Below are 57,671 nucleotides of genomic sequence, written 5' to 3' on the forward strand. Positions count from 1 at the left end.
AAGCCTCCCATAATATTACTTTTCTGGATATTCACCAAAAAGATATTACCATGGGAAAGCTATACTTTTTACCATAAATGACTTATTTTAGTGGCACACTTTTCATTAGCGAAATTGGTATACTTTATTTTAGCGTTTACACCATATCGATATCCTCTTTTGAAAAAGGCATAAAAGAAGATAAAATTCAAAGCTCTGCCCTTGCCAATAGCTTAATCGATGAAAATATAAGTACATTTTTGGATAACGCCAAGGCGAACGTATCTGTTTTAGGGTCTTCAGAACAAGTGCAAGCCCTAGACTTTCCGGAAATGATGCGTATTTTTGAACAAACCAGAAAGGAAAACGGATTCCTTTATACATATATGGGTACCATTGATGGAAAAATGATTGACCCTGCGGAAGATGTAGACCCCGACTATGATCCACGAACAAGGGATTGGTACAAAGACGCAATCGAAAAGGGTGAAATGGTTGTGTCTGATGTTTATTCCGATATTGTGACCAAAGAACCCTGCATCACAATATCAATGCCTGTAAAAAATAAAGATGGCCAAATTCTTGGTGTTTTAGGGGTTGACTTAACCCTCAACAAACTGGGGGAATTTGCTAAAAAACATAAGTTTGGGAATACTGGGTATTTTTATGTGGTATTTAATGGTAAGATCATTGTTCACCCTGACATTAAAAAACTAAACATGGATTTATCTAAAAGGCCCTTCGTGATCGATGCAATGGCCGGAAAAGAAGGAATTACTGAGTTTGTGAATAGCGATGGTAATAATATGTCTATCTATTATTCTAAGATGAAATCCACAGGATGGATCATTATTACCCAACAAACTGTTGCAGAGGCTTACGGACAGGTTTATTCAACAGTTAATAAGATCGTCCTTATTTCCATTATTATTGGCATACTGATCTCATTATTGACAATGTGGCTAATTAAAAAACAGATAAAACAAATTGATTTCTTAGAGAAGGGTGCTAAATTAGTAGCCGATGGCGATATGCGAAATAGCATAGCGAAGCTCAGTAATGATGAAATGGGAAGTTTGACCGACGCGATTAACTTAATGATTGCTAACCTAAAACAAATGATCGAGAAAATTAGGGATTCTGCCAATACTTTAGACGGAACCAGCAAATCCCTGGATAACTATGGTTTAAATATCCAAAGATCTGTTCATAAGCGGACAGAAGAGATTACTCAAATAGCAGCAACGGTAGAGCAAATCTCGGCATCCTCGCAAGAAGTGACGGCTTCTGCAATGGAAATGACGAATTACACAAAGGGTGGCAAAGAAAAGATCAAAGAGGTTGTTCATGCCATGGATAATATTACCCAATCAACAAATAAAATATCGGAGGCAGTAAATAATATTAACCAAAAGGGACAGGAAATTGGAAGAATTATTGACATCATTACTAAAATAGCAGACCAAACCAACTTACTAGCACTAAACGCAGCCATCGAAGCTGCCAGGGCCGGAGAGCATGGGCGTGGCTTTGCAGTGGTGGCTGAGGAGGTTAGAAAGCTATCCGATGAAACCACCTTAGCTTCACAGAATATAACTCAATTAGTACATGATATCCAACAAAGTACAAACGCTGCAAGTGTATTGGTGGAAGAAAATGTATCTAAGGTGAAGATAGGCGACTTATCAATCGGTGAAACAGGGGTGCTGTTGGATAATATTTTTAATGTTATTGTTACCCTAAATGAACAATTCCAACAAACGAACGATGCAACCCAGGAAATGGCTGGAAGTGTTCAAAATGTAGCTTCCATGTCGCAAGAACAATTAGCTGTAATTGAGGATATGCAGGCTATGGTCCATAAGCTTTCTCTAATGGCAGAAGACTTAAAGGTTTCTGTTCAAGCATTTAAATTATAATCAGTGGACTTTCCAAAATCCGCGACAGGATATTCTGATTATGATTTTTACTTTCTGTTAATGAGGTTCTTTGCACCTAAAAATTTCATATTTTTGGTGCACCTATGGCTAACGGAAATTGGCCGCAATTCTAGATACGTGTTTGCGCTTCCCGTAGTTAATGATTGACAAACCAAGCCCCGAGATTTTTCCATCTCGTTTCTCATTCCTGCCGCGATCTGCTCGACGCTTGCTTCTCGATCCTCTTTCGCAGCAAGGCTTATAATGATTGAAACGTTGTCCGGTTTCACCGTGGCATAAATGTTTTGCAAATTCCGACTTTTCTGAACGATGCTTGCTAAATCCGTTGCCTTGAAGGACACAAATAAAGAAACCAGGATGCTGAAAGCGATGGTTGTGTGTGCTGCCCATAAACCCGTGAAAGGACGCGCGGTGCATCAGCATTTGAAGCTGCCCGAGTTGCCAGATGATGGTTGTTTTGCTTGACAAACATCACCCCGTACCATATTATACATGTATAATATGGTACGGGGTGATTACGTTGTCTTTAGCTTTTGGCATATTAGGATTGCTTAATTATAGGGATAGCACGGGCTACGACCTGACCAAGATATTTGCGGACTCGCTCAATAATTTTTGGCACGCGCAGAGTAGCCAGATTTATCGGGAGCTCAACCGCATGGAGGAAGCAGGCTTGGTTGCTTCACGCAGCATCATACAGAATGGCCGGCCAAACAAACGTCTTTATTCCATAACCGATGCCGGCAGGGCCGCGCTTTCAGAATGGCTGTGCGAGGCAAAGCCGGAAATAGAAAACCCACATCACCCCATGCTCGTACGCGTATTCTTCGGAGCGAACGATCCGGAAGCCACCCTCGCCATGCTCAAAAAATATCGTGAGCAGTGTTTGCGTATGCTCGAAACCAATTACGCCGGCATCCGCCAGAATATAGAAAATTATGCAGCCATCATACCGGACGGGCAGGAAAAAAGTAAGTATTGGCTGATGACGCTGGATTGCGGCATCGCGCAGACGCAGGCGATGGCCGATTGGGCCGAGCACTGCATTGCGCAAATAGAAAAGGAGATGGCATAATGAATGTTCTTATCCTTTGCGACCGCGACAGTACCGGTACCGCAGGCTTTGACCTGCGCGAGCAGGTGGAAAAAACGGTCAAAGAGACGGGTGGCATCGTGCAGACAGTTGTATTGAACAGCGATGAAATCAAACCGTGTCTCGGTTGCTTTGGCTGCTGGGTCAAAACCCCGGGTCTTTGCGTCATCACGAACGACTGTGCAAACGATGTGTCTCGCGAACTGATGCGGGCTGATGCTGTAGTGATACTTTCCAAATTGACCTACGGCGGCTTCAGCCCCGACGTAAAGGCTGCCCTTGATCGGTGCATTCCCAACATATCACCGTTTTTTGAAATATATCATGGCGAGATGCACCACAAGATGCGATACGAGAGCTTCCCATACTGGATCACCATTGGATATGGCGACAGTACGAGGGATGAGCGCGAACTATTCCGGGAGCTGACCGATCGAAATGCCCTGAACATGCGGCCGCCGAAACATTTCTGCATCACAATGCCAAATGCCGATGAATGCTCGGATGCGCTGCAGGTTTTAGGGCAGATTTTATCAGAGGGGGTGCGCACATGAACCGCATTGCTGCATTAAACGCAAGCCCGAAAACAACAAAAAGTGTTTCCGGCATGCTGATAGAGAAGATGGAAGGAATTCTGAACTTAAAAATTGACGCCTATCAGGCAACGCAGCTTATTCGGCAGGAGAAAATCTCTGAGTCAATAGCCGAAATCTTCACTGCCGATGCACTGCTCATCGTGTTCCCTCTGTACGTCGATTCGTTGCCGGCGCCACTCATAAAGCTGCTCACGATCATGGAGGAAACGGCCAAGGCGGCGAACTTGCCGCTGCCCGTGGTTTATGCAATCTGCAACTGTGGCTTTTATGAGGCGGAGCATACGAGGCCCGCTTTGCACATGCTACGCCATTTTGCGCTTCGCGCCGGGCTTACCTGGGGATATGGCATCGGAATCGGCGGCGGCGGTTTTGTGCAGTCAACAAGCAAAAACATGGCAAAAGGGCCTGGGGCAAACATTTATGCCGCATTGTGCACGCTGGGCGAAGTGATCCGCAACAACAGCGCGGAAGAGCGTGAGGATGTGTTTGTCATGCCTAAAATTCCTCGTTTTCTGTACAAAATAGGTGGAAATATTGGCTGGCGTCAAATGGCAAAGCAAAACGGCGTCGGGCGCAAACTTCACGCGAGGCCACACAGTCAATAATCGCTTGATAAAAGTATGATTCATGGAGGAATAAGAGTGAGATATATAATAACGAATAAGGCAGCCTGGGAAGAAGCATTTGAGCGTAGAAAAAATAATTGGGGTGATGATAATTATAAAATCCTATTGAATGAAAAACTTCCATTTTTAAATGCCGATGTTTTAAATGAACTTGAAAAAATTGATTTTAAGGGGAAAACGATTGCTCAATTCTGCTGTAATAACGGTCGGGAATTGTTATCGATGATGCAGTTAAATCCAAGTTACGGAGTTGGTTTTGATATTGCTGAAAATATTATTACGCAAGCGACGGAAACGGCGAGAAAAGCAAAAATAACGAAATGTGATTTTGTTGCAACGAATATCCTAGATATTGATGAAAGCTATCAAAATCATTTTGATTTCATTTTCTTTACAATTGGGGCGATTACTTGGTTTAAAGATTTAGCCTTGTTATTTGAAAAAGTATCAAAATGCTTAAAGCCAAATGGACTACTACTTATTCATGACTTTCATCCATTTATGAATATGCTTCCGTTACCGGGAGAAGATGGATTTGACGAGGTCAATTTGAACAAAATTACTTATTCATATTTTCGAAAAGACCCTTGGATTGAGAACAATGGTATGGGCTATATGACCCCACAATATGAATCAAAAACATTTACAAGTTTTTCACATACTTTATCCGATATCATTAATTCGGTAGTTACTGCCGGAATTGCAATTAAAAAACTGAATGAATATAATTACGATGTAGGGCTGACAAATGCATATGATAGCAAAGGCTATCCATTGTCTTTTATTTTACTCGCTCAAAAATACTAATTTATTTGCTGTATTCTTTTCTGCCTTACTGTACGGTATTAAGCATAATACATATAGATTAAAAATAAAGTAATTGGATTGAATACTAACAGTTCCAATTGAGAATTAGCAAGGTCCTATGCCTTGCTTTTTTTGGTTTTAGTAATCCGATTGCCACCAATGGCAGGTTGAATAGCGATGGAGAGGAAGATAAGGCTTATCTTCCTTTTTGGCTTTGGCAAAAGCTTCCTCTTAAATTATTCTTAAGAATATTCTGTATTGCAATTTGAGATATCTTTTGTAAATATTCAATTTCGGTTGAATTATAAAGATTGAGGATGGACTCGACAGCTCGCTTGTCACCCAATTGCCCGAGCGCTTCCACAACAAATGCAAGTACCTCCGGGTCTTTTTCACTTGCCAGCCGATCAATCATTGGTAAAACCGCTTTCTTTTCACACATCTGTCCTAAAGTCGATGCCACTCTTCCGCGAACCAAGGGTTGAGCATGGGCGAGAGACCGTATTAAAGGAATTACGGTTGCCTTTCCTATATTTATTAGAGCTATTTTTACACGTTCAGCAAGGTTGCTGTCTTCATACTTAAATAATTCAATAAGTGGTAATGTAGCACAATGGTTACCTATATTTCCCAAGGCAGATGCAATATCACACATTACCAGTACATCCTCTTCTTTATTCAGCAAAGATATTAGCGGCTGAATAGCTATCGGGTCACCGATTTTACCAAGAGCTTCAACGATGCCACAACGTACAGTTGTGTTATCTTCTTTATTCAGCAACTCAATCAGTTGCATGGCTGTACCAGGAACTTTGATTTTACCAAGGGCTATCACGACTTCTCTACGTACCCGATCATCCTTATCTTTTATGGCTTCCAGAAGCGGCGCTAGGCCATCTTTTACTTTTAATTCCCCTAGAACCCAGGTTGCACCTAATCTTATTTCACAATCCTCACTTTTTAAAGCATCGCCAATCTGCCGAATTACTTTTTCACCATTTTCAGCCAGGCACTTTAAAAATTCCTGACAAATGTCATGATTACTTACGGTTTTAAACATGCATTGATTTCGTACGGTTGCCTTAACTAAATGCAGCAATCCCGGATCATTGGTTATTTTCACCTGGCCCTTTAACTCTAGGGATCTTCTCAAATTCTGCGATTGTTCTTTCATAAAGGCTCTTCTTAGTTTATTTATTTCTTCCCGATCCTCTTCCGTTAAAAACCCTGGTTCAACGGTATCTAATATGATTGATCTTTCGTATTCGGAAGCCCGAATGGCCTCCCAGTTGTTCACTTTGGGACGAGCCGTTCCTAAGGCCGCCACCACTCGGCTGGTTACTAAAATATATCCTGCAAAGAAAATATCACTACCATCCCAGTTGTTTTCATTAAAAAAGATACCCTTTTTGACGATATCTGGTTTTGCGAACAATGAATTTGGTTTAGCAACAATTTTAGAGCGAGAATAATCAATTGAACGAACCTTAGAGGTAACCGCAAAACCATGATATCCCTTAATTAAATGACCACTTTTATCAGATAAATTAATTGCATAGGTCTTCCAGCCTGTGAATTTATTAATTGTAAACAATTCTACGATGCGATCTGAAACAAGAAAGCCGTCACTTGTCCAAATAAAATCATCGGGAACAGTTTTACCTCCTATATATCGGTAGGGAACAGGTAGAGGTGGCTTTAGATCCCCCCTTAACAGATTTATTTTGTCTTTACAACTTAAATAAAGTATGTCTTCTGCTAACGTAGCCTTAAAGGCTCTAGCCCTAATTCCAACTTGCAGCACAAAGATATCCTTTTCTAAATTTATGTTTGGATTTTTAAAAGTACAGGCAGCCTTTGGACGAAATCTTAGAAGTGCTTCATTTAAAATTTGCCGTATATCTTCAGAATGTTCATCTTCCTTTAATTTTTCAAGGTAGTTTAAAGCCCTCTTATCTCCAATTCGACCGAATGTATCGACTATCAGCATTCGCACATAATTATTTTCTTCTTTAAGCATTTTTATCAACGGCTCAACTGCCAACTCTCCAATTTCAACCAAAGCCATTGCGGCCCGCCAACTAACGATCCGATCCGGATCCATTAATGCACATAACAAGGGTTTAACTGCTTTTGCAGATCCCGTTGATCCCAATGCCATTGCTACGAATCCTTGTTCATTCATGCTTTTATCATTTAGTAACGCCGCAAGGGGTTCTACTGCAACGTCCCCCATCATCCCAAGTGATTTGGCAGCAGCCCAACGTTCTTTACCTCTTAGCATATTTAGCAAAGTAGGTAATGCGGTTGAGTCTCCTAGTTCACCCAAAGCAATGATGGCATCTAAAGAACTTCCGTGTTTTTTTACATCGTTAAGAATGGGTTTTACTGCTCTTTTGTCTCCAATTTTACCTAATGCTCTGATAGCATCTAATCGGATAGCTGTATTCCCCTCATTTAATGAATTTATGAGGGGTAATACAGCTTCTGGATCGCCGATTTCCCCCAAGGTGTTTGCAACCCTTGTAAAAATAATATCATTACCATCTTCAAGACAAGTTTCTAGCAAGCGAACAAGGGGTTTCACTGTCTGGGTTCCAATCTTAACCAAGGCTTTTGACACTTCATCGCTGATTGGGTAGTTGTCCTGGTTTGATAGAACGTTTATCAAGGGTAGCACAGCACTTTGCCCCATTTTTCCTAATGCCTCAACCGCATTATTTTTTACCACCCGTTCTTCGTCCAATAGTGCATCAATAAGCGGAAAGACAGCGGCGGCATCACCAACTTCACCCAGTTCTTTAGCGGCCTTTGCACGGGTTCTCCAGTACACATCCTTCAGGTTTTTAATTAATGTTTCCATCGCGTTTCCCTGCCATTTCTATACATATCATTAATAATAGCTAAGTAATAATTTGAGAGTAACATAGAGCCTAAATTTGTCAAGAATTTTACATTTTGAACTAAATCAAGGGCAAGATGCGGAGAACATTTTGACATTAACAGAATAATTGTTTAACCATAGAAGTTTTAGAAATATGAGATTCTTTGCAGAAAAAACAGTAACCAAATTTTAAAGCATTTCATAATTAGTATTAGTGGGAGAAAAAAGTTAGTTTAATGCAACTATCTTACCTGAAGTTAACTCAGTCTACAGGTAGTACTTGAAAGTCCAGGAAAAAATTTAGGCAAAAGTTAGCCGAGACTAAGTTTTTAGATTAAAGGAGGTATAAAAGATGAAAAGCAATCGTGGGGATCTAAGGAAGCAATATAATGCACGGTAAAAGTTAGTCGAGGCTAAGAATATTACTTAATAGTCAATGAAGGTACTGGAACACATAGGATACATCATAATAAGTGTCATTATCAATCAAATTATGAGAAGGGAGATAATACATTGAAAAAGTTAATTGGCTGGATTTGTATACTTGCCCTAGTAAGTATGGCCCTTGTAGGCTGTGGAAATCAGGGGGGTCAAAGGGATGACGGGAAACTAAATATCGTTGCTACTACAACGATGTTGGCAGATGCTGTTAAGGTTATAGGTGGAGATAACGTGAACGTTGAATGCTTAATGGGACCTGGAATAGATCCGCATCTTTATAAAGCTAGCGCAGGGGATGTAGCCAAAATGCAACGGGCAGATATGATTATATATAACGGACTCCATTTAGAGGGGAAAATGGGCGAGATATTTGAAGGTATGACAAAACAAAATAAAGCTGCCTTAGGGGCAGCAGAGACCATTTCCGAGGATAAGCTAATTACTGGGGACAGTGGAGGTGGTAATCATGATCCCCATGTATGGTTTAATGTAGAGCTTTGGATAGAAGTAGTAAAGGAAATTGAAAAAACATTAAGTAATTATGATCAAGATAATAAAGAGACATATAAAGCAAATGCTGATAATTATATCAAGGAATTAGGAAGCCTTCATGCATATGTAGAAAAAAGAGTTGAAGAAGTACCAGGAGAGAAACGAGTATTGATCACAGCCCATGATGCTTTTGGTTATTTTGGTGATAAATATGGATTCGAAGTTATGGGACTTCAAGGTTTAAGTACAGCAACGGAAGCTGGAACAGCAGATGTAAAAAAATTAGCAGATTATATTACGGAAAATAAGATACCAGCTATCTTTGTAGAATCCTCCGTACCTCCTAAAAATATTGAAGCTTTGCAGGATGCAGTTGCTGCTAGAGGTTTTAAGGTAGAAATAGGTGGAGAGTTATTTTCTGACTCCCTGGGTGACCCAGATAGTGAAGAAGGAACCTATATAGGTACAGTAAGGCATAATATCGACACAATTGTTGATGCATTAATTAAATAGGGGAGGATAATCATGGATAATATAGCAGTGAAAGTGAATGACTTAACGGTTGCATATCATAAAAAGCCTGTACTATGGGATATAGACTTAAAAATACCCTTAGGGGTTTTGATGGCGGTTGTTGGGCCTAATGGGGCAGGAAAGTCCACCTTACTAAAAGCCATGCTAAACCTAGTTAAACCTCTTACTGGTAGGACTTTCTTTTGGGGAGAGTCTTACCAGGTTAATAGGAAGAGAATTGCCTATGTTCCTCAGAGGGGTAGTGTAGATTGGGATTTTCCCACAAATGTATTAGATGTTGTTACGATGGGAACCTATGGAAAGCTAGGTTGGTTTAAACGTCCGAGAAAAGAGGAGAAAGAAAAAGCCATTGAAGCCCTTGATAAAGTAGCTATGCTTTCCTATAGCAATAGACAAATTAGTCAACTCTCAGGAGGACAACAACAAAGAGTGTTTTTAGCGAGAGCATTAGTACAGGATGTGGATCTATATTTTATGGATGAACCTTTTCAGGGAGTAGATGCGAAGACGGAAAAAGCAATCGTGAAACTGCTAGAAGAACTAAAAAATATGGGGAAGACGGTTGTAGTGGTACATCACGATTTACAGACAGTAATGGAGTATTTTGATTGGGTGACGTTCCTAAATACAATCCTTATCGACTATGGTCCAATCTATAAAGTATTTACAGAAGAAAATCTTAAAAAAACTTACCGAAGTGCCATTGATAGTTTTTACAAGAATAATAGGAAAGTAATCTAAATGGAACTATTATTCAATTTGTTCTCGGATTATACGTTAAGGATTGTGGCATTCGGTTCAAGTCTACTAGGAATTACCAGTGGAGCCATCGGGTGCTATGCAGTAATAAGGAAACAAAGCCTTATTGGAGATGCCGTATCCCATGCTGCACTACCTGGCATCGGACTGTCTTTTCTACTTATAGGTTCTAAGGATACCGAATGGTTATTGCTGGGAGCATTTATTGCGGGATGGATAGCTACATTTGTCATACTCAATATAAATCGGTTAAGTAGGATAAAATATGACAATGCCTTAGCTATGATTTTAGCTGTGTTTTTTGGATTGGGCTTGGTTATTTTAACCTATATTCAAAAAATACCTAATTCTAACCAAGCCGGATTGGAAAAATTCCTGTTTGGTCAGGCTTCTACCTTATTGCAAAGAGATGTTATGCTTATGGGCATTGTAGCACTCTTGACATTATTGCCGATGATATTTCTTTGGAAGGAATTTAAGCTACTCAGCTTTGATCGTGTTTTCGCCGACACAATAGGATTTTCTACTAAGAAACTAGATTTGATATTAACTACCCTAATCGTGATATCAATTATTGTAGGCTTACAAACTGTAGGGGTAGTATTGATGAGTTCAATGTTAATTGCCCCGGCAGTGGCAGCAAGACAATGGACGGATAGATTATCCGTCATGGTTATTCTATCCTCCATTTTTGGAGCTACAGCAGGGATTTGCGGCACACTCATCAGTTCATCTATAAATAATATGCCAACTGGACCCATGATCGTAGTGGTGATTACCCTTATTGCATTTGTATCCCTATTATTCGCACCAAATAGGGGGTTAATTTGGAAAAAAGTCAGAGATAACAAAAATAAAAAAGAAATCAATAGCACCATTGTACTCAGTATTTTATACAACCTAGGGGTAAAGCATAAAAAAATTTTTAATGCCCATGATCTAAATACACTTATGCTTGAAAAGGGAGGACTTAAATATTCTAAAAAGAACTTACGAAAGGAGCTAGACAAATTAAAAATATCAGGATTGGTGAACAAACACGGAAAAAATTTATGGGCAATCAGTAAAAAAGGGATAGATAAAATCAGAGCATTGGATTATGTAAATGGTGGTGAGAGTTACCATGACTAGTCCTCAAATAGAGATACAATTAATTGCGATTATTGTGTCAGTGGCTTGTGTTATTCCCGGCGTATTTTTAATATTAAGAAGAATGTCGATGATGTCGGATGCAATCAGCCATACCATTTTGTTAGGGATTGTGCTAGCGTTTTTTGCAACACATGACTTGACTTCACCATTATTAATTGTGGGAGCAGCCTTGATGGGTACGCTAACGGTTTATCTAATCGAAGTTATTAATAATACACAGTTGATTAGTGAAGATTCATCTATTGGGTTGATATTTCCTTTTCTTTTCAGTATAGGGGTAATTCTGATAAGTATGTATGCAGGGGATGTGCATTTAGATACCGATGCGGTACTATTAGGTGAAATTGCATTTGCTCCGTTTAATAGACTCGTAGTTGGGGGTACAGATATAGGTCCTAAAGCATTATATGTGATGGGAAGTATTTTAGTATTGAATGTAGTCTATTTATTGCTGTTTTACAAAGAATTGAAACTAACCACATTTGATAAGAAGTTGGCTGCGGTGCTAGGTTTTTCTCCAATCTTCATACACTATTCGTTGATGTCTTTAGTATCCATAACAGCAGTGGGTGCATTTGATTCGGTAGGTTCAGTATTGGTTATAGCCTTTATGGTAGGACCTCCTGCTTCAGCTTATCTAATAACAGATGACTTAAAAAGAATGATATTTTTAAGTATTGCTATAGGAATACTCAGCGCCATATCAGGGTATTGGTTAGCTGCATTATTTGATGTTTCTATTGCAGGGTCTATGGCAGTGATGGTTGGGATGATCTTTCTTATCGTATTTATCCTGACCCCTGATAGAGGACTGTTATCGATTATCAAAAGAAGGAAGAAACAGAAATATGAATTTGCCAATATATCTTTTCTGATGCATATCATGCGTCATGAAAATACAGATATGGAAAAGAACGAATCTTCTATAGAGACAATTCACAATCATCTCCAATGGGATCGTAAATTTCTAAATGAGATATTAAGTATAGCTAAAGAGAATAAATATATCACGATCAATGAAAAGGGAATCATTACAGCAACAAGAGAAGGGAGGAAAATTGCCGGAACCTATTATTATGATTGGGTAGAAAGGACATAAACAATGTTACCACCTGCACAGAATAGCGGCAAGAAATTATTGCCGGTGGCAAGGATAAAAAATATATAATAGGCAGAAAAAACGACAACAAATGTGGAAAAGCCGTCGCCTTATCTCGGTTAAAGGCATATTCACGATTAAGAATTTGAAATAAAAAAACCGGGTGTGTCCCGGTAGTGCGAAAGCTATAAGTAGCTGTAAACGAATTAGGAGCTCCTTATCGTTTAGTGTCGCTCCCATATAAAGGATCTTTACACTCCCCTTGCCGATTTGACTTGGGGAGTGTTTTTGATGTTTTGGCTATGTTATATCTTGTTGTTGATATTTTAGGATGTTTTAGGATTAACTCTTCTTTTGTGAATTGGCATGCTTTTCCGAATAAATTCTGGGTATTTTGAAAGCATATGTTTAGCACAATGGGGAAGTTATTTAACCCACCCTGGCACCGTAAGAACTTGCAAAAGCGATAGCTTGAGCAAAGTCCAAGCGTACCCCTTTAATATCAAAAGATTTAAAATCGATCCCATCGAGTTTTGCTCCTCGTAAGTCAGCACCATGAAGTCGTGCTTTTCTAAGATTAGCACGGGTAAGGTCAGCATCCCGTAAATCTACTTTTTCTAAATTACATTCGGATAAATCTGCTTCCGCAAATCGAATATTGCGCAGGTGTTGTTTTTTTAAATGAGTATGGCGTAGGTTGGTATAGGACCAATCCCCACCTTTTATGGTTATTCCACCTAATTGTGCACTTGTAAAATCGGAACCGATCATTTTACAATCCTCAAACGTGGCTACAAAGAGATTTGCCCTACCAAAAAGACAATTTGTAAAAGCAGAATCTTTGTGCGAAGAAGTTTGTAAAGAGGCCTCAGTAAAATCACAATCTACAAATTGGCAATGTGTAGTTAAAACTTCTTCCAGTTGTGCTCCTCTAAAGCTACACCGGGTAAATATACAGTTGTGCAATTCTCCTTCTCTTAATTCTGCATTACTAAAGTCTTTTTCTACGTATTTCTGATCAATCTGTTGATACATCTTACCTTCCTCCCAGTTACTATTTTAACATGGCCTTTTTTGGATTGAGTTAATGTGCGTTGCATTCAAATTGTACAACATGTCCTGCCTGGAAACTATTTTTCTGGTTTCCACGCAGTAATCCGAATAGCCTAAATTCCGAAATTTTCCGAAGCTACCGAGTAAGGCCGCACCCTAATTCATTAGACTGTGACCTGCATTTAAGAAAAGGGACTAGCCCCTTGGATTCTAAGTGACCGGTTAGTGACCGTCGCATTATGAATGCAGGATTTAACTAGCATATCCTTCTTAGCGTGTAAACACCTGTCTAAGCCGTTAATGTTATACCCCATTATAGAATGTCTGTTCGTTTTCTGCAAATATCAACATTGAAATTTAACATGCCAATGCTTTACGTAAGTGAAGCGTAATGTAAATATCACCACTGGTCAAATTGCCAGTGGTGATTCGTGTTTAATAATATTCAGGTCTTTTTATTATTAACCTTGGAAAAGGAAACTTAAACTTTAAAACGGCTGACGATGGTATTTAAATCACCGGCAAGTTTTGCTAAAGTTTCCACGGAAGCGGTAACTTCTTCCATTGCTGCTGTTTGTTCTTCGGTAGAAGCCGCTACATTTTGCACACCGGAGGACATCTGATTAGCAGCAGATACTAAATCATTTACCTGGGAAGACAAGTTTTGAGTACCTTCAACAATAACACAAAAATAATTTCCAGACTGTTGAATCAGGGTTGAGCCGCTCTCAACCTCTTGTTTGGCTATTGCCATGCTATCGACAGCTTTTTGAGTATACGATTGTATGGCCTTGACAAGGGTGGCGATATCTTTGGTGGCATTGCTGGATTGTTCAGCAAGTTTTCTAACTTCCTCTGCAACTACCGCAAAACCTTTGCCATGCTCCCCTGCTCTGGCGGATTCGATGGCAGCATTTAACGCTAATAGATTGGTTTGTTCGGCAATGTTGGTGATTAAATCAACCATTTGATAAATCTCTTGGGATTTATTATTGACTTGATTAAAAGCCAAGCTTACTTCATAGGAGGCCTGATTAATGTTTTGCATTTGTTCGATCGATTTCGTAATACCATTGTTACCTTCAATCGCATTACTGGCACTCTTTTCCGCCACTTCTCCTATCGTGATCATGTTAGTGGTAACTTCATCTACCGTGGTAGCGATTTCAATCATCGTAGCGGAGGTTGCATTAGCACCTGCCGTTGTTTGCTGAGCCTGATTATTCAGTTGCCCGGCAGAACTATTTAAATAACCAGCAGCATTCTTAATATCTTCTATAATTTGTTTTAGGTTTTCCCTTGTTCCGTCAATTGCTTCAGCCAACTGTCCAATTTCCGATGTATCATGTTTAACAAGTACGGAAGTGGTTAAGTCGCCTCCAGCCATTGCTAACATGGTATCTTTCAGTGATATTAATGGCCGGATAATTTTTCTAGATGAAATATATAGGTAAATTGATATGGTAACAGCCGTAATGATCACCAATGTTATCATTAGAAAAATATAAAAGGCTAATTGCTTTTCTGCCTCGGCTAATTCATTTTCCGCTCGCGTATTCATTTTTTCTTGAAATTCCGCTATCGGTTTCGTAATAAGAGTTTTCTTTTGATCGTATTCTTTACCAAACATAAGCTCTTGGGCTGTTTTAAAATCTGCTGCTTCAACTGCCTTCATAGCAGCATCTTCAATTTGAACCAGTGCATCTGAATTTTGTTTAGCTTTTTCAATAAGGTCTAATTCTTCTTTAGGGGTATTTAATTCTTTTAGTCTTTCAACTACGTTATCCCTGGTTTTCGTTTCAGTTACTTCTCGCCAATAGTTGTTATAATGTTCTTTTTCTCCAAAAACAACATACCTCTGTGCTTCATTGGTTAAATAATCGGAAGCATTGGATACGTCAAAACCGAGTTGTTTTAATTCCGCTTTTCGAACCTCCGCTAACTGTACTTGTTTAAAAGTAGTCTCTGTCAATATGGCACTTATAATCAGAAGTATGCATAAAATCAAAGATATACCCCCAAATAGGAGTGTCAAGGTTGACTGTTTCATTGCGCCCTTGGCCATGCTTAAAATCCTCCTCTGTGTTTAATTGAGTGAAATTTCACAATATGTTTTTCAGTATGTCATTTGCATAAAAATAAATCAATGTGGTTTACGATAATTTTATGGAAAAGTCATAAAACAGTAAGTTAAATGGGGAATTTGTAAGTAGTAAGATTCTATAAGTTACCATTCAGTTGTAAGGGCTTAACCTCCCGGCGCAGGATCAGCCTAGCCTAAACATGGTGAAAATGTCTCACCATTAACAACGAAGTTTTTTGGCAAAATGCCGCACTTTGCAAAATTGATTGAATGCAAAAACTAAACCCATCGGCGGATGGGTTTAGTTTTTGTTGACTTGGTCATTTTTCTCTTGCAGCAGGGTTTCAAGATATTTTTGATTTTGTAATATTTTGCTATCCGTTGGACGGTATTGACGGGCTACCTCATTGTGTAGATAGGCCAGCTTGTGCATGCCCAAACGATCATAGCACACACATAACTGCAGGTGTGGCAGCCAGGTGGAAAATGCAGGATTAAAAAATCCTTGGTGGTTTTCCTCCCGTCCCACCCTGGCGGCAAGCTTATACCAAAAAATTGCCGGGTTAAAATTGCCCAGTTCCATGAAATGATAGCCCAAACGGCAGCAAAATTCAGCCCTGGCACTGTCATAATGAAAGGAACGTAAAATTGCTTGCAGTTTCTGGTCATGATTGCCTAAAGCATGATAGCAGTCAGCCAGTTTTCCGCAGCTTGAAATATTGTCTTCAATCCATCCTTTGCCTTCCGAAAGAAATTTTTCATAAAGGGCAGCGGCCCGTTCATGCATTTGATGATCCAGCAGCTCATTTGCAAAATAGTAGAGATCCCGCGGGGAGAACTCTTCTCCCTGCGCCAAACGTTTTTCATATATTTTTAGATTTCTATCACTATCATGATGAAGGTTTTTATGCGTTATGGCAATATCACTTTGCATGATATTACCCCATACCTCAAGATATTCGTGAACCGCACCGATCCATTGAAAGTTATTGGTCCTCTTTACCAATCGGTTGCGCCGTGCACGAAAGGAGACATTGCCATCTTCATCAAAGGCTAAATGGTACTTCATGTTCACCGAATCCACGGTGGGATCAAGATCTTCTTTTAATGTGACAAACTTTATCCGATCGTCAGTTTCTAAAACATCATCGGCATCCAGCCAAAGGATGTAATCCATGGTTGCCTTGCTGAAGGCAGCATTTCGGGCAGCAGAGAAATCATCAATCCAATGGAAATCAAATATTTGGTTGGTATACTGAGCGGCGATGGACTTTGTACCATCGGTAGAGCCTGTATCCACTAGGATGATTTCATCTACCAGGTCTGCTACGGAATCCAGGCATCGTTTTAGCACGGCTTCCTCATTTTTAACAATCATGCAAAGGCTAATGGTGATCATCGTTTTTACTCCTAACTTTTTAGTACTTTATTCATTAGTATTCGGGTTGCCGTTAACAGGTGCTTTGCTGTGGGGGGAATGTAGGGGTGTTTTTGTGACACATGTAGGAAGTAGCCATACATTATAATTTAGGATGACTTTTTTACATTTAAATAGTTTGCTGCCATGTGTGGCAACGGGTGGAGGGCGTATGCGAGAAAATTTATCTTTATCCCTATGCATGATTGTAAGAAATGAAGAAGACTGGCTGGAGAGGTGTCTTAACCGTGTGCAGCAGGTAGTGGATGAAGTGGTTATTGTGGACACCGGCTCCACGGACAGAACAAAAGAAATCTGTCTTCAATATCCTGCCAAGGTATATGATTTTGCTTGGACGGAAAGCTTTGCCGAAGCCCGAAATTTCAGCATTGAGAGAGCGTCGGGGAAATGGATACTATGGCTGGATGCGGATGAGGAACTAATGGTGGAAAATATCAGAGAATTTCGGAAGGCACTTCATGCTGCGGAAAAGGACCTTTTTTTACTCCCTTTGGTCAACTACTATGGGGGATTACCGGCAGATTTAAACAGGTCCTATTTGTTTGCCAGCTACAGATTGTTTCGAAATCATAAAGGCTTTAAATTCATAGGAAATATCCATGAACACTTGAATGTGGATGAAATCCAGAAAGTTGATCAAACGGCAATAATGCCCAATATTACAATCCATCATTATGGTTATATGGATCACGTTATGGAGGGGAAGGAAAAAAATAAAAGAAATCTCGCTATGCTTGAAAAGGAAAGGGAGCAGCCGGGGTACAGTCCCTGGATTGATTACCATATTGCCAGTGAATGGTATCGTGCTAAAAGGTATAAAGAAGCCTTTGAACAGGTAAATATTTCCATCTTGGGATTCCTTCAGAGAAAACAGATGCCCCCTTCCTTATTGTATAAGCTGAAATATGATATTTTGTTGGCGCTGGGAAGTTTTGCGGGAGCATGGCCGGGCATTGAAAAGGCCATCGCGTTATATCCTGATTACGTTGATCTTCATTTTTACAAGGGTTTGATTTTTTTTGCCAAGGAAATGTTTGAAGAAGCGATTCCGGTGTTTAAACATTGTCTGGAACTAGGGAAAACACACGCGCAAGGATATCTCATGTTGGTAGGTTGCGGGGGATACCAGGCCTGGTATTTTATGGGGAGATGCTATGAAAAACTGGGTAAATACAAGGAAGCGAGCACGGCCTATGCACAGACAGTCAGCCTATACCCAGATCATCAAGAAGCGCGGCTAAGATTGCTTACCCTGAGTGAGGTATAATTTTATGATTAAATAACTGGGTGTAAGCCTATCTTTGCCGACATGAACGAACAAACAATGAGAGGACTGATCCTGCTTCGTTGTTTTTCCATTTACGCAGGCTGTTAAAGAAGACGGTGTTTTATAAATATGATTCTATATTTTAATTTGGAACCATTTGGTACCTAATCTTATACATTGTATTGTACTAAATTAAGGGAGGAATTGATTGTGTCACAACCCAGTTTTCCTACGATAAGCCCGCCTATCACGAGGGACGATGCCATTAATTTACTACTTACCTCGATAGCAATGGAGGAACTCGGCTTGAGTCACATTATCAATGCCGAAGGAGAAAAACTGCAATATATTTTAGGAACGATCCCAGGAGTCAGCAGCCCTCCGGCAACAATCCAAGATGTTTTGGATGTTAATGATAGTGTTCGTAATACTTTAGAAAGTGCTGTGCAAAACCAGTTATTATTAAATGCAAAGATGCAGATGGCCCTTAACTCGTCACCTATGCAGGGGCCTACCGGAGCTACCGGAGCCACCGGGGCCACCGGACCTGCCGGGGGTCCCACCGGGGCCACTGGAGCTACTGGAGCTACCGGAGCCACCGGACCCGCTGGGACTGCTGGGGCAGTGGGGCCTGCGGGTGCCATTGGTGCAACGGGACCTACCGGAGCTACCGGGGCCACCGGAGCTACCGGAGCCACCGGGCCTACCGGGGCCACTGGTGTAACAGGGGCCGTAGGAACTACCGGTGATGCCGGACCAGCCGGGGCTACCGGAGCCACCGGTTCTCTTGGGCCCACCGGAGCTACCGGAGCTACCGGAGATACTGGAGCTACCGGAGATACCGGAGCCGCGGGAGCTACTGGGGCAACCGGAGCCACCGGTCCCACCGGAGCCACCGGTGCAACGGGGACCAACGTAACGGCAACCACTGCTTTTGCCGCCAATACCAGCGGATCATCCATTTCGATAGCAGTGGCCGGTACACCGGTACCGCTGCCTGACAGTCAGATCCTGCCGACGGATATTACCGTTGATGTCACGGATACAATTTTCACTGTAAATACAACTGGCCGCTATCGGCTGTCTTACTATGTGAATACAACCGCTGCCTTGGCTATAAGTTCCAGGCTGATCATAAATGGCTCACCCAATACAGCATCAACTGTCGCGCCACTTATCAGTCTATCAAACTTCTCTAATGAAATTTTGATTGATTTAACGTCTGGAGCAACCGTAACACTGCAGCTGTTTGGGCTATTGACTACAGCCGTTCTGTTGGGAGGTTCGGCAGGAGCTTCGTTAATGATTACCCGATTAAGTTAGAGTAGTCATCGCAGTATTATTTTGAAAGGAGGCCGATGTTATGTCTTTGCCGAATATTCCTGCCGTTAGCCCTCCCCTTACAAGAGATGAGGCAATCAATTTAATTATCTCATCGATTGCGATGGAAGAGCTCGGCCTAAGCCATATTACCAATGCGGAAGGGGAAAAACTCCAGTTTCTTTTGGGAACCCTTCCCGGATTAACGGGTGGTTTTGCAACCATCAGCGACATCTTGGCTGCTAACGATAGTGTACGTGAGATGCTTAATAGCATTGCTAATAACCAGTTGTTTTTAAAGTCAAAAGCTAACACGGCATTGAGTTCTCCTGTATTGCCCGGACCCACGGGGGCCACTGGTGCCACCGGAGCCACCGGATCCGCCGTAGGCGCCACCGGAGCGACCGGAGCCACTGGTTCTGTTGGGCCCACCGGACCCACCGGAGCGACCGGTGACTCTGTTATAATTGGACTAAGTAAGTGAAAGCCTCTAAATCAAAGGGTTTTTCGCTAATCTTAGTCCAATTTTTTTACCCTATTTACCCATTACCCAAATCTTTTACCCAAGAAAGGAGAGCGCCGATGGCGAAAATCATTGCAATTATCAACGAGAAAGGCGGCGTGGGCAAAACAGCCACGGCCACCACCCTTGCGTATCTCTTGTCCAAGAGAGGACACCGCACCGCCTTGCTTGACTTTGATGGTCAGGGGCATTCGAGCATCATCTTTGGTGTGAAGAACCCCAATAAACTGGAGGTGACAATAAACACCCTGTTACGCAAGCTGGTTGAGGACGAGCCTTTACCCGAACCCGAAAGCTATATCATCAAAACCGGGTGCGGTGTTGACCTGATCCCATCCAATACTCAGCTTTTCACCCTTGAACGCAATCTCTGCAATGTGGATTTCAGAGAGAGGATTTTGACCCAATATATTGACACCATCAAGGACAGCTATGAGTACATCATCATCGACTGTATGCCGCAGATGGGTACACCGATGATTAACGTGATGATGTGTGCCGACAGCATTATCATCCCGACACAGGCGGAGCTTTTATCTGCTCAAGGACTTGCGGAGCTGCTAAAGCACCATCATGCTATTCAGAGAAACAGCAACCACCGCCTGCGTATCGAGGGAATCTTGATTACCATGGATTCTCCCAACACGATACTTTCGGCACAGGTGAACGAACTGATCCAGCGCGGTTTCGCTGACAAGGTTCCTATTTTCAAGACCCATATTCCAAGGTCCATCAAGGTTGCGGAAGCCGTGCTTCACCATCAGACCATTTGTGGATTTCTGCCGGGAAATCCTGCGGCAATCGCCTATGGGCAATTTGTGGACGAACTGCTTTCGGGTGAACACGGTAAAATTGCGGAAAGGAGCGTTTAGCCTATGGCAATACCAAAACCCAAGGTTTCTTTGATTGATTTTGATGAAATGCTGGGTATAGAACCCCAGCAAGATGCCGCCCCTGCTCCTGTGCAGGGTGGCATCTTGGATATGGATTTCAGTTTGATGGAGTCCTTTCCAAATCACAGGTTCAAACTCTATGAGGGACAGCAGCTTGACGATATGGTGGACAGTATTCGCCAGTTTGGTATTCTGCTCCCCATTATCCTGTGGTACACTGAGGACGGACGGTACATTATTCTCAGCGGACATAACCGTAAAAACGCCGCCCAGCTTGCCGGGTTTACGAAAGGCCCCGTCATCATCAGGGAAAATCTGACCTATGAAGATGCCGTCCTGATCGTAACGGAAACCAATCTGCGCCAGCGTTCCTTTGGCGATATGAGCTATTCAGAACGTGCCTACTGTCTTGCACAGCATTATGAAGCACTGAAATCGCAAGGTAAGAGAAATGACCTTTTGGCAGAGATTGAAATGCTCTTGAACCCGCATGATACCGAGGAAAATTCAACTTCGTCTGAGGTTCAGACGAAGTTGAGATCAGATGAAAAACTCGGACAGAATTACGGTCTTTCACGGGACAAGGTGGCGAAATACATCCGTATTTCAAACCTTATTGAACCTCTTATTTTCCGTGTGGATAGCGGTGAGATTGCCTTTCTTGCCGCCTATGACCTCTCCTTTGTAGAGGACGGTGCTCAACAGCAGAAAATTGCTGACCTCATGGAGTCCGACAACTATAAGGTAGATACGAAAAAGGCGGAGTTGTTCCACAGCTACTATAAAGCTGGCAAGCTAACTGATACCGCCATTGTGCAAATTATTTCAGGGGAAAAAACCCGCAAACCCAAAAGCAGCAAGCCACAGCCGGTTAAAATCAAGCCTGCGGTCATTTCTAAGTATTTTACCGCACAGCAGACCCCAAAGGAAATTGAGGAAGTCATTGATAAGGCTTTGGCCCTGTACTTTGAAAATCAGGAATCGGAGGTGACAGCTTGAGCAAGGCGACCATTCTTGCCGACCTATATAAAAAATCGGTACAGGAATACACGAAAAACCCTGTGGAGTGGAAAGGTCTGCTGTCCTGTGTGGCGAGGTATTACAAGCGTTCCTTTGATAATGCGGTACTCGTTTACGCACAGCGGCCTGATGCAACCCAGCTTGCCACCTTTGACGAATGGCATGATAAGCGAATTGACCGAAATATCAATGCAGGCGCAAAAGGCATTGCGGTCATCGACATGACAAACCCCACAGCAAGTTTGAAGCATCTGTTTGATTTCATGGACACCAACGGCAGTGAGCAGAGCTTCAAAAAGGTTATGAGTTACCTGTGGGAGATGGAGGATCAGTATAAACCCAGCGTGTTGGCGAGATTTCACGAAAAGTACAATACCCCAACCTCCAGCATCGAAATGTGCCTGTATAAGCTGGTACAGCAACGGGTTCGTCAGGTTTTGTCGCAGTACATGGAAAACTTTAAGGTGTGTGACGAAACCAGCGTACTTTACGATGCTCCTATTGAAGCGGTAAAAGCGGAATTTATGGAACTTGTCACCGACAGCGTAGCTTATACCGTGTTCTGCAAATGTGGGCTTTCCACCGAGATGTTTGATGAACACACCTTTGAGAACATCAGCCACTTTAACAGCATGGAGCTGTTTATGACTATGGGAAACTGTACGGTTTCCCTTGCAAGACCCATCCTGAGAGAAATCCATCAGGAAATCCAGCAAATTAAAATCGAAAGGAGCCAAATTTATGAGAACCGAACCGTTAATGAACCTCAATTACCGGAAGGGCGAGGACGGTCTGCTCTACCCCGAACTGCAAATCTCGGAGAACGAGAAAATCGACTGGACACCGGTGGGCAGATTCGGGAACCTGTGGAAGAACTTCATGCTGGAGAACCACCCGCACCGCCTGTCGGAGTTGGTGGCACAGGGCAAAATCAACGAGATGATTTTGAAAGTGGACGAGGAAGCCGAGAGCCGCAAGGAACGGCTGATACAGGAGCTTCTGACCGCACAGCCGATGCCGGACACCGAGGACACGATGGAGAGAGCCGCCCACATGGGCATGATAAACGACACAGCGGAGGAAATCGTGATCAGCGAATTGGTACTGCACCTCCGATAACCCCAAGCGTAGAGCCGCCCTCAGATGGTAAACAGCCGTCTGTGGGCGGCTTTTTTTCTATCCCGCCTACATCGAAACCTCCTGAACCTGTTTCGGTGCAGGAAGCCCCTGAACAGGTTCCTGCACTGGATGAGGAAGAAATCTCCGACCTCATTGATGTGGTGCTGTGTGCTGATGATATTACCCCTGATACAAGGGAATGGACAGCGGAAATCCATAAATTCTTTGAGGGCGGACACAAGCAGACTACGAAAGCCAAAATTCTGAAAGCCTTTTATGGCAAGCTGGATACTGACTACATCACGGAAACCGGAGAATATTTATATCTCACCGCAGGCGATGATGGGCTGACTTTTGAAATCGGGAATCAGCAATTTACCGAGGACTATGGCACGCTCGTCAGCCGGATTGACCGCTTGATTCTGACCGGGGCATATCCGTTTAGCTCCGCAGACACCGTGATTGACGATTATGCTATCCCCGATGAACAGGAGGAAATGCAGGGCATTACAGACGAGGACGAAAATAGTCCTGATGAACCGCTTGCGTCTACCGAGTTGCTTGAAACGGATAGACAAAAAATCATTGACGAATACCTTCAGCATGGCAGCGGCACACAAGGCGGCAGGCAACGAATTTTTCAAGTTATGCTGTCCATGCCTGCCAAGAAGGATCGTATGTCGTTTATTAGGAAGGAATACAATTCCTATGGCTGTTACAGCAAATCCCCCAATGGCGACCAATGGCATTTGGAATCTACCCCCAAGGGGCTGGCGATTGATTATCGGCTTGGTTCGTTGGAACTGCATGAAGTCCTTTCATGGAATCAGGCGGAAAGCGGTATCTCTGACCTGATCCGCCAAGACCGCTACCTGACAGAAAAAGATAAAACGGAGCTGGAAGCCGAGGGGCAGGCGGTGTACTTGCCAGCCCCCGAAGTGTTAGAGCAAGAAACTCCCGACAGGCAGCTTAACTTGTTTGATATAACCCCCGCTATGCAGGACAGCTATGAGGACACCGCCGAGGACAGCAACGACGGCATGATTGATGGGAACTCCATTGAACCGGTGCAACTACCGTTTCAGGAGGGCGACCGCATCTATTATAATGACCGTGTGTTTGAAATCGTGAAATTCATGCACGATGGGCGCACGGTGGAAATGGGAGATATTGCACAGCTTAAAAACCTCAACGGCCTAAAAACTACCGAGCGTGTGCCACTTTCTGCTATTGCGGATTGCAAGCCGCTCAAAGACCATTACACAAATGACGAGATTGCTACCATGGTGGTAGAAAGTGTCCAAAGTAGCGACTTTTCAGAGGAAACAAAGGCGGCCATCCAAGCCACCGCCCTTGTCAACCAGTCCAATGATGAGTACAACCGTACCATTATGGATGATTTCCATGCTCGTGCTTGGGGCGAGGGTTTCAATTACCGCTATTCCCACGACCATCATCTTTACGATGGCGGTCCGAAAACCAAATTCAAAAACAACATTGCAGCCATTCGGCTTCTAAAGGAGCTGCAAGAACAAGGGCGCCCGGCAACAGCGGAGGAACAGATCACCCTTGCCCGGTTTGTCGGCTGGGGTGGGCTTGCGAATGCGCTGACCCCGGATAAAAACGGCTGGGAAACAGAGTACGCAGAAATCAAATCGCTGCTGACAGATGAAGAATTGCAGGCAGCACAAAAAAGCACCCTGACCTCCTATTACACGGAGCAGAGCATCGTCAGCCATATCTATAAAGGACTGGAGCGTATGGGATTTCAGGGCGGCAACATCTTAGACCCCGCCCTTGGTACGGGCAACTTCTTTTCCGTATTGCCGGACAGCATGGAGTCCTCCAAACTCTACGGCTGTGAAATTGACCCCATCCCCGGACAGATCGCAAAACAACTTTATCCCAATGCGGATATTCAGGTGATGGGCTTTGAAAAGACTGCTTTCCCTGACCATTTTTTCGATATGATGGTGGGCAACGTGCCGTTTAACTCCATCAAGGTGGATGACCCCCGCTACAATAAACACAATTTCCATATTCACGATTACTTTATTGCCAAGTCACTGGATAAGGTCCGTCCGGGCGGCATGATGGCGCTCATTACCTCCAAGTTTACGATGGATAAGGCAAATTCCAGTATGCGCCGTTACATTGCCGGAAAAGCCGAGCTGATTGGCGCAGTCCGTCTGCCAAACAATGCGTTCAAACAGGTTGCCGGAACCGAGGCTACCACAGACATTCTTTTTCTGAAAAAGCGGGAACGGGAAATCGTGCCGGACGAGGAAAGCAGTCCTTGGCTGTCTTTAGAGCAAGACGAAAACGGCGTTCCTATGAACACCTATTTTATCGACCACCCGGAAATGCTGTTGGGTGAGATGGTGTTTGACGAGTCCATGTTCGGCAACGAAAAGACCACCGCCTGCCACCCGATAGACGGAGAGGACTTGAATGAACGGCTGGAGCGCGCGATTTCCTATCTGGACGGCGAATATACTGAGGCTACCTCCGAATATGAGGGCGAAAAGGAAGTGCTGCCCGAATCCATTCCTGCTGATCCCAATGTGCGCAATTTCAGCTATGGGCTGGTAGATGGTGAGCTATACTACCGTGAAAATTCTCGGATGTATAAGCAAAATATCACCGGCCGGAAAGCCGAGCGTATTCGTGGCATGGTGGAGGTTACGGCAGCCATCCGCAGCCTAATTGAATTTCAGAACAGCGAGTATGCGGATCTCCATGAATTGCCCACCATGGAATATGAAAAGCAGCTTCAGGAGCATATCGCCCATCTCAACCATGTTTATGATGGCTTTGTCAAAAAGCAGGGCTATCTCAATTCCTATGCCAATGTGATTGCATTTTCAAGGGATTCCAATGCCCCTTTGCTTCGTTCCATTGAGGCGGAAAAGAAAGACCAAAAGGATGTATGGGAAAAGACTGCTATCTTCTACAAAGCGACCATCAAACCCAAGGTCATGCCTAAAGCGGTGTTTTCAGCGGAAGAAGCCCTGATGGTATCCCTCAATGTGAAGGGCAAGGTTGACCTTGCCTATATGTCCTGGCTCTATCAGTACCCTGATCACCGTAAGGCTACACCGGAGGAAATTATTGACGAGCTGGGTGATAAGATTTATCAAGACCCCGATGATTACACCGGCAACCCGCACACCGGCTGGAAAACCGTTGACGAGTATCTAAGCGGCTATGTCAAGGATAAGCTGGTGACGGCAATCTTGAAAGCGGAGGAAGAACCGGAACGGTTCAGCCGAAATGCAGAGGCATTGAAGCTGGTGCAGCCGGTTCCCCTGACTCCGCAGGACATCAGCTTCACCCTTGGCTCCACATGGATTCCCCCGGAGATTTACCAGCAATTCATGTATGATACCTTTCAGACCGCACCCAGCCTTCAAGATGGCCGCTTTAGCATTTCTCTTGAATTTTCCAAATACAGCGGTGCCTATTATATTTCCAATAAAAGTGCGGAAAGCAATTCCGTAACGGTCAACCAGTCTTACGGCACGGAACGGCTCAACGCTTACGAAATACTGGAAACCACACTCAACCTTCGACCGGTGGAGGTCAAAGACCCGGTTGATTATATTGACCCGAATACCGGGGAGGAAAAAAAGAAATACGTTCTCAACAAAAAGGAAACCATCTTGGCCCGTGAAAGGCAGGCAGAAATCAAGATGGCTTTTGAAAGCTGGCTGTTTGCCGACCCGGAACGTGGGGCAAGCCTGACAAAGCTCTACAATGACCGTTTCAATAACATCCGCCCCCGTGAATACAGCGGTGACACCCTGCTCATGCCGGATATGGCGGAGGGCATCAAGCTGCGCAAGCATCAGAGTGATGTCATTGCCCATGGGCTTTACAGTGACGGCAATCTGCTGATGGCACACGAAGTTGGTGCTGGGAAAACATACGCCGCTGTCGGCCTTGGCTACGAAATGAAACGGCTGGGAGCAGTCCACAAGCCCCTGTATGCCGTACCAAATCATCTTGTTGGCGAATGGGCAGCTCACTATATGAAGATGTACCCCAACGCCAATATTTTGGTGGCAGAGAAAAAGGATTTTGAGCGAAAGAACCGCCGCCGCTTTGTCAGCAGGATTGCCACCGGAGAGCATGACGCCATCATCATGGGGCATAGCAGCTTTGAACTGATTGGCTTATCCAGAGAACGCCAGCTTGCGGCTATGGAATCGGAAATGGCGGCTATCACAGCGGCAATAGCGGAGGTAAAAGCCCGTGACGGCAAAGACTGGACGCTTAAACAGATGCAGATTTTCAAGTCCAACCTCCAGTTTCGCTATGACAGGCTGTTTAATTCAGAGAAAAAAGACGGTGTTATCAATTTTGAGGAATTGGGTGTAGACGCCCTGATTGTGGATGAAGCCCATGCCTATAAAAACAATTTCTCCTATACGAAAATGCGGAATGTGGCCGGAGTTACCGGGGTCAGCAGCCAGCGCGCCATGGATATGCACCAGAAATGCCAGTACATCAATGATCTGAACAATGGCAAAGGTGTGATTTACCTGACCGGTACTCCCATCTCCAACACGATGGCGGAGCTGTATGTTCTGCAAAAGACTTTGCAGCCATGGGAGCTGGAAAAGCGTGGTCTGCTGATGTTTGACGCATGGGCGAGTACCTTTGGTGTGGTGGAGTCCTCCTTGGAAATCAAGCCGGAGGGTAACGGCTACCAGATGAAGAACCGTTTTGCAAGGTTTCACAACTTGCCTGAGCTGATGGCCATGTTCCACATGATTGCAGACATCAAAACCGCTGATATGCTGGACTTGCCTACTCCAAAGCTGAAAACCGGCGGTTCACAGGTTATCAAAACGGAATGTACCCCGGAGCAGAAACGCCTTGTAATGGAGTTGGGAGAACGGGCGGAGAAAATACGCAACGGCCAAGTGGATAGCTCAGAGGATAATTTCCTGAAGCTCACGCTGGAGGCTCGCCTGCTGTCCACTGATCCGAGAGCCATTGACCCGGATTTACCGGATGACCCCAATACAAAACTCAATGTCTGCGCACGGAAAGCGGCTGAAATCTACCATGAAACCGCTGAGAACCGCTTGACTCAGCTTATTTTCTGCGACCAAGGCACGCCCAAGGGTGACGGCAGCTTCAATTTTTACGAGGCTACCAAGGCGGTGCTGATTGCACAGGGGGTAAAGCCGGAGGAAATCGCCTTTATCCACGATGCCAAGACGGACGTACAGCGGGAGCAGCTTTTTGAAAAGGTGCGAACCGGTGAAATCCGCATCTTAATGGGCAGCACCGGGAAGATGGGAACCGGCATGAATGTTCAAAATAAGCTGGTGGCGCTCCATCATCTCGATGTGCCGTGGCGCCCCTCTGATCTCATTCAGCGCAATGGCCGCATTCTCCGTCAGGGCAATGACAACGAGGAAATTTCTATCTTCAACTACATCACAGAGAATACCTTTGATGCGTACCTGTGGCAGATTTTAGAGCAGAAACAGCGGTATATCAGTCAGATTATGACCGGTCGCTCTACCCTCAGAACCTGTGAGGATGTGGACAGCACTATGCTCCAGTATGCTGAGTTTAAGGCCCTTGCGACTTCCGACCCAAGAATTAAGGAGAAGATGGAAACGGATAACGAGATCAGCCGCCTGACGGTGCTGAAATCCGCATGGCAGAGCCAGCGCAATGACCTTCAGTACAAAATCGGAAAACACTATCCGAGCCAGATTGCCGCAACCGAGCGTAAAATAGCAGGGATGGAAGCTGACCTTGCCCACTATACAGGAAACAAACCGTCCGAGTTCCAAATGACCATTGACGGCAGGCTCCATGATGAGCGAACCAAGGCTGCCGAACACTTCATGGTCCGTTCCCGCAAGCTGGGGCGAAGCACCGGGGACACTCTTGATATGGGCAGCTATGCAGGCTTTCCGGTCCGGCTGGTACGCCGTATGGGAGATGGTATTGGCATCCAGCTCTGTGGCAAATGCACTTATACCACAGAGTTGGGTGAGTCGGAGCTGGGAAACATCACCCGCATCGAGAACCTTGCGGAACGCATTGCATCAGAATTGGAAGTCGCCAAGAACGAGCATGCGGATTTGCACCGCCAGCTTGAGGCGGCAAAGCTGGAGAGTGAAAAGCCCTTTACCAGTGAAGAAAAATTGGTGCAGTTACAGCGGAAAAAGGTTGAGCTTGACCTTGCCTTAGAATTTAAGGATACCCCTGATCCTGTTTTAGAGCCGGACGAGGACAATGAGAATGTTATGAATTATGAGCCGGACGAGGAAGCAGATGCACCAATCAGAACGGCTCCCCCCTCTGCACACCTCACGCTGGAACAGCGGCTGTATCAGAAACTGGCTGTTTTCGCAGGTCCCATCCTTGAGGGAGAAGCCTATTACATGAAGCTCAAAAGCGAAGGCTTTGAGGATTTGGTGCTGGAAGCCATAGGCGGTAATGAGTACAGTATCGCCCATTATTACAGACAAAATGGTGATTCCATGCGTGACCCTGAGATTACCTTCACCATTGACAAACAGACCTGTTCCATTCACCCTACATCGTTCTTACAGGACGATATAGGGCTTTTTTATGATACGGACAATGTACCGCCGTCAAGGGTGCGTGATTTAAAGGATTTCATGTCACAGTGGTTTACCAACATCAAGGAGCAGGGGTTTGAGCCTGAAAAGGTATCCGTATATTCATCGGAAAATGAAGATGAAGGCGAATTTGAAAGATAGGAGGGATTTTTTTGAAACACGATATTTCACCGGAACTGGCCGAGCTTTTCAAGAAAAAGGCATCAGTCTTAGGGTATTCTGTTCGTGAAGAAGCTGCGGAACATGACCCGCAGCTTCTTTTGTCTGCTTTTCGGGATCAGGAAGAAATCTGCAAATTTGAAAAGTCCGGCGCCATGCGTTTCAGGCGGGACAGTCCTTTTGTGACGGAACGCAAGGAACTGCACAATCTGCTGTTAGACCTAAAAGAGCGTTATGATTTATACCTGAATGCAAAACCGCTTGATTGTGAAGGGGTTCGTGACTTTCGGCTGATTTCAGAGTTTGGAAATCATCTTCTTGCCGCCAAGCAGTCCAAGGACAATGAAATCCGCTTTGTCACATGGCAGTACGACTATGACCGCACCGGAGTGACCCTCGGACATTACTATGAAACCAATTATCAGGGGGCGCTGGGGGATTTTACCGTGCGTTCCGGTCTGCTTGACGAAAACCAGCTTTTCTCAGAGGATGAGATGGCGGTTTTATATGTCTCCTGCGTATTCCGTGGACGGCATGACGATGATCTGACTTTTGAAAGCGAAAAGGAATTGCAGGCCGTCATAGAAAAACTGGAAAGCAATCTGCCCCAGCAGAGTATGGTGCAAGAAGCCGCGCCGGAACAGGAGGACGAACATGGAATATAGCCAAATCAACACCATTACAAAATATGGTCCTGACGATTATTCGCTTTGGACGTTCACGCTGCCCCGTGACCAAATCGGGCAAATCAGGCAAAATACGCCTATTGTGGAGGGCGATATGCGCCGAGTGTTTGAGGAAATTCGTTCTGTCGATTACCAGCCGGAATCGGTATGCAACTTTGTTCTCCCCCAAAGTAAGGGCTTGCGACTGTTTCGGGTTGATATGGGTGAAAATTTTGCAGACAGAAACCGGCATAACGGCTGCTCCGTCCGTGGCTCCAGAGAAGAAATCATGGCAGAGTTGCGTGAGGTGCTCAAGGGTCAGGGATACCATTTATATGGGAACGCCCATTTTGAGAATGTAGATGTGCTGGAAACCCTGCAAAAGATTGTGGAGCATAACACTGACTACTACCAAACGGACTTCCAGTATGATGTAGAAAAACTGCGGGCGGCTGCTGCTGACCGCAATGCTGAACGGCATTTCCTCTGGATGAGCAGGGGCGGCGGGACATGGTGCTTTGCGGAGCCGGAGGTCTATATCCGCAGAACCAATGCGCATAACACATGGAATTTCTACGGTGCCGGGAATAGGAGCGAACACGTTAAAACCTTTTGGATTGAACTGAAAGGTATGCGGGATGAAAAAGTTATGGGCGATATTGTGGAGATAGATTATCAGAAGCACCTGGATTATCTCTGCACCCATTCCTTTGAACCGGCTGCCGTAGAGGTAGTGTTCAAGAACCCCAACGGTCTGCGCACCTTTTCCTATCGGGAGTATGACGAAAATTATCAATCCATTGCCCAGCGTTACGGCACGGTGGAACGGATTGCATTTCAGGTGGAAAACCCGGATCAGTTTGCCCGTGCCGTTATTCAGGCACATGGACTGTTTTGGGATGCCACAGAGTCGATGGAAATTGATGACTATGTAAAACGGCTGGATCGTGACCGGCTCCATGATTATGGCTATACCGTTGACGATGTGGTTCTGACCGGTCCTTTGGATGCGGAAAAGGCGGTGAAAAACGGTCTTGCCTGCTATGCCCTTTCCCCGGATAGCTCCAAGGAGTTGATTGCCGACCGGGAAAATTATCAGGAACGCCATTACAGGGGCGCATTGTTCGGCATGACAGCAGAGGAACGGGACACCCTGCAATATTTCAAGCAGGACTGCACTCCGCTGTTTTCCCATGAGGAAATGCGGGAAATCTGCTCACTTGCGGTACAGGCAGGGATGGAGAATCATCCTAAAAAGGCTCCCCTGCTGGATAGTATTATCCATAAAGCGGAGTGTGCCATGCCAAAAGCGGAAAACGAATCTGCATTGGAGCAAGAACATCAAATTGAAATGGAGGATAGAGAATGAAAAAGAAGATGAACCCCAAAACCAAACGGGCGGTGGTGGTGCTTTCCATCATCGCCCTGATTATTTTTATTATCGGGCTGGTAAGCTGTTCTATTCAGCTTTCGCAGAAAGTCCAGCCGCAGTCTGCTGTGACGGACACCGATAATCCGGTTCCCCTCCCTGACGATAAAATTGTAATCCCGAAAATTGACCCTCAAAACTCCGACAATCTAATTGATGATGCACCTCCGCAGGAAACCACGGATAGCAAGCCAGAGGAAACCGGGAACAGTGGCAAAGATACAGAGCAGGGAAAGAATAAGCCTTCCCCTGCAAAACCTACAGAGAAACCGCCAGTATCGCCCAAGCCGGTAAAGCCTGCCGACCCTACCATGCCACCGGCTACTCCAACCCCCAAGCCTACCGTGCCGCCTGCTACTCCCACACCCAAGCCGAGTGAGCCTGTGAAGCCGACAAAGCCTACCGAGCCGCCGAAACAGGAGGAAAAGCCAAGTAAGCCCGACAAGCCTGACGGTGGCGGTTCGGGCGGTGGCAGTACCAGCTATCCCGCCGCTGTGGTAGAAATCCTCATTCCTGAGTATAGCCACGCTGATATGGAGTTTGAGGTAAAGACCACGCTGCGCAACGTGAAGTCGCTGGATTGGACTGTTGCCGAGGAAGGAAAAGATACCTCACAAGGAGATTTTCTGAAAGGAACACTTGATAAAAATGGCGGAAAAATCACCATTACCAAGCCGGGGCAGTATGTTTTGACTGCTACCGCTAAAAATCATGGCAACCGAGCCTATACCTTTACCAAGGCAATTACCATTTATCCTACCTTTGACATCAAGATAGAGGCGGATGAAGCCGCACATACGGATCAGTCCTTCGTGGTAAAAACCACGCTTTCCGATAACGTAAAGCAGCAATTAAACTGGCATATTTACAAGGATGGCAGCGAAGTGAAATGGCAGGAGGCCGTAACAGGCTCCCTTACCAATGATGGCGGCTCTATTCAAATCAAAGATAAAGGCAGCTACACTCTGCAAGCTACCGCCTACGATGAAACCAGCCGGGAGTTTTCAGGAAAGGCTGATGTGGAGGTTTATCCCATTGTCGAAATCGGCGTACAGACTCCAGCCGCCGCTCACACTGATACCCCTGTCACGGTTACTGTGAACACAAAGGAGCTGGGAAATCTCACGCTTGTATGGACTATGACCAAGGAGGGCAAAGAAATCCCCCTGGCCGATGGTATGGAAGGTAAGCTGGACAATTCGGGCGGAACAGTGCGTTTCCTCGACAAAGGAGATTACAGCCTGACCGCCACAGCTACCGATAAGTCTGGCAGGGCATTCAGTGGGAACGCGGATATTAAAATCTATCCTGTGGTGGCTTTTTCATTTGGACTTCCTGCCACTACCCACACCGACAAGCCTGTTGAAGTAAAGGTGCTATCCTCCGAATTGCAGGACATGACTGCTGAATGGACGGTGCTTTATAACGGTGAAATCACACCTCTTGCATCGGTGCTGGAGGGCAGCCTGACCAATGAGGGCGGCACGATCCGGTTTAAGCAGAAAGGCGCCTATACGCTGAAAGCTACCCTGATTGATGCCCTCGGACGAGAATACAGCCATGAGGCCAGCACTGTGATTTATCCTGTTGCGGAAACAGGTTTTTATATTCCCCCTCAGACCCACACCGATACGGCCGTAGAGGTCAAGACCAGCTTTCAGGAAACAGAGGGTTTGACTGCGGAGTGGAGTTTGACAAAGGACGGCAAGCCTATCACGCTGGAGGACGGCTTTGACGGAACTCTCATCAATGACGGCGGTAAAATCCGTTTTTACGAGGTTGGCGAATATGTTTTACAGGCGGCCGTTACCGACAGCACCGGCCGCAGCTTTACCTATACCGCCCCTGTAAAAGTATATCCTGTCATCACGGTTGCAATGGAACTCACCAAGGAAACCCACACGGATAAGGTGGCAACGGCTTCTGTCAAGCTGTCAAACGCCGGTTCCCTGCCTGTGGCTTGGAGCATGGCAAAAGACAATGTGCCGGTACAGCCTGAGCAGGAGTTGACCGACAAGGGCGGTTCTATCCACTTTTCAGAAAAAGGCAGCTATACCGTGACCGCAGCCGTAACCGATGAGGCCGGGAGGACTTTTGAGGACAGCAAGACTGTCAAGGTTTACCCAATCCCCGGCATTGCTTTCAGTCTGCCTGCCGCTGTCCACATCGATGACATGGTGACGGTTGATACTGCCCTCACCGATATGGAGGGACTGGCGGCGGTATGGTATGTTGACAATACCTATGGCTTTCAGGATTGGGCGGTCTACATCGACGGCCAACTCAGCAATCAGGGCGGCTCCATCCACTTCAAACGTGCGGGAGTATATGATTTGCAGGCACGGGTGACAGACTCCACAGGACGGGTATTCCACTTTAATAGCGGAAGATGCGAAGTCTTGCCGGTGCTTTCCCTCTCCTTTGAACTTCCTGCCACTGGGCATACCGATACACAGATTGAGGTCAGAACGAGGGGAAACAACAATGTGCTGCCGGTGGAATGGTCACTGATGAAAAACGGTACGGTCATTCCTTCGGAGCAGGCTGTCAGCGGCTCTCTCAATGCACAGGGCGGTAAAATCCGCTTTACAGAGAATGGTGAATACCGTCTGACCGCAACCATGACAGATGCGCTGGGCAGGATGTTTACTGCCAGCAGCCAGATCGGTATTTTCCCCCTTTACAACTGCGATTTCTCTATGCCAGCGGCAATTCATACAGGGCAAAACTTTGTTGTCAACATGAGCAGCTCCGTCAACCTGAACGGCAAGAGCATTGTATGGACGGTAACGAAGGATGGCGCAGCCGTGGCAGTTTCCGACTTCTTTAAGGGGACGCTGGGAAATGGCGGCGGCACGGTTCATGTGGATACAGCAGGAAGCTATCAGCTCACCGCATCCATCACGGATGAACTGGACAGAGTGTTTGCCTGCACCCAAACTATCACGATTACCAATACCGCACCCAGCAAACCGACCCTAACCGCTGGTGTGACAAGGACATACGCAGACGGCAAATTCTTGGTGAATCTCACCGCCGCCAGCACCGACCCGGACGGGGATACGATTATTTATGAGTTTGAGGGTAAGACCGCCGACAATTATTACCCCCTTGGAACGCATACCGTCAAAGTAAGAGCGAAAGACAGCTTTGGCGGTATTTCTGATTGGACATCGGCAACCTTTACTGTCGCCAATACCGCACCTGGCAAGCCTGCTTTTTCTGCCAGCGTGACGAGAACAGCCAAGGGTGGAAGTTTCCTTGTGAATTTCTCCGTAAGCAGCACCGACCCGGACGGTGATACTGTTGCCTATGAGTATCAGAACATGACCGCTGATCGCTATTACCCTGTTGGTACGCATACCGTCAAGGTAAGGGCGAAAGACAATTATGGCGGTGTTTCCGATTGGGCGGTAGTTACATTTACCGTTGCCAACTCTGCGCCGACCCGCCCTGAGATTACGAGGACACCGGGCGGCAACAGCGTGGTGCCGGGAACGCCTGTTACCATCACCGCAAGCAGTGTTGACCCGGACGGAGATAGTATCACCTATGTTTGGGAGGGCAGACCATCACAGACGGCTACCTACCCCCTTGGAAAAAACACTGTAAGAGTGAAAGCCGTTGATAGCACTGGTGCAGAATCGCCATGGGCAGCTATTGTTTTCTTTGTCATGGATGCAAACGGCAGCGGTGGCATGATGTTGACCGGTCCCGATTCCACCATCAACGAGAACGGGATCGAGGGGGCGACTATTGCAAATTATACTTTTAATGTACCTCCTGTGTCCGGTCACAGTGGGCAGGACTATGGTAGAGTGCGTGGTTACAATGTGAGAACCGGTGCGTGGGATCAGCTGGACTACGGAACAACCAGCAACGGCATATCCTTCAGCCGAAACTTGACCTCCGGTGTATATTCCAAACTGGAATTTTATTATTATACAAATCACTCGTGTATGTACAACAAATCCAATATCACCTATACGGTGGAATACCACTTTGAATAAGTAATACATTTGCTTCGGGGCATCGCCAGTCATGGTGATGCCCCGATATTTTTTCTTGGAACAGGAGGTCGCAATGCAGGGATTTTTGAAACCATATCAGGTAGAGCAAATTAAAAAGAAATATCCGCCCGGCACACGCATCCAGCTTGACCACATGGAAGGAGGGCGTGATATGCCTGATGGTTTGCAGGGCGTGGTGAAGCACATTGATGACCAGGGCCAGCTACACATGGCATGGCAGAATGGGCGTTCACTTGCGCTTATACCAAATGAGGATCAGTTTCATATTATCCAGCCTGAACAGCAGATGGAGGACAATAAAATCCGTGTGCTGGTGGTAGAACCGGGAAAGGCCCCTTATGCCCAGCAGATAGAGAACGATTATCGGACTATGCAGAGGCTGGTGGACGGCTGTATTGAATTTGTTCCCTTGCCGGAGCTGGGTTGCTGCCTTTACTGCAATGAGGAGGGCAAGCTGATTGGTATGCCCGGAAACCGCCGCCTTGACCATGGAGATATTATCTGTGGCACATTTTTCATCTGCGCTGGAGATGGAAACGGAAATGACCTTTCTCTGAACGATGAGCAGCTCCGCTACTACACCGAGCGCTTTCGGGAGCCGGAACACTACACCGATGCGGAAGCCCATCATGCAGAGTGTGAAATCAAGACTATGCCCTCCGCAAGCGACAGCATCGAGGATGTCATGCGTATGCTTGGGCTTTTGCAGGACGGCAACGACGGAATGGAGAGATAACATGGAAAAAAATCAAAGTAAGCTGTACAGCTATAGTGCCTATATAAACGCACATATCCTGCCGTTTATTGACTACAACGAGCTTGACCGTTCCTACCGGACAGAGGAAAAAGCGTATGCAAAAGGGGTTTTGAACCGCCTGCATACGGCTATGCTGGAGCAGTATGGAGATGCCCAGCTTGTTTGCGGTTATGGCGATATGCAGGAGAACTATGCAGTGGTTCCCGGCGTGGTACAGGGAAAGAAAACCGGAGAAATCGCCCTTGCGCTGTTGGGCATAGACCTCTCATCCTCCGGGGAGCATTGTCAAACAGAATTTCTCTGCAAATATGGTGTGGTTTTACAAGGACATAACGACTTGCCGAAGGCCCTCGCCGGTGAAATCACCGCAAGGTATTTGCCCTATGACTATTGCTATACAGCGGATATTCTCGGCGACATTCATATTTCCAAGGGTAGGCTGCCGGAGGGTATCAAGGAGATTCTGCAAACCTTTCAGGAGCATACAGCAGAGCTTTTGGGCAAGGAAAAAACGGATATGGACATGGAACGCTGACCGCTCTGCTTGCAGGGCGGTTTTCGATTGGAGGTGAATCAATTTGAGAACACAGTCGAAGCCTATGCCATTTACCGAGGGGCAGATGAAGCAGGTCTTTGATACGAACATTATTGATTTTGCCGTACAGCACGGCTTTCAGATTGAAAAGGGCGACCGCCACTCCGTTCATGTAAAAAACAGCGGCGGTCTTTATCTTTTCAATCATGGGCGGGGATATTATTGCTTCACCAGTGAAAAAAAGGGCAATATCATCGACTTTGTAAAGGATTATTTCGGGCAGGACTTCAAAGGCGCCGTGGAAATGATTTTGGGTTGCCGTGCCTATGAAATGACCGAACATTATATTCCCCAAAGTGAAAAGAAGCCCAAGGGCGATTTGGTGCTGCCGCCCAAGGACAAGGATTTCAATCGCACCATTGCCTATCTGACCAAAACCCGTGGCATTGACAAGGAAATCGTCTATGCCATGATAAATGCGGGAAAGGTTTATGGTGCCAGAACGGAAGCCAAAAAGGACGGCCGCACCTACGCTTTTCATAACTGTGCCTTTGTCGGCTACGACGAAACCGGAAAAGCACGCTATTGTGCTTTACGGGCGCCCAGCGCAGACAGCAGCTTTCGGCAGGATGTGGAGAACTCGGATAAGACCTACGGCTTTTGCATGGAGGGGCATTCTAACCGTGTTTATAGTTTTGAAGCGCCCATTGACGCTATGAGTCATGCTACCCTGTGCAAACTCCATGGGATTGACTGGCGGCAGGATCACCGTGTAGCGGAAGGCTGTCTGTCGGATAAGGCGCTGTACCGTTACCTTCAGCACCATACTGAGATTACTGAAATTGTTTTCTGCTATGACAACGATATGGACGGCAAACTGAGTGATGGTACACCCCATAATCACGGACAGGTGCAGGCAGAGATTTCCGCTGAAACTTTTGCGGACTTGGGGTATAAAACCTTTATTCAAACACCCGTAAACAAGGATTTTAATCTTGATCTCCTTGCTTTTCAAAAAACCGCTGACCATATACAGCCGTTAGAGCTGGAATCGGAGCCGGAACGGTAAGAGTATCGAAACAGGCTAAAGCGGAAAATATCATGCAGGTATTTTCCGCTTTTTATTATTGATACTCAAATTGTGCTCATCATGCGAGTCTTGTTAATTCTTTTACCTTTGCTTCAATGGCTTTTATGACCCGCATAAATTCCTCATCGCTCTTTCCTGTCGGATCATCAAGGCCCCAATCCTCTCGGTGTTTGCAAGGCAGAAAAGGACACTCCACATTGCAGCCCATTGTAACAACAATATCTACGGATGGGATGTCGGACAGCAGTTTAGAATACTGCGTCTTTTCCATATCAATCCCATAAAGTTCTTTTACGAGGCGCACAGCATCTTGATTGATCTGCGGCTTTGTTTCCGTTCCGGCTGAATAACACTCAAATATATTACCTGCAAAATGCTTGCAAAGGGCTTCTGCGATTTGAGAACGGCAGGAATTGTGAACACAGATAAACGCAACTTTTTTCATATTCAGTCCTTCCTCAAAGTTCAAGCAACTTTTCGCCCCGTATGTCCTCGGCACTCCAACTAATAACCGCAAAATGGCCGTGGGACAGTTCATCCACCTTGTTGATCCATTCGATTTCATGGCTTGCTTTGGCTTTCAAAAGCTGATTGCTCGTTTCGGTGGCGTACAGGGATGAATTGATAACCCACCATTTTGTTGCAATTTCGGCCCGTTTCAAATCTTCCTCTAACCGCATGGCTTCAAAAACAGGCGTGGTCTCGGCAAGGGTCACGATAATAACCGCCGTTTCATCGGTATTGCGAAGCCGGGGCAGCAGCTTTTTGACCGTTTCCGGGATATCCCCTTGTGTGCGCTTTACCTCACGGTGATAGCTCTGCGTGGAATCGAGCAGCAACAGAGTATGGCCCGTGGGGGCGGTGTCAATGACAACAACCTCGTTTTCAGCTCGGTCCACAATCTCAGCAAAGGCGCGGAACACGGCAATTTCCTGTGTGCAGGGGGAGCGTAAATCTTCCTCCACATAGGCGACATCATCTTCCGACATGGTTTCCCGCGCCTTTTTCAGCACTTCTTCCTGATAACGCCGGAGTTCTTCTTTTTCATCAATATGGCTCATGGTAATGCCGCTCTGTTCGTCCATGACAAACTTTAGGTGGGCGGCGGGATCGGTGGTTGTCAGATGTACTTTTTTCCCTTTGGCCGATAGGCCGAGAGCGATAGCGGCGGCAATCGTCGTTTTACCAACGCCGCCCTTGCCCATGGTGAAAATCACCTTTTTGCCACTTGTGTCCAAATCGTCAATGACCTTGCGGAGCGTCGGAACGTCGGCAGTATGCAGGATTTCACCGCTCATGGCAAAGCTGTCTTTTTGGAGCAGATTGCGGACATTTTCCATGCCGGTGATGTTATAGGCGCGCAGCGGCACAAAATAGGTGGCCGTGTCCTTCAGTTCGGCAGGCATATCGGCAAGCGCCTTTTGCTGCTTTTCGTACAGGCTTTCGGATATACCATCATCAAAGGCCGAAAGCACGCCGTTGATAATCAAAAGCTGATTGTGAACGCCCAAGTCGGCAAGTTCTTTTGAAGCCCGCTCTGCTTCTTTGAGCGGAGAGCTTTCGGGCCGGGATACAAGGACAAGGGTTGTCAATTTACCATCCGCCAAAGTAGCGACCGCTTGTTTATACATTCCCTTTTTATCTTCGAGGCCGGAAAGTTGCCCCAGGCAAGACGCCCCATGTGTGCTCTCGCTGATAAAATTACTCCATGCGCTCGGCAGTTGTAGCATCCGCAGGGTGTGGCCGGTAGGGGCGGTATCAAAGATGATGTGGTCATATTCCTTTGCGGACGTTTCGTCCGTAATGAAGTTCGTAAACTCATTGAAAGCGGCAATTTCCACCGTACAGGAGCCGGAAAGCTGTTCCTCCATGTTGACAATAACTGATTCCGGCAGTTTCCCACGATAGGGCGCAACAACACTTTCCCTGTACTGCGCCGCTGCCTGTATCGGGTCGAGATTGGCAACCACAAGCCCCGGTACTTCCGCAATCGGCACACCTTTACCATCCAGTTCGGTGCTGAACACATCCTGCAAGTTGGAAGCGGGATCGGTGCTGACAAGCAGCACCTTTTTCCCATTGTCGGCAAGCGTAACGGCGGTGGCGCAGGCGATAGAGGTTTTCCCAACGCCGCCCTTGCCGGTATAGAACAGATATTTTGTGAGGTTAAGATGTTGCAAATCAAATTGTTTCATTAGCAGCAGCCCTCCGAACAGCAGCACCCGCCATCTGCTTTTTTCGTTTCAGTCGCCTCCAGATAGGAAACCGGGATTTCCAGCCATGCTGCGATTTCCGCATTGGTGGGGTACGCCTTCGTCTTGACAATTTTTCCGTCAACGACCGTGGCGGGTAAGGACTCCACGCCATCACCCATGATGAGCTTGTTGATGTCGGTGTTGTTGATGAATGCTTGCGGGGTGCTGTTCAAGTTGAAACGAGCGGCGGTAATGCCGTTCTTTTGCAGATTATTGAACACGGTGGAAATGCGAAGCAGTTCGGGATCGACTCCGACACCGCAGATGCCGGTTTCACAGCACATGGCCGGTTCGTAAATAGACATTGTTTTCATGGGAGCACTCTCCTTATAATGATTGAATATTTTTACTATATCGGGATAACAGCATACACCTTTGGGATTATTGACGGCGCAGTTGCTGTCTTTCATTGCGCCTGTCAGTTTGATAACTTCATCAACAGTTTTGGCTCCCTTGTTCTGAATGGCATTGATGATGTCATTCTCTGTAACGTGATTACAATAGCAAATGTACGCCTGCGATACTTCTGTTTTTTCATTATGCACTAAACTACTGTTTGACGGTGCATCACCACAGCAACAGGCGCTATCACAGCAACCGCTTTTCCCTGTAAAAAATCGTTCGAGATTGTCTGGCAGCGTATAGGCTTCTGTTACTTGAGGTTGCCCACCGTAGATGGCCTTTAAGATGCCGTCCACGATCATCGGTACGGGCGGCTGTTCGTAGTTTTGCCCCTCGTAGACGAACACCCGGCAGTCAACGTTATCACCGCAAAGATCACCACAATCTGCGCAGTTGCTTTCCACAAGTTCGCTGCAAATATCCACGCCGTTCACACGGATGGTTGGGGAGCTTATAAAGCAGTATTCCTCTGCAAGCTCCCTCGATACAATATTGACTGAATTAACCTTAACTTCAAGACCAAGAGTATCAAACACGCCCGATAGAACTCCAAGCGCCTGTTTGAGCGTTTCATCCGTTGCCATACACCGCTCACAGGTATTTAAATCGAGGTAAAGAAAATCAATGGCAAGCTGCTTCATGCTGTAAACCACCTTTTCGTGTTATTTGCAATCTTAACGAGGATTAGCATTACTGGCACTTCGGTCAGTACGCCGACAATGGTAGCCAATGCCACAGGAGACTGTGCGCCAAACAGGGCGATGGCAACCGCAACAGCAAGCTCAAAGAAGTTTGATGCACCAATCATTCCGGCAGGGGCGGCGATGTTATGCGGCAGCTTGAGCGCCTTGCTTGCCAAGTATGCGATAAAGAAAATTAGGAAGGTCTGAATAATTAGCGGCACAGCAATCAAGACGATGTGCAGCGGGTTTTCCAAAATGACATTACCCTGAAACGAGAAAATAAGGATCAGCGTCAAAAGTAGACCCGCAACAGTTATGTTGTTCCATTTCGGCAGGAATGTATGATTAAAGTAATCCTCGCCTTTGTGTTTGATAAGCTGTGTCCTCGTGATAATACCCGCCGCAAGGGGAACGACAACAAACAGCACCACCGATAACAAAAGCGTATCCCACGGGATGGAAACGCCTCCTACGCCAAGCAGGAAAGCCACGATTGGCGCAAAGGCAGGGAGGATAATGAGGTCATTGGTTGCAACCTGTACTACCGTGTAAGCAGGATCGCCCTTTGTCAAATGGCTCCACACAAATACCATCGCCGTACAGGGAGCAGCTCCAAGCAGGATGGCCCCGGCCAGATAGTCCTTTGCCAAGTCCGCAGGAATGAGCGTTTTGAATATCACGAAGAAAAATAGGCTTGCAATACCGAACATGGTAAAGGGCTTAATCAGCCAGTTTGTCACCCACGTTACAAAAAGTCCTTTTGGATTTTTCCCCACGTTCTTAATGCTCTTAAAATCCACCTTTAGCATCATGGGAAAAATCATCAGCCATATTAAAATGGCAATCGGAATGGACACCTGTGCATACTCAAACCGACCTAAGAGTGAGGGGATGGCAGGTAAAAACTTGCCGATTAGAATACCCACCGCCATGCAAAGTAGCACCCATACCGTTAGATACCTCTCAAAAAAGCCGATACCTTGATTTTGCTTATTTTTTCCCACAATTACACTCTCCTTCCTTACAAATGCAGTCCTCTTTGTCGATGGTAATGGCGCATAAAAAGTTTTTGAAGTCCTGCACCTTTTCACTGTTCAGCGAGTAGTACATCCACTTACCCTCTTTACGCCCACTTACCAAGCCGCAATCGCAAAGGATTTTCATGTGGTGAGAAAGGGTCGGTTGTGTAATATGGAACTTTTCCAAAATTTTGCAGGCACAAAGTTCACCACAGGATAGCATATCCACGATCATAAGCCGGTTCATGTCTGCAAGGGCTTTAAACAACCTAACATTTTCAGCGTATTTATTGCTCAATTAAATCACCTCACATAGATAATAGTCTATATGTATTATATGCCAACACATAGATGAATGTCAATGTATCGAGGAATTTTATTTTAATGAAATAAGAAAGGTGGCAATAGGGTAGTTCAAATTAAAATAACTTTACCATGTTGTTTAACAGAAACCACATGGGAGCCACTTTCTTTTCGCTCTTTTTCGGGAGCGAAGCGACCCATGCCCCTGCCGTTTTCGGCAGGGGCTACTTAATACCAAAATCTTAGATTTTGGTATTAAGGCAGGAATAGGCGGGTTCCACCCGCCAAGAAAACAGCTTACAGGCAAAGCCTGTAACGGGGTTCCCCACCATATAGAGGTGTTCTAAACGGAACACCGTGGAAAGGAGGCTGTGATGCCTGAAAAAAGCCTGAAACGGTCTATCAATTTTTCGCCCGAAACCTTAAAAGCATTAGATACCCTCGCAGCCAAGAACAACACTACGACCTCAGAGTTGGTCCGTCAGTTTGTCGAAAAAGGGCTGTCCATTGAGGGATATAGTCAGGACATTGATTTCATCGCAAGAATTATCCGGCAGGAGCTGATGGCGGTTTACCACCTTGAGGACATCAAGGCGGTTGTGGAGCAGCAGACAAACCGCATTGCCAAAATGCACATGAAGTCAGGCAAGGTTGATGCCGCTGCCTTTTTCCTGCTCATCAAGGTTTTAATGAACATTGCCCATGAGGGTACGGAGGATCAGTTTGACCAAATGCTGAATGAGGCCGTCACGTTGGGCGTTGACTATATGCAGAAAAAGGATTTTCAAATCAACAGCTTTTTACAGGACACGGACAATCTGCGCCGCCTTGCGGATAAGCTGTGATGGGAGGAAAGGAACATGACGAACATTTATATCCTGTCGGCCTGCGACGCATGGGCAGGCACAGACAGTATGCGTACATTAGGCGTTACCACCGATGAAACCATGCTTTACGCCATGCTTGCCGCCAAAATCAAAGCCGGGGATATGGAATGCAGCGGCTTTGGCGGCGAGGAAGCGTGGAACTGTTTTCAAAAGGACTTTAAGAATGATGAGGTCAATTTTGACAAGATAAAATACGGCTTTGTGCAGACCTACGAGGATATGCAGATCACAGAGCCGGTTTCCCTTGCGAAGTTTCCCGAAGCGGCTGCCGCTTATGAGGAAATTACAGGGGCAAAGGCCAAGGCAGAACTTGAAAGGCTGGAACTTGACTGCCGCAGTCTGATTTATTCTGTGGTGGAGGTTCGCACAGATTTCGGCTATACCTGTTTTCTGACACCGGGTATCTGCGACCGTGACCGTTTGGAGTCAGATGACCATTTTCAGGAGCTTATGGAGGGCACCACCGATTCGGAGGTAAATGCCAGCGTGTATTTCTACTCTGTGGGAACCGGGGAAAGTGAATATCCTGACGAGGACGAACTTGCCATCATCGAGCAGTACACGGAGGAGTTGGACGAGGAATATGGTGTTGATTCCATTCTAAGCGATTTTATCAGCTTCTATTATGAAGCAGAACAGGAGTATTAAGCACATGACACAGGCAAACCGATATAAAGAACTTACCGCATTGACAAAGCGGGCTGACAACCTCGACCCTGCTTATCATGCGGCTTTTTATCTGCTGTCCTATGACCCGGAGCTTTACGAAACCGCCCGCAGATTTGTGAACGTGGATGGCATTGGTTTCACCGGCATGAAACGGGCGGTCCGTGACTTTGACGAGCGCACACGCTTTGTCGTTGACATTGCCCACAACCTGTTTTCCTACAACAGCCCTTGCAAGGCTACTCCCTTTGAAATTTCACGGCTGGGCTATCCCTACATGGAAATGGTGTGCAATTCCTTTTACATTGCCACCGGAGAGGTTCAGGTTATTTTAGAACCGGGGCAGGACGGACAAATAGGAATTAAGCTGGATGACAGCCATTATCAGCAAAGCAAGCGTATTCAGCAGAGATTTGAGCGGCTCCAAAAAGCCATGATTGCGGACATAATGCAGGATGAGGCCACAGAGCCGGAAAGGTAAGGTGAATTTATTTTGATTACAGGAGTTATCCGTTATCAGGGCGGCACGCTGGTGGTGGAGCTGCCCTGCGGAGCTTATGAGCTGGCGGAGCATTTGGGCAGTATCGGAATCCGTTCCCCGGCTTCGGAGATTTTAGCCCATGGCACGGAACAGGTTGAGGTAAAGCTGGCAGCCGGTGAACGGATTGGAGCATTCATTCTTGCCAACCTCCGGGACGGCGACACTCTCTCCGGCGTGAACCTTGCCTGTCAGGAGGTAAACCGTGTCTGCCCCTTTGGGTATGAGGAATTTCTGGATATGCAGGGTCCCGACCCGCAAGCCGGTTTTAACCGCTATGCGTTTTACAAGCCCTATGAAACTCTGCCGCCCAGCACCGCAGGGGGCATGAAATTTATTTTGGAGGAAAGCAGGCGCTACCACTCCACGATGGAGAATTACCGCACTGTATGCGAAGCGGAGGCTGCGGAGGACGACCGCAATATTAGGGAGGTAAATCGGATGCTGGAGTCCGGCGAGGATGAATGGGAACGCTGACGGGAGGTGATGGGCAATCTCCCTTTTAGTCTATAAGCAGAGATTCAAAAATCCCAATTATAAAAGCACCGCTGGCAAAAACTATGCCCATGTGCGCTATATCGCCACCCGTCCGAGGGTTGCCAAAAATGAGGGCATGAACCATGGGCTGTTCGGAAAACTCTCCCCTGGTCCCGTTACTGAGTTTGAGGACTGGCGTGATGTGGCAAGGCTGGTCTATGCCAATTCCAAAAAGCATATCACCATGTACCGCAGCGTGATTTCTTTTGACGAGGAAACGGCTGCTGAACTAAACCTGACCGATCAAAAAGCATGGCAGAGGTATATAGAAAACCACATGATGACGATTGCCGAAAAGAATAATATTCGGCGTGAGCATTTGCAATGGGCATGTGCGCTCCATAAAGAAAAGCACCATCCCCATATCCATGTGGTATTTTGGGATACCTCGTCACGGGTCAAAAATCCCTTTACCCCGCCTGCCGTTCCCAATGCTATCAGAAAGCAGCTCATCAAGGATACCTTTGCGGAGCGCATCCGTGCCTATGGGGAGCAGAAAAACAAGTCCACCGCCGAACTGCGCAGTATCAGCAATGAACTGGCAGACGAGTTTGAACAGCATCTGCGGCGGCTGGATAAGGATCAGTATAAGCGGCTCCGTGTTGACTATGACGAGGAAAATGAGCTATCCGGCAGCTTTGATTTTGACGATGCGGTACTGAATGAAACCGCCGACCGTGTATTCCGCCTTAAATCCGCGCTCCCGCCCACCGGCCGCATTGCCTATCAGCTTCTGACACCGGACATAAAAGCCAAGGTGGATGAGCTGGTATCGTATCTTCTTGAAAATGTCCCTGCACTCAGGGAGCAGAAAGAACGCTACATAGACAGCAAAATGAAGATGGCCCTGCTATATGGCGGCAGTGATGAATACCTTGGCAGCCTGCGGAAGCGCTTTGCCGGGGAAGCGGATAAAATCATTGCAAACCGTGTGCTGGGCATGGTAAAGGCCTTGAACCGGTTGGACTATGAAATAAAGTCCGAGGAATACCAAAGCGCCCGCCGTTCCTATTTTGCCGAGCAGATGTTGATGGAAGCGCTGGATATGCTTTCCGGACTGACCCGTGATAATGACAGCCGATTTGATGATTGGGAGAAGAAAAACGGCCGGGAGCTGTCAAAGGACGCAAAAAAGGAACTGTTTTTGAAATTGCAGGATAAAGGCTATGAGCATTAAACATCAAGGAGGAATGTGGATTGAAAACGAGGAGAGAGTTCTTCGAGGATTTTTTCGCACGGCTGACCCGAACGGGTTTCCGTGTGGAAAGCATTATGGAAAGCGATATAGCTGCCGAAGTCTATGATGAAAGCTCCCTGTTCTGTGTGGTTACACAGGATGGGGAGCTTGTTTTTGAAACCTATGGCGGCGAAAAGGTCAGGGCTTTGGAGCAGGCGGCTGAAGAAACCTGCACCGACCTTTCCTGTTGTATGCAGCCGCCGTTTGCGGACATGGATCGGACGGAAACGGTTCTGCTGACAGGTGGTTCCTATATCAAGGTGTTTGAGAGTGCCGTGGTGGTGTTGCTCTGCCGCCGCACGACGCTGTTTGGATATGAGTTTGTAACCTGTCAGAAAGCCATGCCGAAGCACAACACCAAACGCTTTTACAGGGAACATTTCTTCTATGATCCCGTATTGGCGCAGGACGATTTTTTGGAACGCAGCGGCTTAAAAATACCGGCTCCGCTTTCCTTTTCTCAAGATGAGCTTCGCGCGCTGGTATCTTGCTGTGCAAGGTGCGTCATGCTGGATAATGAAATGGACGGCGGACAGGAAAGCCGTATCCGTGAACTGATGGCAAAGATTGAGGAAAGCCTGCCGGGGCAGCTTGACCTCTCCCCCCGCCATTATTTTCAGAATGAAATGTAAGGAGTATGCCTATGAAAAGCAAAACCGAGTTTTATCAAAGCTATTTTGAAATCCTGCAAAAGAAAGGGTTTACCGTGCAGCCCTCCACTTCGCCGGACTATGTGGCGGACATTTACCACAAGGATAAGCTGATTGCCTTTTTCACCAAGAATGACATGGTGATGAAAAATCCCTTTGTGGAGGTACAGGATAAGCTCATGGACAGGATACAGACCCTTGCCAAATCTACGGCGGTAGCTTGTGGGGTCTGCTCGGATAAGCCCTTTGACGAGGAAACCGCCGTGAAGCTGCCCAACAACCTGTATAAAATCAATGAGCATAACGGCGTGGTTCTGGCCTGCAAGCATCATCCCCTGTTTGAGTATGTACTTTCCACCTACCGCTGTGATGAAAAGAAAAACCCGATCCAGCGCCAGTATTTTTACAACAAGGAGGATGCCTTTGAGAGCTTCTCCACCAGAAGCGGCTTGATTGATGAAAAACGACTTTTCTCCGAAACGGATTTGAAGGTTATCTATGCGGGGCTTGTCAAAATGCGTACCATTGACAACGACATGACGCAAGATGATCTCAACTCCGTAGAACGGCTGGTGGATAAAATCGAGGACATTATGCCGGAATTACAAAAAAGAGAAAAGGCACTGGACTTCTCTTGGCTCTTTGGCAGCATGGAGCGAGGAATCGAACGGGAATAAAAAAAGTGGCTGCCTTGTTAGGGCAGCCGCTTACTTTGCCATCAGCTTTGCGAAATGAAGAACCGCATCAGCTTTTTCTTGATTCAGTACACGGACACTTTCTATAAGTTCCCGTTCGTATGCAGTAGGGTACAGCACATCGTTACTTTCGTTATAAAATTCCGAAATCGTTGTGCCAAGGCGTTTTAATAGTTTTTCAAGCACAAGCACAGACGGCTGGCTTTCACCTTTCTCAATTTTGCGGATATAATTTTGCGATATGTCAGTGTCCTTTGACAGCTTATAAACACTAATGTCCCTTTGCGTTCGGAGCTGTTTGAATTTTTGAGCTAAATCCATCGTTATCCTCCTATATTCTATACTTCTATTATTATGCTATATAACACAACAAAATATAAGCTAACGATAGTGGTTGATTATAGGGATATATAGTTGTATTATGTAAGTGTGGTCGAGTAACCTATCAGATAAGGAGCGTGATTTTATGAACCATCCAAGTGGAGAGTCGATTTGGGGCAACATCAATACTGCCCTTGAAATCGCACTGAATATTTATGTTATCGTAGCAACAGATGAAAACGGCATTGAGCGTGAGGGCATTATGGTCACGAAAGATAAGGCCAAGGAGGTATTGTCGGACAAAGCCATTTCCATGGCAGAGCAGGACGGGGATTGGCTCTGCTACGGCGAGGACATCAAGGATGTTCCCATGTATGAAATGCTTCAGCGGCGTGTGGTTGCCTGCAAGCGAATGGAAGCCAAGGCGGTGGAGATGATGGAGGAAATCAGGCGTGACGGCAAACTGCGCCTGACCGATTACTTTGGCGAGTGCGCCCCGCCTGCCCAGCAAGAAAAAGACAGAACCCCTCCTGTTCCGGTGAGAAACGGTATCTATTTCGTACAGTCAGGTGGACAGGATTTCTTTGCTGTCCATGAGGCAGTGGCCGATAATTTCATGTCCGATATGGCTGTAGCCTTTGGAAACCGTCAGGGCGAATATCTGCTTTACGATCTGACCACAGCGGCTGTCCCTCTTTTTGAATTGCGCCAGCTTTATGAGGAAGTGAGTGACATGATTGTTTCCGAGGATAGCCTGCTGTCTACGCTGAACACGAACTTCAAAACCTACGTTTTGTACTATAACGAGCTGATTCAGGAGGAGGCGAAAATCCCACCTGTGAACGCTCCTGCCAGCCTGTTCCTGCAAACGCAGCTTGACCGGTCAGCCAATGAGCCGGAACGCACGGATTTCGAGGAAGATGCCGCAAAGGAGTACCATGACCATGGCGAGGAAGCCGAGGACTTCGGCTATGAGCCTTAATATTTGAACGATCAATAGAATAACAGCAACCGCCCCCCTGCACCGCATTGATGGTGCAGGGGGGCATTTTTTTGTTTTTCAGGAGGTGAACAACTTGAACATGGTGTATATCGCAAGTCCCCTGCGTGGGGACTACAACACCAATATTAAAAATGCTGTGGAATATTGCCGCCTTGCCGGGGAGCAGGGTGTCCTTCCCCTTGCTCCCCACATCATTTTCAGCCAATGGTGCAACGATACCATTCCGGAACAGCGTGAAAAAGGTTTGCAGCTTGGTCTTGCCCTGCTGGAAAAGTCCGATGAGCTGTGGGTCATGGGAACCGAATTCAGCCAAGGGATGCAGGGTGAGGTGGCATTTGCACAGGAACATGGGATACCGATGTTTTTTGTAACACACCCCCATGACCCGAATTACTATCCGATTAGCGCCGATGAAAACAGGCTTTTAACTTCGGTTGACTGTACCCCCGAAAGCAACCGGGAAAGCTACGAGGGGCAGTTTGTGGTACTTCGGCATGAGCATCTAAAGCCGGAGTATCGGACACCCCGCAATCAGATATGGACTGTCACCCATGGCCCCGGTTGCCGCCCGAATTATGTCCACAGCGATACCATTCATCTAACGCATCCCGTGGACGGGGATCGCATGGCGGTTGGACGCGGTGATGTTTGGGGCGTTCCTGCGCCTGAAACGATGGACTGTATCAGACAGACTTATCCAGAGTTTGATGCTGCCTTACAGCCAGCCGCAGAGCCGGAGGGAGAGCTTTGCCGATGAAGAAAAAGGAAAAGCTCATTTTAGGCTCCATCATCATCGGCCTTGGCACAATTTTCAACCTGTTCTTTACTGCGGCTCTGCATGGGCTGCTGTCGCATCGGGTACGCACCCTGACTTTACTCCCGTTATGGGATTGTATCGCAGGACTGTTCACCCAGCGCCAGCAGCTTTTGTTGTTCCTGTCCTTTGAGGGTTTCCTGTGCCTGTGCAGTGTCCTGTTTTGGGTACAGAACAACCGCCCCTATCAAAGTGAGCTTGTGCGGGTAGCCGAGGATATTTTTACGCCTGCCCCGGTAGGACAGTACCAGCACGGCTCGGCCCGGTGGCTGCGGGAGGAAGAAAAGTGCAAGGTATTTGGAACACAGGTCATCCATCCGGCGAATCCCCTTATTCGCAAGCTGTTGGATACCGGCTTTGACGATCTGCCGTTTGTGAAGAAAGGCAAAAATAAAGGTATGCCCTTAGAGCAAGCGGAAACCGGGCAAGGTACGGCGGCACAGGACGAACCCGCCGCACCGCCTGTTCCTATAAAACCCAAGGAAGAAAAGGAGGAATTGATACAGGATGCGGACTTTGAAACGGTGGATTATGACCTTGCGGCTACGCATTTAACCAAATCACAGCCGCAGGATACCCCGGTCGCCCATCAGGATAAACCGGAACCGGAGAACGAAAAAGCAGATCCCTACAAGCTGTTTGATGAGGGCGGCATCGTGGTAGGAACAGAAAAAATCGGCAGTAAAGAGCTTGGGGAGCCGTCCGAACGGCTCTACTACATTCCCGATGATACCCATACCTTGACCATTGGCGCAACTCGTTCAGGCAAGACCCGCTGCCTTGTCATCCAATCTATCTGTATGCTGGGGCTTGCCGGGGAAAGCCTTGTCATCAGCGATCCCAAGGCCGAGCTATTCCACTACACATCTGTATTCCTAAAAAAGCTGGGCTTTGAGGTAATCTGTCTGGATTTTAAGAGTCCTGAAAAAAGCTCCCGATACAATCTCCTTCAGCCGGTCATTGATGCGGTAAACAAGGGGGACATGGAGCGTGCGGAAATGTATGCGTGGGATATTACCAACATCCTTGTGGGTGATGATGTTTCCAACGAGAAGATTTGGGAAAACGGGGAGAAATCCACCATTGCGGCTGCGATTCTCTGTGTGGTGGTGGATAACAAAAAGCGGCCGGAGTATCAGAACCTGACCAATGTGTACTGGTTTATTGCGGAGATGAGTAAATCCGTGGGTGGCAAAACTCCTATGAGCGAGTACATGAAAAAGCTGCCCAGCAGCCACCCGGCACGGGCGCTCATGTCTATTGCCGAGGTTGCGCCAAGCCGCACTAAGGGCAGCTTTGATACCTCGGCACTGACTACCCTGCGCCTGTTTACCAGCCGTTCGGTCTACTCTGTCACCCATAAGAGCGACTACAACATATCGGAGATCGGGCAGAAAAAGCAGGCGCTGTTTATGATTTTACCGGATGAAAAGACCACCTATTATCCCATTGCCAGTCTGATGGTATCCCAACTCTATGAGTTGCTGGTCCGTCAATCCGATCAACGAGGCGGCAGACTGGAACGCCGGGTCAATTTTGTCCTTGATGAATTCGGGAATTTCACAAAATTGAATGATTTCCCCAATAAACTGACAGTAGCGGGCGGACGTGGGTGCAGATTTAACCTCTATCTGCAATCCTTTGAGCAACTTTCCCTAAAATACGACAAAGAAACAGCGGCTATCGTCAAATCCAACTGCCAGACATGGATTTATCTGCAAGCGGATGATAAGGAAACCTTGCAGGAGGTGTGCGACAAGCTGGGCAAGTACACCACCAGCGCCTATCAGCTTTCCAGCCAACATGGACGGTATGTCAATCCATCCAGCTCCCACAGCATCAGCCTTGTGGCAAGGGAGCTTTTGACAACGGACGAAATCCGCAGAATCCAGCGACCGGCACAAATCGTCATCAGCCGTTCTCATCCGGCTATGATGAACGCTCCCGATCTGTCACAGTGGTATTTTAATCAGATGTGCGGATTGGGAGGCAAGGAGCATAACCGTCTGGTTCGGGAAGCAAGAGAAGCAGCCCGGCCAGTTTTGTCCAAAATAACAGGCGATATTCCCCTGTGGAACATTTGGGTGTATTACGCCAAGGACTTGCAGATGAAAGAAGCCCAGCAGAAGTCACAGGCTTTTGCTTCTCAGATGGGTGCAATTTTTTCAGAAAAAGGGGTTCGGAAAGGAGGTTCCAAACACAATGAAAATGAAGATGGAACAGATGATTTGTAAATAGCTACATAAAAGGATTATCTTAATCAAATATTTTTTAGTCCTGACTTGACACCAGCAGGGGCAACCGGCCCTACGGGTGCGATAGGTCCTGTCGGATTGGTAGGCGCGACGGGTGCTGCCGGTGCGGTAGGTCCTACGGGTGGAAATGGTGCTGCTGGGGCAACGGGTGCGACGGGAGCCACCGGACCTACCGGAGACACAGGTGCCACTGGACCCACCGGACCCACCGGGGCGACCGGGGCCACTGGAGCCACCGGAGATACCGGGCCCACCGGGCCAACCGGAGACACCGGAGACACCGGACCTGCCGGGCCCGCCGGACCCACCGGCGCGCCGGGACCCAATCCCACCGCTACCGCAGGCTTTGCCGCCAATACCACCGGAGCAATTATTAACGTTTTGCTAGGGGGTACCTCCATTCCCCTGCCCAGTGCCAAACTGCTTTCTCCTGATATTACTGTTAATGGTGCCAATACCGTCTTTACCATAAACACTGCGGGACGCTACCGTATATCCTATCATATCAACACCGCCGCCAGTATTTTGATGGGTTCCAGGCTGATGATCAACGGTTCGGCCAATACCGCTTCAATCATATCACCCGTGGTATCCTTATCAGGGTATGCCAATGAAATTGTTATTGATTTAGCAGCCGGAGCTACGGTGTCGCTGCAATTTTTTGGCCTTATAGGGCTGACCGCTTTGTTGGGAAATTCAGCAGGGGCCTCTCTCATGATCATTCGTCTCAGTTAAGATAACCGGTAACGAAGAGTTTGTTTTTAATTTGAGGCTGCTGTCAGGAACCTTTCTGTTGCAGCCTTTTTCCATATATTGCCGGAATAAGCGGCCAATCCAGGCGAAAAACAGGAAGTAATCTAGTCGGGTATTCAGAAAATAAGTATAAAGGTTTTTGAATTGTGTCTGTAGGGAGGGTGTTTAATGTCGTTGCCCAATATTCCCAATATAACTCCCATCATTACGCTAGACCGGGAGGAAGCACTTACCATGCTCTTGGCCTCCATCGCCCTGGAAGAGATGGGACTGGCGCATATTATTAATGCAGAAGGAGAAAAAATTCAATATGTATTAAATACCAAAATAAATAAGTCGGTGTCCATTAAGGATATCCAAGAGGTCAACCAAGGGGTCGAAAAGGTGATACGAAGTACAACGAAGCTGCAAATGATCCTGCAGGAAAAACTGGAAAATGTTATTAGTTTGATTCATAAGAGACCGGAATTTCCTGATTCCCCCTGTTCCCCTCCGGAAAAACCCAAAGGCAAACCAGACTGCATCTTAACAGGCTCTGGAGAGGGCTGCGTGACAAATAAGTCGGACCTATTCTATCGGGGCATTGCTTCTGTAGAAAGTGGTGTATGCTCCGATTGCTATGACAAAGAAGTGACCCAGTCCTTAAAGTATAGTTTATGCAAAAAGGAGAAAGGCCATGCGGTTTTAGCGATCTTACTGGCCATTCCGGAAAGCATTGAGATTTGTTGCCCGAAAAGGCCTCAGCCATGCTCCGACATGGAAGGAACGGATACACTGATCATGAAAGGGCAGGGCGTTATGGCGATTAAGGAAGGGAGAAAAAGATTGGCACAGTGTACCGTTTATTTTACTCTTAGATTTTGGAGAGATGATTGCACGGCAAAATTTAAGATGATAATCGGTTCTCCCCATACTAAATTTAATCATAATAGTGGGATCGTTTCAGTTGAGTCAGGTAATTTAAGGGAAAAAATCAGGCCACAAAAAGAATACTAATATTTTCGTTTGGCTGACCATGAGCAAAGGCGATCAAAATTTAGGAAACTGGGTGAAAAAATAAAGACTACAGGATTCTTGTGCTAGTGAATAGCCAGAATCTTGTAGTCTATCAATGTGCAGCATGTAAAGTGACAAATCCGGCTGCGTTTGCTTGCTGGACAAGAATGAGGTTGGCAGGGCTGCAGGATAGATGATGTATACGCTTTAGGCGAAACATAAGAAAAACATTTACGTCTATAAGTTATAAGGTCATATACGAGGAGGAAGTAAATGAAGAAAATAATACCATGCATACTGATTTTGTTGTTAAGTATTGCTTTGTTTGGTTGTACAAATGGTGCAAGCAAGACGCCGGTCAAAGATGAACCCCGGCCAACCGAGATAAGCAATGAACAGGCCGTTGTGAGCCTAGTTAAAGACTTTGGCCAAAGACTCCAATTGGTTTCACTTCAAGCCTCCGAAGATATCCTGAGTGAAAGCATGCAAAAGAATTATGTAGACTTAGTTTCTCCTGGCCTGCTTACAGAATGGCAGAGTGATCCGCAAAATGCTCCCGGTCGGGAGGTTTCAAGCCCATGGCCCGATCGGATAGAAATTCTCGCGATGAAAAAATTATCGGGGGAGGCCTACGAGATTAAGGGGGAAATAATTGAAATAACAAGCTTAGAACAGACGAAGGGTGGCTTTGCCGGAAAGCAACCGATCAATCTGGTGGTTAAAAAGATTAAGGATCGGTGGTTGATTGATGATTTCACATTTGGCACGAGCGAGGCAAGTGACGCCATTGTGTATAAAAATACGCAATACGGTTTTAACTTTCCTTTGCCAACGAGTTGGCAAGGCTTTGCGATTGTAAATGACCAATGGAAAGGTTTGGCTCCGGGGGGTTCCCAAACGGAAAAGACCGTCCAAACTGGTCCCATCATTTATATCAGACATCCTCAGTGGAGTGTCCAAGATCCGCGACAGGATATCCCGATTATGATTTTTACTTTCGATCAATGGGATTCATTGCAGCAGGAAAAATTCCATATCGGTGGGGCACCCATGGGACCCATGGAGCTTGGCCGCAATTCTAGATACGTGTTTGCGCTTCCTGCACGTTACAACTATGCATTTCCCACAGGATACGAAGAAGTGGAAACGATTTTAAACCGCAACCCTCTGCTGCCAACCGAATGAAGTATTGCAAAATCTCTAGGTGTCAGCGAGACCTTAGTGGCTAAAAAATTAGCTGCCTTTGAGGAGCGAGTGGTACAGACAAATGGAATCGGACATACTTCATAAGTTGATCAGGTACAGGCCGGACCCGCTCTATTAGGAAGGGTTTTCATAAAATTAAAAGGCCGTATAGAATAATCTATACGGCCATAATCTTCTGACTACCAGTTGTTGCGGGGTCTGAAGCAATCGCGGCAATATACGGGCTTATCACCACGTGGTTGGAAAGGAACTTGGGTTTCTTTGCCACAGGCAGAGCAAATGGTGTCAAACATTTGACGATCTCTGTTGCGGTTGAAGCCACTGTTTCCTCTGTTGTTTTGAGCTTTACGAGCGGCACGGCACTCGGGGCAACGACCGGGTTCGTTAGTGAAACCCTTTTCGGCATAGAATTCTTGCTCGGAAGCAGTAAAAGCAAAGTCTACACCACAATCTTTACAGTTTAAAGTTTTGTCTTGGTACATGGAAAAACCTCCTCTAATAATTGCCCGTGCTAGGGACTAACAGTTTTCTAAAAATTCCCCTCAGCCAGTGGCAATAGAGAAAGTTCACCGTATATCCAAGCATTTTTCGAGCTGATTGTATTATACATCAGAAATAAAAGATAATGCAAGTTAACTAGGGTTATTATTTTTATTAAATAAAAATTTAAATATTAGTCATCTTTTATTACTCTGGGGCATAGACTAATTGGGTAACTACCTGTAGGGGGGAAGAAAATGAATAAGGAATTGATTGATGAAATACTAGATAGTATTGGCTTGGAGAGTATCTTACGAGAGAACGAACAAAGAGGTATAAAGGATAAAATTGCAGCTAAGGTGATAGCCAATGAATAATAAAACCGAGGATGGTAAGACCTATCCTCGGTTTTATTATTTAAACATCGATTTTCCCAATGAAAAAGACTTAGGGGGGGTTTTGGCGCCCCTAGGGATGATGCAACAAGAACCTCCCTTTGCGGCATCTTGAATAGTTTGGGCCGTGGATTTCAAGGTTGTACATAGGTGAGGGGAAATTTCAATATCTAATTTTGGGTGATGCATGGTATACCGGGTGTTTGCTGGACAGCTTTTACATTTATCCTGTTGTAGTTTCATGAAATCCAATTGCCGTGAAGTGGGTCGAATGTAACCCTTTTCACAGTGTTCAAAGAAATTCTTTATACCCAAAGGATCGTCTTCCACTGGGCAACTTAGGACAATTTCTACGGATTTAGGTTCAGTCGTAATATGAGAGGTAACCAATTCACAAACGGTCATTCCTAAAGTACCTTTTGCTTTTAGAGGACAGGTACAATTATCACAGGAGACTAAGTCCTGTTTGCAAGTCTTTCTAAGTTTTACAACTTCCCGAAAATTATTAACCTGTATCATGCAGACCTCCAATGTTGTTAATGGTTAAAAAAAATTGTGATAAATTACACATAGGCTTAGGCCCAAAAAGCTTTAAATGACATAGTTCGACATATATTCGAAAAACCCTTTTGCATGCTAACATTTTTTTTACAGGGGGTTTGCTTTTTCACAAAAGCCTCTTGGGGTCGTTTACGACCAAGGAGGCTTTTGTGAAAAAGCAAAAAAATTTTGTCATCTGTATAATCAGGCGTGTGATTCCTGCAAGGTTACTCCTTCGTTAAAGGCATCCTAACTCAGCCTTTTCATGTATGCATGCCGTCTGCAATACGGATGGCGACTCTCGGTATTGGCTGTGACTACCCCGCACAATGGGTCGCACATGCGGCTGGTTGATGCTAGCCATTTGGTTGTTTATCTTAGTATACATGTAAAGTTGCTGCTCGTAAAATATACGCATAGTGTGCAATGTTTCGGATGTTTCTAACTTGGGTCACGACCATCACCGGCTACACAAGCAGGCGGTCGACAGCGCGCAGGTTTCGCCTTATATAGCGCAGTTGTTTACCAATGGCTTTGCGGATAACTTTCCTACCAGACTTTCTGTTGCGAACAATGATGAGATAGGCATTACGGCCATCCGAACGGGTTTAGCCATTTGTCCGCGATTGTTGGGAAAA

The 57,671-nt window shown here is 46.1% G+C and carries 47 protein-coding genes and 1 pseudogene; 35 read left to right on the top strand and 13 right to left on the bottom strand.

Features of this window, described 5'->3' with window-relative positions; all coding sequences use genetic code 11:
- Positions 1–77: 77 nt before the first annotated feature.
- Complete coding sequence (locus AC1U9Z_RS03960) at positions 78–1,898, top strand: methyl-accepting chemotaxis protein (protein ID WP_479955811.1); 1,821 nt, start codon at positions 78–80, stop codon at positions 1,896–1,898.
- Positions 1,899–2,006: 108 nt separating this feature from the next.
- Here AC1U9Z_RS03960 and AC1U9Z_RS03965 read toward each other — a convergent pair whose 3' ends face one another.
- Complete coding sequence (locus AC1U9Z_RS03965; RefSeq protein ID WP_479955813.1) at positions 2,007–2,387, bottom strand: hypothetical protein; 381 nt, start codon at positions 2,385–2,387, stop codon at positions 2,007–2,009.
- A gap of 52 nt (positions 2,388–2,439) precedes the next feature.
- On the opposite strand from AC1U9Z_RS03965, the gene AC1U9Z_RS03970 reads away from it, so the two are divergent.
- The 4 genes from AC1U9Z_RS03970 to AC1U9Z_RS03985 are packed head-to-tail and all read left to right on the top strand — an operon-like array spanning position 2,440 to position 5,041.
- The gene (locus AC1U9Z_RS03970) at positions 2,440–2,994 is read left to right on the top strand and encodes a PadR family transcriptional regulator (RefSeq protein ID WP_479955815.1); all 555 of its coding nucleotides are present in this window, start codon (positions 2,440–2,442) and stop codon (positions 2,992–2,994) included.
- A complete protein-coding gene (locus AC1U9Z_RS03975) occupies positions 2,994–3,566 on the top strand; it encodes an NAD(P)H-dependent oxidoreductase (protein ID WP_479955817.1) in 573 nt (190 codons plus the stop codon). The genes AC1U9Z_RS03970 and AC1U9Z_RS03975 overlap by 1 nt, the downstream gene beginning before the upstream one ends.
- Positions 3,563–4,213: a hypothetical protein gene (locus AC1U9Z_RS03980; protein WP_479955819.1), complete on the top strand. Its 651-nt coding sequence runs from the start codon at positions 3,563–3,565 to the stop codon at positions 4,211–4,213. The genes AC1U9Z_RS03975 and AC1U9Z_RS03980 overlap by 4 nt, the downstream gene beginning before the upstream one ends.
- A 36-nt stretch (positions 4,214–4,249) precedes the next feature.
- Positions 4,250–5,041 carry a class I SAM-dependent methyltransferase gene (locus AC1U9Z_RS03985; RefSeq protein WP_479955821.1) on the top strand — a complete coding sequence of 264 codons (792 nt, stop codon included), beginning with the start codon at positions 4,250–4,252 and terminating at the stop codon, positions 5,039–5,041.
- Positions 5,042–5,237: 196 nt separating this feature from the next.
- Here AC1U9Z_RS03985 and AC1U9Z_RS03990 read toward each other — a convergent pair whose 3' ends face one another.
- Positions 5,238–7,904, bottom strand: a complete 2,667-nt coding sequence (locus AC1U9Z_RS03990; RefSeq protein ID WP_479955823.1) for a HEAT repeat domain-containing protein — start codon at positions 7,902–7,904, stop codon at positions 5,238–5,240.
- A gap of 579 nt (positions 7,905–8,483) precedes the next feature.
- Here AC1U9Z_RS03990 and AC1U9Z_RS03995 point away from each other — a divergent pair.
- The 4 genes from AC1U9Z_RS03995 to AC1U9Z_RS04010 are packed head-to-tail and all read left to right on the top strand — an operon-like array spanning position 8,484 to position 12,402.
- Positions 8,484–9,371 (top strand): metal ABC transporter solute-binding protein, Zn/Mn family, encoded by an 888-nt coding sequence (locus AC1U9Z_RS03995; protein WP_479955939.1) that lies wholly within the window; start codon positions 8,484–8,486, stop codon positions 9,369–9,371.
- Positions 9,372–9,383: 12 nt separating this feature from the next.
- The gene (locus AC1U9Z_RS04000; protein ID WP_333532700.1) at positions 9,384–10,133 is read left to right on the top strand and encodes a metal ABC transporter ATP-binding protein; all 750 of its coding nucleotides are present in this window, start codon (positions 9,384–9,386) and stop codon (positions 10,131–10,133) included.
- Entirely contained in the window at positions 10,134–11,282 is a 1,149-nt protein-coding gene (locus tag AC1U9Z_RS04005; RefSeq protein WP_333532701.1) for a metal ABC transporter permease, read from the top strand.
- On the top strand, positions 11,275–12,402 hold the full coding sequence (locus AC1U9Z_RS04010) for a metal ABC transporter permease (protein ID WP_479955825.1): 1,128 nt from the start codon (positions 11,275–11,277) through the stop codon (positions 12,400–12,402). The genes AC1U9Z_RS04005 and AC1U9Z_RS04010 overlap by 8 nt, the downstream gene beginning before the upstream one ends.
- Before the next feature lie 429 nt (positions 12,403–12,831).
- On the opposite strand, the gene AC1U9Z_RS04015 is transcribed toward AC1U9Z_RS04010, so the two are convergent.
- The 3 genes from AC1U9Z_RS04015 to AC1U9Z_RS04025 form a co-directional block, all read right to left on the bottom strand.
- Positions 12,832–13,437 carry a pentapeptide repeat-containing protein gene (locus AC1U9Z_RS04015; protein ID WP_479955827.1) on the bottom strand — a complete coding sequence of 202 codons (606 nt, stop codon included), beginning with the start codon at positions 13,435–13,437 and terminating at the stop codon, positions 12,832–12,834.
- Positions 13,438–13,936: 499 nt separating this feature from the next.
- On the bottom strand, positions 13,937–15,463 hold the full coding sequence (locus AC1U9Z_RS04020; protein WP_479955829.1) for a methyl-accepting chemotaxis protein: 1,527 nt from the start codon (positions 15,461–15,463) through the stop codon (positions 13,937–13,939).
- Between the two features lie 376 nt (positions 15,464–15,839).
- Positions 15,840–16,937, bottom strand: a complete 1,098-nt coding sequence (locus tag AC1U9Z_RS04025) for a tetratricopeptide repeat-containing glycosyltransferase family 2 protein (RefSeq protein WP_479955831.1) — start codon at positions 16,935–16,937, stop codon at positions 15,840–15,842.
- Between the two features lie 190 nt (positions 16,938–17,127).
- On the opposite strand from AC1U9Z_RS04025, the gene AC1U9Z_RS04030 reads away from it, so the two are divergent.
- From AC1U9Z_RS04030 to AC1U9Z_RS04085, 12 genes are all read left to right on the top strand, one after another.
- Positions 17,128–18,243 (top strand): glycosyltransferase, encoded by a 1,116-nt coding sequence (locus tag AC1U9Z_RS04030; protein WP_333532706.1) that lies wholly within the window; start codon positions 17,128–17,130, stop codon positions 18,241–18,243.
- Positions 18,244–18,453: 210 nt separating this feature from the next.
- On the top strand, positions 18,454–19,566 hold the full coding sequence (locus AC1U9Z_RS04035; protein ID WP_479955833.1) for a BclA C-terminal domain-containing protein: 1,113 nt from the start codon (positions 18,454–18,456) through the stop codon (positions 19,564–19,566).
- 40 nt (positions 19,567–19,606) lie between these two features.
- The gene (locus AC1U9Z_RS04040; RefSeq protein ID WP_479955835.1) at positions 19,607–20,047 is read left to right on the top strand and encodes an alpha-helical endospore appendage domain-containing protein; all 441 of its coding nucleotides are present in this window, start codon (positions 19,607–19,609) and stop codon (positions 20,045–20,047) included.
- 98 nt (positions 20,048–20,145) lie between these two features.
- Positions 20,146–20,958: a ParA family protein gene (locus tag AC1U9Z_RS04045; protein WP_479955837.1), complete on the top strand. Its 813-nt coding sequence runs from the start codon at positions 20,146–20,148 to the stop codon at positions 20,956–20,958.
- A 3-nt stretch (positions 20,959–20,961) separates the two neighbouring features.
- Positions 20,962–21,978, top strand: coding sequence for a ParB N-terminal domain-containing protein (locus AC1U9Z_RS04050; protein WP_479955839.1), 1,017 nt, complete (start codon positions 20,962–20,964; stop codon positions 21,976–21,978).
- A complete protein-coding gene (locus AC1U9Z_RS04055; RefSeq protein ID WP_479955841.1) occupies positions 21,975–29,873 on the top strand; it encodes a DUF6908 domain-containing protein in 7,899 nt (2,632 codons plus the stop codon). Before AC1U9Z_RS04050 ends, AC1U9Z_RS04055 begins: the two co-directional genes overlap by 4 nt.
- Positions 29,874–29,884: 11 nt before the next feature.
- Entirely contained in the window at positions 29,885–30,556 is a 672-nt protein-coding gene (locus tag AC1U9Z_RS04060; RefSeq protein ID WP_479955843.1) for a hypothetical protein, read from the top strand.
- Positions 30,546–31,925, top strand: coding sequence for a hypothetical protein (locus tag AC1U9Z_RS04065; protein ID WP_479955845.1), 1,380 nt, complete (start codon positions 30,546–30,548; stop codon positions 31,923–31,925). Before AC1U9Z_RS04060 ends, AC1U9Z_RS04065 begins: the two co-directional genes overlap by 11 nt.
- Complete coding sequence (locus AC1U9Z_RS04070) at positions 31,922–35,995, top strand: S-layer homology domain-containing protein (RefSeq protein ID WP_479955847.1); 4,074 nt, start codon at positions 31,922–31,924, stop codon at positions 35,993–35,995. Before AC1U9Z_RS04065 ends, AC1U9Z_RS04070 begins: the two co-directional genes overlap by 4 nt.
- Positions 35,996–36,068: 73 nt before the next feature.
- Positions 36,069–36,752, top strand: a complete 684-nt coding sequence (locus AC1U9Z_RS04075; RefSeq protein ID WP_479955849.1) for a DUF3846 domain-containing protein — start codon at positions 36,069–36,071, stop codon at positions 36,750–36,752.
- A 1-nt stretch (position 36,753) separates the two neighbouring features.
- Positions 36,754–37,308, top strand: coding sequence for a hypothetical protein (locus tag AC1U9Z_RS04080; RefSeq protein ID WP_479955851.1), 555 nt, complete (start codon positions 36,754–36,756; stop codon positions 37,306–37,308).
- Positions 37,309–37,351: 43 nt separating this feature from the next.
- The gene (locus tag AC1U9Z_RS04085) at positions 37,352–38,377 is read left to right on the top strand and encodes a DUF3991 domain-containing protein (protein ID WP_479955853.1); all 1,026 of its coding nucleotides are present in this window, start codon (positions 37,352–37,354) and stop codon (positions 38,375–38,377) included.
- Positions 38,378–38,456: 79 nt separating this feature from the next.
- On the opposite strand, the gene AC1U9Z_RS04090 is transcribed toward AC1U9Z_RS04085, so the two are convergent.
- The 6 genes and pseudogenes from AC1U9Z_RS04090 to AC1U9Z_RS04115 form a co-directional block, all read right to left on the bottom strand.
- A complete protein-coding gene (locus tag AC1U9Z_RS04090; RefSeq protein ID WP_479955855.1) occupies positions 38,457–38,843 on the bottom strand; it encodes an arsenate reductase ArsC in 387 nt (128 codons plus the stop codon).
- A gap of 13 nt (positions 38,844–38,856) precedes the next feature.
- Positions 38,857–40,593 carry an arsenical pump-driving ATPase gene (gene arsA / locus AC1U9Z_RS04095; protein WP_479955857.1) on the bottom strand — a complete coding sequence of 579 codons (1,737 nt, stop codon included), beginning with the start codon at positions 40,591–40,593 and terminating at the stop codon, positions 38,857–38,859.
- Positions 40,593–40,967: an arsenite efflux transporter metallochaperone ArsD gene (arsD, locus tag AC1U9Z_RS04100; RefSeq protein WP_479955941.1), complete on the bottom strand. Its 375-nt coding sequence runs from the start codon at positions 40,965–40,967 to the stop codon at positions 40,593–40,595. Before arsD ends, arsA begins: the two co-directional genes overlap by 1 nt.
- 36 nt (positions 40,968–41,003) lie before the next feature.
- Positions 41,004–41,696 (bottom strand): annotated as a pseudogene (locus AC1U9Z_RS04105) (DUF2703 domain-containing protein); the annotation flags it as partial.
- Positions 41,693–42,742 (bottom strand): ACR3 family arsenite efflux transporter, encoded by a 1,050-nt coding sequence (gene arsB, locus AC1U9Z_RS04110; protein WP_479955859.1) that lies wholly within the window; start codon positions 42,740–42,742, stop codon positions 41,693–41,695. The pseudogene AC1U9Z_RS04105 and the gene arsB, both read right to left, overlap by 4 nt.
- Positions 42,729–43,055, bottom strand: coding sequence for an ArsR/SmtB family transcription factor (locus AC1U9Z_RS04115; RefSeq protein ID WP_479955861.1), 327 nt, complete (start codon positions 43,053–43,055; stop codon positions 42,729–42,731). Before AC1U9Z_RS04115 ends, arsB begins: the two co-directional genes overlap by 14 nt.
- A gap of 379 nt (positions 43,056–43,434) precedes the next feature.
- Between AC1U9Z_RS04115 and AC1U9Z_RS04120 the strand changes: the two genes are divergently transcribed.
- Genes AC1U9Z_RS04120 through AC1U9Z_RS04150 form a run of 7 tightly spaced genes read left to right on the top strand, consistent with a single transcriptional unit; the run spans position 43,435 to position 48,252 of the window.
- Positions 43,435–43,905: a hypothetical protein gene (locus tag AC1U9Z_RS04120; RefSeq protein WP_479955863.1), complete on the top strand. Its 471-nt coding sequence runs from the start codon at positions 43,435–43,437 to the stop codon at positions 43,903–43,905.
- 15 nt (positions 43,906–43,920) lie between these two features.
- Positions 43,921–44,595, top strand: coding sequence for a hypothetical protein (locus AC1U9Z_RS04125; protein WP_479955865.1), 675 nt, complete (start codon positions 43,921–43,923; stop codon positions 44,593–44,595).
- Positions 44,596–44,599: 4 nt separating this feature from the next.
- A complete protein-coding gene (locus AC1U9Z_RS04130) occupies positions 44,600–45,094 on the top strand; it encodes a hypothetical protein (protein ID WP_479955867.1) in 495 nt (164 codons plus the stop codon).
- A gap of 12 nt (positions 45,095–45,106) precedes the next feature.
- A complete protein-coding gene (locus AC1U9Z_RS04135) occupies positions 45,107–45,628 on the top strand; it encodes a hypothetical protein (RefSeq protein ID WP_479955869.1) in 522 nt (173 codons plus the stop codon).
- A 16-nt stretch (positions 45,629–45,644) separates the two neighbouring features.
- Positions 45,645–46,865 carry a MobP3 family relaxase gene (gene mobP3 / locus AC1U9Z_RS04140; protein ID WP_479955943.1) on the top strand — a complete coding sequence of 407 codons (1,221 nt, stop codon included), beginning with the start codon at positions 45,645–45,647 and terminating at the stop codon, positions 46,863–46,865.
- Between the two features lie 20 nt (positions 46,866–46,885).
- Positions 46,886–47,557, top strand: coding sequence for a hypothetical protein (locus AC1U9Z_RS04145; RefSeq protein ID WP_479955871.1), 672 nt, complete (start codon positions 46,886–46,888; stop codon positions 47,555–47,557).
- Positions 47,558–47,568: 11 nt separating this feature from the next.
- Positions 47,569–48,252, top strand: a complete 684-nt coding sequence (locus AC1U9Z_RS04150; RefSeq protein ID WP_479955873.1) for a hypothetical protein — start codon at positions 47,569–47,571, stop codon at positions 48,250–48,252.
- A gap of 30 nt (positions 48,253–48,282) precedes the next feature.
- Here AC1U9Z_RS04150 and AC1U9Z_RS04155 read toward each other — a convergent pair whose 3' ends face one another.
- The gene (locus tag AC1U9Z_RS04155) at positions 48,283–48,591 is read right to left on the bottom strand and encodes a helix-turn-helix domain-containing protein (RefSeq protein ID WP_479955875.1); all 309 of its coding nucleotides are present in this window, start codon (positions 48,589–48,591) and stop codon (positions 48,283–48,285) included.
- 145 nt (positions 48,592–48,736) lie between these two features.
- Between AC1U9Z_RS04155 and AC1U9Z_RS04160 the strand changes: the two genes are divergently transcribed.
- The 6 genes from AC1U9Z_RS04160 to AC1U9Z_RS04185 all read left to right on the top strand — a co-directional run bounded on the left by AC1U9Z_RS04160 (position 48,737) and on the right by AC1U9Z_RS04185 (position 55,597).
- Positions 48,737–49,573: a hypothetical protein gene (locus tag AC1U9Z_RS04160; RefSeq protein WP_479955877.1), complete on the top strand. Its 837-nt coding sequence runs from the start codon at positions 48,737–48,739 to the stop codon at positions 49,571–49,573.
- Positions 49,574–49,673: 100 nt separating this feature from the next.
- On the top strand, positions 49,674–50,351 hold the full coding sequence (locus AC1U9Z_RS04165) for a DUF7768 domain-containing protein (RefSeq protein WP_479955944.1): 678 nt from the start codon (positions 49,674–49,676) through the stop codon (positions 50,349–50,351).
- The gene (locus AC1U9Z_RS04170; protein ID WP_479955946.1) at positions 50,348–52,642 is read left to right on the top strand and encodes a VirD4-like conjugal transfer protein, CD1115 family; all 2,295 of its coding nucleotides are present in this window, start codon (positions 50,348–50,350) and stop codon (positions 52,640–52,642) included. Before AC1U9Z_RS04165 ends, AC1U9Z_RS04170 begins: the two co-directional genes overlap by 4 nt.
- A 99-nt stretch (positions 52,643–52,741) precedes the next feature.
- On the top strand, positions 52,742–53,398 hold the full coding sequence (locus AC1U9Z_RS04175) for a BclA C-terminal domain-containing protein (protein ID WP_479955879.1): 657 nt from the start codon (positions 52,742–52,744) through the stop codon (positions 53,396–53,398).
- 186 nt (positions 53,399–53,584) lie between these two features.
- Positions 53,585–54,412: an alpha-helical endospore appendage domain-containing protein gene (locus AC1U9Z_RS04180; protein ID WP_333532051.1), complete on the top strand. Its 828-nt coding sequence runs from the start codon at positions 53,585–53,587 to the stop codon at positions 54,410–54,412.
- Positions 54,413–54,685: 273 nt separating this feature from the next.
- Entirely contained in the window at positions 54,686–55,597 is a 912-nt protein-coding gene (locus tag AC1U9Z_RS04185) for a hypothetical protein (protein ID WP_333532050.1), read from the top strand.
- Positions 55,598–55,797: 200 nt separating this feature from the next.
- Here the strand turns inward: AC1U9Z_RS04185 and AC1U9Z_RS04190 are convergent, their stop codons facing one another.
- The gene (locus AC1U9Z_RS04190) at positions 55,798–56,100 is read right to left on the bottom strand and encodes a zinc-ribbon domain containing protein (RefSeq protein ID WP_333532049.1); all 303 of its coding nucleotides are present in this window, start codon (positions 56,098–56,100) and stop codon (positions 55,798–55,800) included.
- Positions 56,101–56,467: 367 nt separating this feature from the next.
- On the opposite strand from AC1U9Z_RS04190, the gene AC1U9Z_RS04195 reads away from it, so the two are divergent.
- The gene (locus AC1U9Z_RS04195; RefSeq protein ID WP_479955881.1) at positions 56,468–56,608 is read left to right on the top strand and encodes a hypothetical protein; all 141 of its coding nucleotides are present in this window, start codon (positions 56,468–56,470) and stop codon (positions 56,606–56,608) included.
- Positions 56,609–57,671: the final 1,063 nt, after the last annotated feature.

Source organism: Desulfotomaculum sp., assembly GCF_982386235.1.

Coding starts and splice junctions, on each gene's coding strand:
- AC1U9Z_RS03960 (WP_479955811.1), top strand. CDS start 78: ATGACTTATTTTAGTGGCACACTTTTCATTAGCGAAATTGGTATACTT.
- AC1U9Z_RS03975 (WP_479955817.1), top strand. CDS start 2,994: ATGAATGTTCTTATCCTTTGCGACCGCGACAGTACCGGTACCGCAGGC.
- AC1U9Z_RS03980 (WP_479955819.1), top strand. CDS start 3,563: ATGAACCGCATTGCTGCATTAAACGCAAGCCCGAAAACAACAAAAAGT.
- AC1U9Z_RS03990 (WP_479955823.1), bottom strand. CDS start 7,904: ATGGAAACATTAATTAAAAACCTGAAGGATGTGTACTGGAGAACCCGT.
- AC1U9Z_RS03995 (WP_479955939.1), top strand. CDS start 8,484: ATGGCCCTTGTAGGCTGTGGAAATCAGGGGGGTCAAAGGGATGACGGG.
- AC1U9Z_RS04000 (WP_333532700.1), top strand. CDS start 9,384: ATGGATAATATAGCAGTGAAAGTGAATGACTTAACGGTTGCATATCAT.
- AC1U9Z_RS04005 (WP_333532701.1), top strand. CDS start 10,134: ATGGAACTATTATTCAATTTGTTCTCGGATTATACGTTAAGGATTGTG.
- AC1U9Z_RS04010 (WP_479955825.1), top strand. CDS start 11,275: ATGACTAGTCCTCAAATAGAGATACAATTAATTGCGATTATTGTGTCA.
- AC1U9Z_RS04015 (WP_479955827.1), bottom strand. CDS start 13,437: ATGTATCAACAGATTGATCAGAAATACGTAGAAAAAGACTTTAGTAAT.
- AC1U9Z_RS04025 (WP_479955831.1), bottom strand. CDS start 16,937: ATGATCACCATTAGCCTTTGCATGATTGTTAAAAATGAGGAAGCCGTG.
- AC1U9Z_RS04030 (WP_333532706.1), top strand. CDS start 17,128: ATGCGAGAAAATTTATCTTTATCCCTATGCATGATTGTAAGAAATGAA.
- AC1U9Z_RS04040 (WP_479955835.1), top strand. CDS start 19,607: ATGTCTTTGCCGAATATTCCTGCCGTTAGCCCTCCCCTTACAAGAGAT.
- AC1U9Z_RS04045 (WP_479955837.1), top strand. CDS start 20,146: ATGGCGAAAATCATTGCAATTATCAACGAGAAAGGCGGCGTGGGCAAA.
- AC1U9Z_RS04050 (WP_479955839.1), top strand. CDS start 20,962: ATGGCAATACCAAAACCCAAGGTTTCTTTGATTGATTTTGATGAAATG.
- AC1U9Z_RS04065 (WP_479955845.1), top strand. CDS start 30,546: ATGGAATATAGCCAAATCAACACCATTACAAAATATGGTCCTGACGAT.
- AC1U9Z_RS04070 (WP_479955847.1), top strand. CDS start 31,922: ATGAAAAAGAAGATGAACCCCAAAACCAAACGGGCGGTGGTGGTGCTT.
- AC1U9Z_RS04075 (WP_479955849.1), top strand. CDS start 36,069: ATGCAGGGATTTTTGAAACCATATCAGGTAGAGCAAATTAAAAAGAAA.
- AC1U9Z_RS04080 (WP_479955851.1), top strand. CDS start 36,754: ATGGAAAAAAATCAAAGTAAGCTGTACAGCTATAGTGCCTATATAAAC.
- AC1U9Z_RS04090 (WP_479955855.1), bottom strand. CDS start 38,843: ATGAAAAAAGTTGCGTTTATCTGTGTTCACAATTCCTGCCGTTCTCAA.
- arsA (WP_479955857.1), bottom strand. CDS start 40,593: ATGAAACAATTTGATTTGCAACATCTTAACCTCACAAAATATCTGTTC.
- arsD (WP_479955941.1), bottom strand. CDS start 40,967: ATGAAAACAATGTCTATTTACGAACCGGCCATGTGCTGTGAAACCGGC.
- AC1U9Z_RS04120 (WP_479955863.1), top strand. CDS start 43,435: ATGCCTGAAAAAAGCCTGAAACGGTCTATCAATTTTTCGCCCGAAACC.
- AC1U9Z_RS04125 (WP_479955865.1), top strand. CDS start 43,921: ATGACGAACATTTATATCCTGTCGGCCTGCGACGCATGGGCAGGCACA.
- AC1U9Z_RS04130 (WP_479955867.1), top strand. CDS start 44,600: ATGACACAGGCAAACCGATATAAAGAACTTACCGCATTGACAAAGCGG.
- AC1U9Z_RS04150 (WP_479955873.1), top strand. CDS start 47,569: ATGAAAAGCAAAACCGAGTTTTATCAAAGCTATTTTGAAATCCTGCAA.
- AC1U9Z_RS04155 (WP_479955875.1), bottom strand. CDS start 48,591: ATGGATTTAGCTCAAAAATTCAAACAGCTCCGAACGCAAAGGGACATT.
- AC1U9Z_RS04160 (WP_479955877.1), top strand. CDS start 48,737: ATGAACCATCCAAGTGGAGAGTCGATTTGGGGCAACATCAATACTGCC.
- AC1U9Z_RS04165 (WP_479955944.1), top strand. CDS start 49,674: ATGGTGTATATCGCAAGTCCCCTGCGTGGGGACTACAACACCAATATT.
- AC1U9Z_RS04170 (WP_479955946.1), top strand. CDS start 50,348: ATGAAGAAAAAGGAAAAGCTCATTTTAGGCTCCATCATCATCGGCCTT.
- AC1U9Z_RS04180 (WP_333532051.1), top strand. CDS start 53,585: ATGTCGTTGCCCAATATTCCCAATATAACTCCCATCATTACGCTAGAC.
- AC1U9Z_RS04185 (WP_333532050.1), top strand. CDS start 54,686: ATGAAGAAAATAATACCATGCATACTGATTTTGTTGTTAAGTATTGCT.
- AC1U9Z_RS04190 (WP_333532049.1), bottom strand. CDS start 56,100: ATGTACCAAGACAAAACTTTAAACTGTAAAGATTGTGGTGTAGACTTT.
- AC1U9Z_RS04195 (WP_479955881.1), top strand. CDS start 56,468: ATGAATAATAAAACCGAGGATGGTAAGACCTATCCTCGGTTTTATTAT.